Source organism: Mycolicibacterium austroafricanum, assembly GCF_902705885.1.
In the GTDB taxonomy this organism is placed as follows: domain Bacteria; phylum Actinomycetota; class Actinomycetes; order Mycobacteriales; family Mycobacteriaceae; genus Mycobacterium; species Mycobacterium vanbaalenii_A.
The window spans coordinates 55472-113142 of record NZ_CACSIP010000008.1 but is presented as its reverse complement, the minus strand read 5'-3'; the positions used below and the strand labels follow the sequence as shown (position 1 = coordinate 113142).

Sequence of the window (57671 nt, the reverse complement as noted above, 5' to 3'; positions counted from 1 at the left end):
AATGTGGCGATCGGACAACCTGTGGCGCCCAGTGGAACCGCCCAGGAACTCGCCGCCACCATGCGTTCGGAGATGACCCAGTTGCTGCACACCTCACAGTCGGCCTACCCGCAGCCGCCGGGTGCGTTCTGGCTGCCGCAACGACTTGGCGGCAGCGCCCCGAGCCCGGCCGAGGCCAAAGCCCTCGACGCGGCAGAACTGGCGGAACGGGCCCGCAGACGGGCCAAGCGCTCATGACGTCACCCGAGCAGGGAAGTGGTCGGAAGCCGGCGCTGATCGCCACCGATGTGGACGGCACGCTCCTCGACGACGACGAGAACGTCAGCCCGAGAACCCGGGCTGCGGTACGTGCGGTCGTCGACGGCGGCGCGACGTTCGTGCTCGCCACCGGCCGCCCGCCGCGGTGGGTCAGGCCGATCGTGGACCAGCTCGGCTTCGCGCCGATGGCGGTGTGTGCGAACGGGGCGGTGATCTACGACCCGTCGACAGACCGCATCGTCTCGGCCCGCTCTCTGTCGGCTGATGTCCTCGGTGAGCTCGCCGAGATCGCCACCCGGGTGATCCCCGGCGCCGGGCTGGCCGTCGAACGGGTGGGCCGCAGCGCCCATGACGCCGCCACCCCGCAGTTCGTCAGCTCCCCGGGCTACGAACACGCGTGGCTCAATCCCGACAACACCGAGGTGTCGATCCAGGACCTGCTCAGCGCCCCCGCGATCAAGTTGCTGATCCGCAAAGCCGGCGCCACCAGCGCTGACATGGCTGCAGAACTGGCCAAGCACATCGGGCTCGAGGGGGACATCACCTATTCCACGAACAACGGCCTGGTGGAGATCATGCCGCTGGGGGTCAGCAAGGCCACCGGCATCGAGGAGCTGACCCGCCCGCTGGGAGTCGCCGCCACCGAGGTCGTCACCTTCGGAGACATGCCCAACGACGTGCCGATGCTCAGCTGGGCGGGCCTGGGCGTGGCGATGGGCAATGCGCACCCGGACGCGCTCGCCGCCGCCGACGAGGTCACCGCCACCAACGTCAAGGACGGGGTGGCGAGGGTGCTCGAGCGCTGGTGGCTGTGAAGGCGCGTGCCACCACTGCCGCACCGCGAAAGTCGGCGCTGCACTATCTTGTTCCGCGTGATGCGGATCAGATTGGTCGGAATCGTGCTCACGGCGATGGCAACGATCGGTGTTGCGGCGGGCATGGTCGGGCTGGCCCCGACCGCCGTTGCCGCTGATCCCGACTGGTCGACCCTGGATGCCCGCTCCTATGGCGGGTTCGTCCCACCGGAAGGTGGGACGTTGATCGCCCAGGTGCCGTTGAACCCTGAACTGTCGGTGACCGGCGCAGGCGCGGCGTATCGCATCCTGTATTCCACGCGCAATCAGCACGACCGGCCCGCAGTCAGCACCGCGGTGGTGTTCACCCCGAAAGCTGCGCCACCGCAGCGGGGTTGGCCGGTGATCGCCTGGGCGCACGGCACCGTCGGTCTCGGGGACGACTGCACACCGTCGGCGCGGCCGCGGAGTGCCCGCGACAACGAGTACCTCAGCCATTGGCTGGATCAAGGGTATGCGGTGGTGGGTACCGACTATGTGGGGCTGGGCACTCCAGGGTTGATGAGCTACCTCAACAGTGCTTCCACCGCACGAGCGGTTGTCGACTCGGTGATCGCCGCACATCAGATGGGACTGCCGCTTTCCCGGCAGTGGGCCATCGTCGGGCAGTCGCAAGGCGGAGGCGCCGCGGTCAACAGCGCGCGCTGGGCCTCGGAGCTCAGTGCAGGCAGTGGTCTGGACTATCGCGGTGTGGTGGCCACCGGCACCCCGGCCAACATCGAAAGCGTCGTGAAGCTGGGGGGCCCCGACCTCGAACTGCCCAGGCAACTGGGACCTGCCGCCAACAGCTACACCGCCTACATTCTGGCCGGATTCCGTGAGGCACGTCCCGATATCGACGTCAACAGGGTGCTCACGCCGCTGGGTGTCGATGCCGTCGACAAAGCCGAGACCGTGTGCAAGCCACAGTTGGATCAGGAGTTGGCCGGCATGACTCCGACGCAGTTCTTCAGTGCACCGCTGGCCTCCCTTCCCGGTGTGTCTGAAGCGCTCGACGACTACATGGGTACTCCGGTGACCGGCTACGACCGGCCGATCTTCCTTGGCGCCGGCTTATTGGACCGCGACGTGCCGGCGAAGTCGTCGCTGGTGCTGTATGACCAGTTGCAGGCGAACAACCAGGACGTTGTGCTCAAGATCTACCCTGACGAGGATCACAGCGGCACCGTGCTGGCGTCCCTGCCGGATACCACACCGTTTCTGGCGGCGCTGTTCACAGACCCTTAGGACGTGCTCGGACGCGTACCGCAGCCGGGGTCCCCGTCGATGTCGCGATAGACGGTCCCTCCAGGCTCCCGGGTAGGGTGCCAGGACGCATAACAGACGCTAAGGATTGGGTGGCAGTGGGTTTACGGTGCTATGCGCTGGCCGCGGTGATCGCTGTGCTCGCCCTGATGGGCGCGCCACCGGTAGGTGTTCCCCAGGCGGCTGGTCAGCCCGAAACCGATACGCAGGCAGTCACCGTGGCGGTCCACCCCCTCGAACCGTTCGTGATGGAGACCAGCAGCGGCGAGCTGACAGGATTCGGCATCGAACTGTGGAACGAGATCGCCGACCGGCTCGGGTGGACAACCGAGTACATCGACGCCGGTGACGTCCGCGGCCAGCTGGCGGCAGTCGCCGACGGTCGGGCCGACGTGGCAGTCGGAGGCATCTCCCTGACTGCTGAGCGGGAGCAGTCCTTCGACTTCTCCCATCCCACCCTCGACGCCGGACTGCAGATCATCGTCCCCGTGCACCAGACCCGGCCCTCGGTGCCCGGGCTCGGCGGCTATCTCGATCTTCTTCTCTCCCGGACCATGCTGATCTGGCTCAGCGCCGCCATAGTGGTCAGCGTCTTTCCCGCGCATGTCTTCTGGCTCATCGAGCGCCGCAGCGCCACACCCGTCGTGTCGCGGTCGTATCTGCCCGGCATCATCCAGTCGTTCGGCTGGGGCATCGGATCACTGGTCGGAAAGAACAGCACCACGGCAACCAAGGCGATCACCCAGGCCCTGGCCATCCTGTGGGGCTTCGCCGGCATCGTCTTCGTCGCGTTCTACTCTGCCAATCTCAGTGCAACCCTGACCGTGGCCAAACTGGATGCCAAGATCAACGGTCCGGCCGACCTGTACGAAAAGTCGATCGCGACGGTCGAGGACACGACATCGGCTTCGTTCCTGCGCAGGATGGGCATCGATGCCACGGAGACCAGAACCATCGAGGACTCCTATCATCTGCTGCGCGAAGAAGGTTACGACGCAGTGGTCTTCGATGCGCCTGTGCTGCGTTACTACGTGGCCCACCGCGGCGAAGGTGTCGCAGTCATGGCCGGACCGGTGTTCCAAGAGGAAGACCAAGGATTCGTGTTCAACGTGAACAGCGCACTGCGCAAGCCGACCAACCAGGCACTGTTTCGAATGCGCGAAGACGGCACCTACAACCTCATCAAAGAGAAGTGGTTCGGGGACGACGCCGCCGCCGCAGCGGGTGACCTCAACTGACCCGCCGAGTCGTCTCCATCGCCCGGGGTGCGCGAGCGCCGGTGGCTGTAGGCCGGTCAGACGGGGTTGCTCGGCGGGGTGAACCGCTCCAGCTGTATCGGTGCCAGGTCGGCCGGGGGCGGTGGCAACTCGACGGGGACACCGTCGATGACGCGGATGACCCGGCCGTCCTCCCGGTCGAAGTTGAGCGTGCCGTGCTGGAAGTTCTGCACGATCCACAGCGGCGCGGCGATCTCTGCGCTGGTCGGCAGGCCCAACGCGCCCCGTTCGAAACCGAGCGCGCCCCATGCCTTGTAGAGCTCGCCGGTGACGGGTTCGGCCCCACTCTCGGGAGACCAGTACACCGCCCCGCGTTCGAACGTCACGTACCGCGTCGAGCCCTCGCCCGCGGACTCGGGCGACGTCGGTCGTCCGAGGTAGCTGTTCATGCCGCCCAGCGATTCCCACTTTGCGTGGATCGCGCCGCCGCGCAGCATCTCGGCCAGCTGGTCGGGCCCCGGCGGGTCGTTGAATCGCGCCGCGATGTCGCGGATCTGACCCAACAGTGCGTAGGCCGCGTTGCCCGGGCACTCGGTGTTGCCGACGTCGCGGTGGGTGAAGATCGTCGGCAACGTCGGTGAGGCGCCGAACGGGAACTTGGTGAACGAGCCCCCCTCGGACGGCAGCACGACGGCGCCCATCGGGTCGACACCGGCCTGGCCCAGAACCCAGCCCAGCAGCCGAGCCGTGGTGCGCAGCTGAATCGGTGTCGGGGGAACCACATCGAAGTTGCCGAGCATCGCGACCCCCCACGTGTTGTGGTTGAAGCCGCCGGTATGTGCGCCCTCGACGGGCCGGGTCATGCCGCCTGCGCGGCCCTCGAAGACCTGCCCGTACTTGTCCACCATCGCGTTGTAGGCGATGTCGCACCAGCCCAGCGTGCGGGTGTGGTACTCGTAGATCGACCGGACGATCCCGGCTGAGTCTCCCGGCAGGTATTCATTGCTGCCCGCGGTGTGGTGCACCACCCCAGCCTGAATCCTGTTGTCGTAGCGGGGTTCTCCGCAGCGCATCGCCTCGTCCGCGCCCCACTGCGGGCGGCTGATGATGTTCGGCGGTTGTCCGGGAGGAGTGGCGGCGTTCGGCAGCGGCAGCAGGTCCGCCGGGGTCTCGGGGGGACTGATGAGCACCGCGTTGATGTTCTGTCCGAACGGCTGTTCCACGTTGGCCGGGACGTACCCCAGGGGTTGCTGGTCGCCGTCTTCGCGCGGCGCTGCGGGGGCGGTCGCCGGCGCTTCGGCCGGGCGGGTGACCGCGATCTGCACGGTGGTGGTGCGTCCGACGAACACGGGCTCGGTGCCTCGTAGGCCGCCCCGCCCGGGTTGCTCCTCGCCGACGCCCTCGAGCTGTTCGGCCTCGTACCACGGCCCCCAGGATCCGTCCGCCTTCTCGGCGCGCACCCGGGCGGTGGTGCCGCTGAGGTCCTCGGAGGTCAGCGCCACCATGGAGAACGGCGTCTCCTGATGGATCTCCCGGATCGTCTCACCGCCGCCCAATTCGGTCAGTGGTTGCTGCGCTACGTGGGGGGCGGCCGCTGCCGGTACCTGGTCGTCACCGGGAACGCCGGTGAGAGCCCACGGCAGTAGCACCACTGTCGCCGCCAGAGCGGAGAACAGTATCGACGGCGCGGGGCGGCGACACAGCACGGCATGATGTTACGTATGTGTCTGATGGTGCACGTGTTTCGACACGGTCATTTTGCTCACCAAACACGGCAGCACTTTCCGCGCGGCGTGACCTCGGTCCCGCACTGGCACCTGCAACGGCACCGCAGAGCGTGTGCTGCTTCTGCGGTGCCGTTCGGTGACAGGACTACTGGACTGCCGAGGCTCTCACGCGCCGGGCTCGAGCGGTGCCTCCGCGGCCAGCGCTTCGTCGACGCCGACCGTGCCGGCCGCGGTCTCGATGGGCGCCGCGGCTGCGGCTGCTGCGGGAGCACCCGCGGGCTTGACCGCCGACATGATCGCGGGCATCAGGACACCCTTGAGCAGGTCGATTGCCTCGCCGGCGCCCAACTGGTTGGCGGCGCTGGTCAGATCGCCGAGCAGGCCCCCGCTGGGGGCGGCCGGCATGGCGAGCGACGGATCACCCATGATCGGGTAGCCGCCCAGCGCCGGATCCAGGCCGATCGGAGCCGAGATCGGGATCTCCCCGGTTGCGGGCAGGCCGGAAGTGGAGATCGGGGCAACGCCCAGAGCAGGGTCGGTCAGCGCGGGTGGGGTGCTCAGGCCCGGTGTCGTCAGCGCCGGATCGGTCAGTGACGGCGTGGTCAGACCGTCGGTGCTGACGCCCGGCACGGTGAGGCCGGGGGAGGCCAGCGCGGGATCGGTCAGCGACGGCGTCGTCAAGCCCGGCGTCGTCAGGTCCGGGGTGGTCAAGCCGGGCGCTGCCGCGGTCGGGCTGGTGAGTGCCGGGTTTGTCAGCGCCGGGTTGGCGAGGCCGGGGTCGGTCAGCGACGGGGCTCCGGTCAAGCCCGGCATCAGGCCGGTGGTTCCCAGCCCGGGGCTCAGGGTGGTGGGCGCCGTCGGCGCCGATCCGGTGAGCAGGCCCGTCGGCAACGGCGGCAGGTTGATGCCGAATTGTGAAAGGCCCTGCGAGAGCGCGGTCATCAGCTCGCCGGGAAGGTCTGTGATGGTGGCAGCCTGCACGAACTCGCGGTGTTCCGGTGCACGCTCGGGCGTCGCGGACAGTTCGGATACGGCAACAACTGCAACTGGACTCGCGACTGCCAGAGCGGCGACTGTGCTCAAGGCTGTCGAGAGCCGGCGTCGACGTCGGTTCGGCACGGAAGTCTCCTCAATACATGGGCGTAGAAATTTCGCTGCCTGAATCGGCTAGCTGTGCGTGATTCTTCGTACGCCTCGATGGTACTGATGTGACTAGTGGGACTAGAGTGACGATGCGGAATCGTGAGCTAATTGCGACCTGCCCGGCTCGGCCAAGTCGGGGGTGCCGGCAGTGGTCGGATACCCTTGCTGCCGATGATCTCTCCTGATCCCCGGGTCGCTGCGCCGCCCACCGGTTCTCCCTCCCGGGTCGCTGCGCTCCCGCCCACCGCCGACGTCGATCTGTTCGTCGTCGGTTCCGGGTTCTTCGGTCTGACGATCGCCGAGCGGGTCGCGACGCAGCTGGGCAAGCGGGTGCTCGTCCTCGAGAGACGCCCCCACATCGGCGGCAACGCCTACTCCGAGCCCGAACCGCAGACCGGCATCGAGGTGCACCGCTACGGGGCTCACCTGTTCCACACCAGCAACCAGCGGGTCTGGGACTATGTCAGGCAGTTCACCGAGTTCACCGGCTATCAACACCGGGTGTTCGCGCTGCACAACGGGCAGGCCTACCAGTTCCCGATGGGTCTGGGCCTGGTCAGCCAGTTCTTCGGCCGGTATTTCACCCCGGACCAGGCACGGGCGCTGATCAAGGAGCAGGCCAGCGAGATCGATTCCGCCGACGCGCAGAATCTCGAGGAGAAGGCGATCTCGCTGATCGGCCGGCCGCTCTACGAGGCGTTCGTCAAGGGATACACCGCCAAACAGTGGCAGACCGACCCCGCTGAGCTGCCGGCGTCTGTCATCAACCGGTTGCCGGTGCGCTACACCTTCGACAACCGGTACTTCAACGACACCTACGAGGGTCTGCCCGTCGACGGGTACACGGCCTGGCTGCAGAACATGGCAGCCGACGACCGCATCGAAGTCCGGCTCGACACCGACTGGTTCGACGTTCGCGACCAGCTGCGGGCCGCCAATCCGTCGGCTCCCGTTGTTTATACGGGTGCGCTGGACCGCTACTTCGACTACGTCGAGGGCCGCCTGGGGTGGCGCACCCTGGATTTTGAGCTCGAGGTGCTGCCGACCGGGGACTTCCAGGGCACCCCGGTGATGAACTACAACGACGCCGACGTTCCGTTCACCCGGATCCACGAGTTCCGTCACTTCCATCCCGAGCGAGCCCACTACCCGACGGACAAGACAGTCATCATGCGGGAGTTCTCCCGTGCCGCCGAGAACGACGACGAGCCGTACTACCCGATCAACACCGAGTCCGACCGCGCGCTGCTGGCCGCCTACCGGGACCGGGCGAAGGCCGAGATGGCCGCGTCGAAGGTGCTGTTCGGCGGCCGCCTCGGCACCTATCAGTACCTGGACATGCACATGGCGATCGCCAGCGCGCTGAGCATGTACGACAACACCTTGGCGCCGCACCTGCGCGACGGTGTGCCGCTGGTCGACCCCGAAACAGAAAGCAACCGATCATGAGTGACATCCCGTCCGGCGCGCTCGAGGCCGGACAGTCACGGGCAGTCAGCCTGCTGGCCCGCGTCATCCTGCCGCGGCCCGGCGAGCCGCTCGACGTTCGAAAGCTCTACATCGAGGAGTCGGTCACCAACGCTCGCCGGGCTCATCCGCCGACGCGCACCGAACTCGAGATCGGCGCCGAGTCCGAGGTGTCCTTCGCGACGTACTTCAATGCCTTCCCTGCCAGTTACTGGCGTCGTTGGTCGACGCTGGAGTCGGTGGTGCTGCGGGTGGAGCTGACCGGAAGCGGTCGCGTGGATGTCTACCGCACCAAGGCAACCGGTGCCCGCATCACCGTCAGCGGCGATTCCTTCGCCAGCGGTGACGCAGACACCGCCGTCGTGGAATTCGAAATCGGCCTCGACCCGTTCGAGGACGGCGGGTGGATCTGGTTCGACATCACCACCAACTCCGCGGTCACGCTGCGCAGCGCCGGCTGGTACGCACCGACGCCCGCGCCGGGACGGGCCGATGTCACGGTCGGCATCCCGACGTTCAACCGACCGTCCGACTGTGTCAACGCGCTGGCGGCGCTGACGTCGGATCCATTGGTGGACAAGGTGATCGGCGCGGTCATCGTCTCCGATCAGGGTACCGACAAAGCCCAGGACCACCCGGGCTTCGCCGCCGCGGCGGCGGCGCTGGGCTCCCGGCTGTCGGTGCACCACCAGCCCAACCTCGGTGGTTCGGGCGGCTACAGCCGGGTGATGTACGAGGCGCTGAAGAACACCGACTGCGAACAGATCCTGTTCATGGACGACGACATCCGCATCGAGCCGGACTCGGTGCTGCGCGCGCTGGCGATGAACAGGTTCGCCAAGTCGCCGACGTTGGTCGGCGGGCACATGCTCAACCTGCAAGAACCGTCGCACCTGCACGTGATGGGCGAGGTCGTCGACCGGGCGAACTTCATGTGGACCAACGCCCCCAACACCGAGTACGACCACGACTTCGCCAAGTACCCGCTGGTCGACGAGGAGGACCGCAGCAAGCTGCTGCACCGCCGGATCGACGTGGACTACAACGGATGGTGGATGTGCATGATCCCACGGCAGGTGGCCGAGGAACTGGGCCAGCCGTTGCCGCTGTTCATCAAGTGGGACGACGCCGAGTACGGGCTGCGCGCGGCCGAGCACGGCTACGGCACGGTCACCCTGCCGGGTGCCGCCATCTGGCACATGGCGTGGAGCGACAAGGACGACGCGATCGACTGGCAGGCGTACTTCCACCTGCGCAACAGATTGGCCGTGGCCGCCCTGCACTGGGACGGTGGGGTCCGCGGCCTTCTCGCCTCCTCGATCAAAGCCACCTTGAAACATCTTCTGTGCCTTGAATATTCGACCGTGGCGATTCAAAACCGGGCGATGGCCGATTTCCTGGCCGGCCCCGAGCACATCTTCTCGATCCTGGAGTCCGCGCTGCCGGACGTGCGAGCGATGCGCAGCCAGTACCCCGATGCCGTCGTGCTGCCGGGAGCGACCGCGCTGCCGCCCCCGTCGGAGCGCCGCAAGAAGGTCAAGATCCCCACCTCCAAACCGGCCATCGCACTGCGCCTGCTTCGCGGTGTGGCGCACCAGCTCACCGAACACGATCCCGCCCATCATCAGCGACCCCAGCTCAACGTCGCCACCCAGGACGCCCGCTGGTTCCTGCTCTGCAGGGTCGACGGCGTCACCGTGACGACCGCCGACGGCCGCGGAGTGGTCTTCCGGCAGCGGGACCGCGACAAGATGGTCGAACTGCTGCGGACGTCGTTGCGCCAGCACGTGTTGTTGGCCCGCAGGTTCAACCGCATGCGCAAGGTCTACCGCGACGCACTGCCGACGTTGACGAGCAAGCAACGGTGGGAGTCCGTCCTGAACTCCGGTCAGCAGGGGGTCGTGGCGTCCCGTGATCGCTGACCCGGTCGTACCGCCCACGGGCGAGGACCTCGCACTGGTGACCGTGCAGTCGGCGGTTGCCGGCCGGCCCGGTGTACTGGTGGCCGCCCGCGGCCTGTCCCATTTCGGGGAGCACAGCCTGGGTTGGCTGGCCCTCGCCGCCCTGGGTGCACTGGCGCGGCCGGACCACCGCCGGGAATTCCTGGCCGCGGGCGCGGGCGCATTCCTGGCGCACGCCAGCGCCGTGGTCGTCAAACGGATCGTTCGCCGCGAACGCCCGCACCACCCGGCGATCGCGGTCAACGTGGGTACCCCCAGCCGGCTGAGCTTTCCCTCCGCACATGCCACCTCCACGACCGCGGCGGCGATGCTGCTGGCCCGGCCCAGCCGGCTTCCGCTGCCCGCCTTGCTGATCCCGCCGATGGCGCTGTCCCGCCTGGTCCTCGGTGTGCACTACCCCAGCGACGTCCTCGCAGGCATCGCGGTGGGGGCGGGCGTGGCGAAGGTGGTGGGCACGGTGGAAGAAAGGGGCCGGCGACGATGAGCGCATCCCAGGTCGGTCAGGAGGCAGGGTCGGCCGCTGGTCCTCCGAAGAATCTGGCCGCTGGACTGGTCAAAGCGCTCCGGCCGCGCCAGTGGGTGAAGAACGTCCTGGTCTTCGCCGCCCCGGTCGCCGCGCTCGGCGACGCCCGCTACGCCTACGACTACCGCGAAGTGCTGGTCAAGGTGCTGGTGGCGTTCGTCGTCTTCAGCCTGGCCGCATCGTGTGTGTACCTGGTCAACGATGCACGCGATGTGGACGCCGACCGCGCACACCCCACCAAGAGGTTCCGGCCGATCGCCGCGGGGGTGGTGCCCGAGTGGCTGGCCTACACCCTGTCAGCGGTGCTGGGTGCCGCGTCGCTGGCGATCTCGTGGTCGGTGACGCCCGACCTGGCGCTGGTGATGGCCATCTACATCGGCATCCAGCTGGCCTATTGTTTCGGACTCAAGCACCAGCCCGTCATCGACATCTGCATCGTGTCCTCGGGCTTCCTGATCCGGGCGATCGCCGGTGGCGTCGCGGCGGAGGTGCCGCTGTCGCAGTGGTTCCTGTTGATGATGGCGTTCGGCTCGCTGTTCATGGCGGCCGGAAAACGCTACGCCGAACTGCAGCTCGCCGAACGGACCGGCGCCAAGATCCGCAAGTCCCTGGAGAGTTACACGAGCTCCTATCTGCGTTTCGTGTGGACGCTGTCGGCGACATCGCTGGTTTTGTGCTACGGGCTGTGGGCATTCGAGCGCGACGCGACGGGAGGCACCTCCTGGTTCGTGGTCTCCATGGTCCCGTTCACGATCGCGATCCTCCGTTACGCCGTCGACGTCGACGGCGGAATGGCCGGCGAGCCCGAGGAGATCGCGCTCAAGGACCGAGTGCTCCAGCTGCTGGCGCTCGCCTGGATCGGAACCATCGGTGGCGCAGTCTTCCTCAGCTGACCGGCTGACCGCAGCGATGGCGGGCCGGTTGACCCGCTGGCCGGCCTATCCCTACGACGTCTCGGTTCGGATCAGCCTCTGGGTGAGCGCGGCGGTGGTGGCCGCGCTGTTCGGCTGGGGTGCCTGGCAACGCCGGTGGATCGCCGACGACGGGCTGATCGTGCTGCGCACGACACGAAACATGCTGGCGGGCAACGGCCCGGTGTTCAATGCCGGGGAGCGGGTGGAGGCCAACACCTCGACGGTGTGGTCGTATCTGATGTACGTCGGCGGGCTTGTCTCGGCTCCGGCACGGCTGGAGTACGTGGCGCTGACGCTGGCGCTGACGCTCAGCGTGCTCGGTGTGGCACTGGCCATGCTGGGCACCGCCCGGTTGTATGCGCCGAGCCTGCGCGGGCGCCGCGCGCTGCTGTTGCCCGCGGGCGCGTTGGTCTACATCGCGGTGCCGCCGGCCCGCGACTTCGCCACCTCCGGACTCGAAAACGGTTTGGTGCTGGCCTATCTGGGGCTGCTGTGGTGGATGATGGTCTGCTGGTCGCAGGCACTGCGGGGACTTCACACCTCACGGACCTCGCAGACCACGCCGGCGTTCGACGGTTCGCTGGCGTTCGTGGCCGGGCTCAGCGTGCTGGTGCGTCCCGAACTCGCGCTCATCGGCGGTGTGGCGCTGATCATGATGCTGATCGCAGCACCCGACTGGCGGCGACGCGCGCTGATCGTCGCCGCGGGTGGGTTGCTCCCGGTGGCGTATCAGATCTTCCGGATGGGGTACTACGGGCTGCTGGTCCCGGGCACCGCGGTGGCTAAGGACGCCTCCGGGGCCAAGTGGCAGCAGGGTTTTGTCTACCTTGCCAACTTCAACCAGCCCTACCTGTTGTGGGCGCCCGCGGTGCTGTTGATCGGGCTGGCGCTGATGGTGATGCTGCTGCGCGGGCGACCCTCATGGGTGAACCGCCGGGCCCCAGCGGGCTCCCGCTGGCTGGCGCGCACGGTGCAGACACCGCAGGCGGTGGTGGTCTTCATGGTGGTCAGCGGTCTCCTGCAGGCGATCTACTGGATCCGCCAGGGCGGCGACTTCATGCATGGCCGGGTGCTGCTGACCCCGTTGTTCTGCCTGTTGGCCCCCGTCGCCGTCATCCCGTTGATGTTGCCCGACAAGTCGCGGATGGCTCGCGGCGCAGGCTATCTGTATGCCGGCGCCACCAGCGTGCTGTGGCTGGCGGTGGCGGGCTGGGCGCTGTGGGCGGCCAACTCGCCGGGCATGGGCGCCGACGCCACCCGCGTGACCTATACCGGCATCGTCGACGAACGTCGCTTTTATGCCCAGGCGACCGGCAACCCGCACCCGCTGACTGCAGCGGACTACCTCGACTACCCGCGGATGCGGGCGGTGGTGACCGCGATCGAGAACACCCCGGACGGCGCGCTGCTGCTGCCCGCGGGCAGCTACGACACCTGGGATGTGGTGCCGGCGATACCGCCGCCGCCGGACGCGCCACCGGAGGCGACGGATCGAACCGGTCCCCACACCGTGTTCTTCACCAACCTCGGCATGCTGGGCATGAACGTCGGCCTGGACGTCCGGGTCATCGACCAGATCGGTCTGGCGAACCCGCTGGCGGCTCGCACGGCCCGCATCGAGGACGGCCGGATCGGCCACGACAAGAACCTGTTCCCCGATTGGGCGGTCGCCGAGGGGCCCTTCCTCAAGGAACCGCCGTACCTCCCGGTCTATCTCGACGAGGACTGGATCAGGCAGGCCGAAGCGGCACTGAAGTGTCCCGACACCGAGGCCGCCCTTGCTGCGATTCGCGCGCCGATGGGGCCGAGACGATTCCTGTCGAACCTGCTCAACGCTGCGGAGCTGACGTCGTACCGCATCGACAGGGTGCCGCGCTACGAGCTCGCGAGGTGCGGAATTCCGGTTCCGGAGCCGGTGAATCCGCCCTACACCGGAATGCCGGCAACAGGGCCGTGAACGGGGACCGATTTGCTGGCAGAGCAGTTTTTCTGCTTTCGTAACGCGACAGCCATGTCGGTCAGATAAGGCATGTGAGGGCACCGCGAGCGACTTGGCGGTGCGGAGAGAACGCCACAAAGGTGTGGTTGACTACATGGGCGACGTGGCCGGTGCGGGGACTTCGAGTCCAGCCCGCCAGCGCTGCTCACGACAGATTGGAAACACACAAGGATGAAGCTCGTTTCGGGGCTGCGTGGCGCAGCGAAGACCCTCGGGCGCCGGCTCACGGTGGCGGCCCTTGCGGCAGCCGTGGTGCCAGGCCTGATCAGCGCTGTAGGCGGCTCGGCGACCGCGGGAGCCTTCTCTCGTCCCGGCCTGCCGGTGGAGTACCTGATGGTGCCGTCGGCCGGAATGGGCCGCGACATCAAGATCCAGTTCCAGAGCGGTGGTCCCAACGCCCCCGGCGTCTACCTGCTCGACGGTCTGCGTGCGCAGGACGACTTCAACGGGTGGGACATCAACACCGCGGCGTTCGAGTGGTACCTCGACTCCGGCCTGGCGGTCGTCATGCCGGTCGGCGGGCAGTCCAGCTTCTACAGTGACTGGTACAAGCCGGCGTGTGGCAAGTCCGGCTGCAGCACCTACAAGTGGGAGACCTTCCTCACCAGCGAGCTGCCTGCCTACCTGGCGGCCAACAAGGGTGTCGATCCGGGCCGCAACGCGGCGGTCGGTCTGTCGATGGCCGGATCCGCGGCGATGACGCTGGCGATCTACCACCCGAACCAGTTCCAGTACGCGGGCTCGCTGTCGGGCTTCTTGAACCTGTCCGAGGGCTGGTGGCCCATGCTGGTCGGGATCTCGATGGGTGATGCGGGCGGCTACGAGGCCGAGGACATGTGGGGTCCGTCCAGTGACCCGGCGTGGAAGCGCAACGACCCGATGGTCAACATCGACAGGCTCGTCGCCAACAACACCCGCCTCTGGGTGTTCTGCGGCAACGGCAAGCCCTCCGAACTCGACGCCGGCTCCAGCTCGGGCAACCTGTTCAACGCGAAGTTCCTCGAGGGCTTCACACTGCGCACCAACAAGACCTTCCAGGAGGAGTACCTCGCCGCGGGCGGTCGCAACGGTGTGTTCAACTTCCCGTCCAACGGAACGCACAGCTGGGGCTACTGGGGTCAGCAGCTCCAGCAGATGAAGCCTGACATCCAGCGGGCGCTCGGTGCGGTTCCGCAGCCGTCGGCACCTCCGGCGCCGGTCGAAGCGCCGGTGGAGGCCCCGGCCCTGGGCGGCTAGTCCTTCTGCGCCAAGCAAGTACCGACGGCGGTGATCCTCTCTGAGGGGCACCGCCGTCGGTCGCTTTGGCCCCGCCCCGTCGCGGTGGTGTGATTCACTACCTTGCGGTAGGTCGGACTTGTGAGACATGAGGTGGGCAGATGCGGGCGTTGACGCGAAGGATCACGGTCGCGGTGCTGGCCGTGACGGCGATGGCGATGAGCTTGGTGTCGCCGACGCCCTGGGGCGCCGGGGCACCCGCTGCCCATGCCCAGGGTGTCGAGTTCCTGATGGTGCCCTCGCCGGCGATGGGCCGCGACATCCCGGTCGCCTTCCAGGGCGGTGGCCCGCACGCGGTCGTGCTTCTGGACGCCTTCAACGCCGCACCCGACGTCAGCAACTGGGTGACCGCCGGAAATGCCATGAACACGCTCGCCGGGCAGGGCATCTCCGTCGCCGCTCCCGCCGGCGGCGCTTGGAGCATGTACACGAACTGGGAGCAGGACGGTAGCAAGCAGTGGGAGACGTTCCTCGCCGACGAGCTGCCCAACTGGCTGGCCGCCAACAAGGGCCTGGCCCCGGGAGGGCACGGAATCGTCGGCGCCGCGCAGGGCGGTACCGGCGCGCTGACGATGGCGACTTTCCACCCGGACCGCTACCGGTTCGCGGGGTCGATGTCGGGCTTTCTGAACCCGTCGAACACGTACACGAACGGCGCCATCACCGCCGGTTTGGCGCGGTTCGGTGGCGTGAACACCCAAGCGATGTGGGGTGCGGCACAGTTGGGCCGGTGGAAGTGGCATGATCCCGACGTTCACGCGCAGTTGCTGGTGAACAACAACACCCGGCTCTGGGTGTACAGCCCGGCCACCACCACCTGCAGTGACCCGGCCGCGATGATCGACTACTGCGCCATCGCGCAGGGCAGCAACCGTTCCTTCTACCAGCACTATCGCGGTATCGGTGGCAGCAACGCCCACTTCGACTTCCCGACGTCGGGCAACCACGACTGGGGTTCCTGGAGCGGGCAGCTGGCCGCCATGTCGGGCGAACTGGTCGCCACCATCAAGTAACCGCGCGCCGTGTCTCGCTGGGCCGGCCGCTCGCTGGGCAGCCGGTACCTTGGAGTCGTGCAACACGGTGTGAGGTCGGTGAGGACAGGGATGGCAGGGGTGTCGTTGCTTCTCGCGTCCTCGTCCTGCTGGTTGACGGGATGCTCGGTGAGCGAGGACATGTTGGCCGGCCTGGGTTCGGAGATCCAGACCGCGCCCCCACACGGCCAGTCCAGCGCCGAGCCAGGCCCGGCGCAGCCCGGCGCCCAATCCGACGCCCTGGTTGTCACGCCGCGGCAGCGGACCTATCTCGACGCGCTGCGGGCGGCCGGGGTGAGTCCGTCCAGCGACCTGGCGGCACTGAGTATCGGCTCCTATGTGTGCCAGGCGCATGCGGCCAACCACACAGACCAAGCGGTATGGGACTTCGTGGCGCCGCTGGTGCGCAACGAGGTCATGGACTCCAACGGTGACGGCGTCAAGGCGATGGCACCCTCGGCGGGGGAGATCAACACCGTGACCGCAGATTACATTCGGATCGCGACAGAACGACTCTGCTAGCAGGAGCTCAGAAACTCAATGGCCAAGTCCAATCGGCGGAAACGCCACCGACTTCTCGCGCTGTTCGCAGCGGGGGCAGTGGGCCTTGTGGTCGTGCTGATCGTCGCGATCGTGGTGGTCGTCATTCGACGGCCCGACGGCCCGCCGACCGCCGTCCCGCCCAGCGCCGCACCGCCGACGGCGGTGCCTCCCACCACGGCGCCGCGCCCCGATTTCCAGGACGCCAGCTGCCCGGACGTCCAGCTGATCTCGATCCCCGGGACGTGGGAATCATCGGTGCAGATGGACCCTTACAACCCGGTGCAGTTCCCGGCCGCACTGCTGCTCAACGTCACCAACCCCATCCGGCAGCAGTTCGGTTCGGAGCGTCTCGAGGTGTTCACCGTCCCGTACACCGCGCAGTTCCGCAATCCGCTCGCGGCGGACGGACAGATGGATTACAACCAGAGCCGTGCCGAGGGCACCCGCGCCACCGTGCAAGCGATGACGGACATGAACAACCGCTGCCCCCTGACCAGCTACGTGTTGGTCGGCTTCTCCCAGGGCGCGGTGATCGCCGGTGACATCGCCAGCGACATCGGCAACGGCCGCGGGCCCGTCGACGAGGATCTGGTGCTCGGTGTGACGCTGATCGCCGACGGGCGCCGTCAGGCCGGCGTCGGGCAGGACATCGGCCCCAACGCCCAGGGGCAGGGCGCCGAGATCACTCTGGACGAAATTCCCCTCCTAGGGGAGTTCGGCCTGGACATGACAGGACCGCGGCCAGGCGGTTTCGGCCTGCTGGACAACCGCACCTACGAGATCTGCGCGCGGGGCGATCTGATCTGCGCCGCGCCGGAGTCGGCGTTCAACATCACCGAGTTACCCAAGACGCTGGAGGTGCTCAGCGGCGGGGCGGGTCAGCCGGTGCACGCGATGTACGCCACGCCGCAGTTCTGGAGCGTCGACGGGATGCCGGCGACGCAGTGGACGCTGAACTGGGCACAGGGCGTGATCGATAACGCGCCGCGGCCAAAACATGGCTGACACGTGACCGCGATGATTTGGCCTGATTGCGGGCTTAGACCTAACATGGCCTAACATTAAGGAAAACCTAAGAGCGTGACCGGCGGCTGAGGGTTTGGGGAGGCTTCTCCCCGGTACGATCTCCGGGCCGGTGCAGTCCCGTTACGGATGTAGGGGGATCACCGATCCCGTTCGATTGGAGTGTGAGATGGCCTTCCATAACCCGTTCATCAAGGACGGATTGATCAAGTTCCCTGACAACGGGAGCCTGGTCAAGCACGTCGAACGATGGGCGAAGGTTCGTGGCGACAAGGTGGCCTACCGCTTCGTGGACTTCTCGACCGAACGCGACGGGATCGCGCGAGATCTGAGCTGGGCGGTATTCGGCAAGCGGAACAAGGCCGTCGGCGCCCGGTTGCAGCAGGTCACCGAGCCCGGTGACCGGATCGCGATCCTCTGCCCGCAGAACCTCGAGTACCTGATCGCGTTCTTCGGCACGCTCTACTCCGGGCGGATCGCGGTTCCGCTTTTTGACCCGTCCGAGCCGGGCCACGTGGGCCGCCTGCATGCGGTGCTCGACGACTGCAGCCCGTCGGCGATCCTGACCACCACGGAAGCCGCCGAGGGGGTGCGGAAGTTCTTCCGGAGCCGTCCGGCCAAGGAGCGCCCGCGCGTCATCGCCGTCGACGCGATACCAGACGAGGTGGGCGCCACCTGGGAATCGGTCGACGTAGAGCACGACACCGTCGCCTACCTTCAGTACACCTCTGGCTCCACTCGGATCCCGACCGGCGTGCAGATCACCCACCTGAACCTCGCGACCAACGTCGTGCAGGTGATCGAGGCGCTGCAGGGCGAAGAGGGTGACCGCGGCGTGTCGTGGCTGCCGTTCTTCCACGACATGGGCCTGATCACGGTGCTGCTGCCCACGGTGATCGGCCACTACATCTCGTTCATGACGCCGGCGGCGTTCGTGCGAAGGCCGGGGCGCTGGATCCGCGAGATGGCGCGCAAGCCCGAAGACACCGGCGGTGTCATCTCGGTGGCCCCCAACTTCGCATTCGACCACGCCGCGGTGCGTGGTCTGCCCAAGGAGGGCGAGCCGCCGCTGGACCTGTCCAACGTCAAGGCGCTACTCAATGGCAGCGAGCCGATCTCGGCGGCCACCGTGCGCAACTTCAACGAGGCGTTCGGTCCGTACGGCTTCCGGCCGCAGGCGATCAAGCCATCCTATGGGCTGGCCGAGGCGACGTTGTTCGTGTCGTCGACACACTTCAACGAGTCGCCGAAGATCATCACCGTCGATCGGGGGCAGCTCAACAACCACCGGTTCGTCGAGGTGGCGCCCGATTCACCGAGCGCGGTCGCGCAGGCGTCGGCCGGTCAGGTCGGGGTGGCCGAATGGGCGGTCATCGTCGACGCCGAATCGGCGTCCGAACTGCCCGACGGTCACATCGGCGAGATCTGGATCAGCGGGCAGAACATGGGCACCGGCTACTGGAACAAGCCGGAAGAGACGCGCGAAACCTTTCAGAACATCCTCAAGTCGCGCACCGACCCGTCGCATGCCACCGGCGCCACCGACGATGCAACCTGGGTACGAACCGGTGACTACGGCGCCTATCACGAAGGCCACCTCTACATCACTGGCCGGGTGAAGGATCTGGTGATCATCGACGGTCGCAACCACTACCCCCAAGATCTCGAGTACTCGGCGCAGGAGTCGACGAAGGCGTTGCGGACCGGGTTCGTGGCGGCGTTCTCGGTGCCGGCCAACCAGCTTCCCGACGAGGTATTCGACGACACCCACGCCGGCCTCAAGCGCGACCCCGACGACACCTCCGAACAACTGGTCATCGTCGGTGAGCGGGCACCGGGTGCGCACAAACTCGACATGGGTCCGATTGCCGACGACATCCGTGCCGCGATCGCGGTGCGTCACGGAGTGACGGTGCGCGACGTGCTGCTGACCCCGGCCGGTGCGATCCCGAGGACATCGAGCGGCAAGATCGGCCGGCGCGCCTGCCGCTCGGCCTACCTGGATGGCAGCCTGCGCAGCGGCAAGGTTGCCAATGCTTTCCCCGACGAGTCGGACTGACGCTCAACTACAGCAACGGCAACTGTGGCCTACGGCCGCGTGTCGATCGTGAGGTTATGTGAACATGGCGCAACCACAAGATGATTCGGGCAATGTTCCGGAGCCCAGCGGCGCAGAGGGTGTCGGTATGACCGTCAACGAGATGCGCGAGTGGCTGCGCAACTGGATCGGCAATGCCACCGGGCAGTCACCCGACTCGATCAACGAATCCACACCGATGGTCGAACTCGGCCTGTCGTCCCGCGACGCGGTCGCGATGGCCAGCGACATCGAGGATCTCACCGGAGTCGCCCTGACCGCGACGGTCGCGTTCCGCCACCCCACCATCGAGTCGCTGGCCACGGTCATCGTCGAGGGCGAACCCGAGATCGACATGTCGGCGCTGGACACCGAGGACTGGTCGCGCGATGTGGACGAAGGCGTGGCCAACATCGCGATCGTCGGTGTGGCGACCCGCTTCCCCGGGGACATGAACACCCCCGACGAGATGTGGTCGGCGCTGCTCGAGGGGCGCGACGCGATCACCGACCTTCCGGAGGGGCGTTGGTCGGAGTTCCTGTCCGACCCGCGCATTGCCGAGCGGGTCGCCAAGGCCCACACCCGTGGCGGCTATCTCTCCGATATCAAGGGGTTCGACTCCGAGTTCTTCGCGCTGTCCAAGATGGAGGCCGACAACATCGATCCGCAGCAGCGGATGGCGCTGGAGCTGACCTGGGAGGCCTTGGAGTACGCCAGGATTCCGGCATCGAGCCTGCGCGGCGCCAACGTCGGTGTCTTCGTCGGCAGCTCGACCAACGACTACAGCTTTCTGGCGATGTCGGACCCGTCGATCGCCCACCCGTACGCGATCACCGGCACGGCGAGTTCGATCATCGCCAACCGGGTGTCCTACTTCTACGACTTCCGCGGTCCGTCGATGGCCATCGACACCGCCTGCTCCTCGTCGCTGGTCGCCGTGCACGAGGGGGTCAAGGCGCTGCGCGCCGGTGACACCGACGTGGTGCTCGCCGGCGGTGTGAACGCGTTGATCACGCCGTTGGTCACCGTGGGCTTCGACGAGGTCGGTGGTGTGCTGGCGCCCGACGGCCGGATCAAGTCGTTCTCCGCCGACGCCGACGGTTACGCGCGCTCCGAAGGCGGCGGCATGCTCGTGCTGAAGCGGCTGGCCGACGCGCGCCGCGACGGTGACGAGGTGCTCGCGGTCATCGCGGGCAGCGCTGTCAACCACGACGGTCGGTCCAACGGCATGCTTGCGCCCAACCCCGACGCGCAGGAAGCGGTGCTGCGCAAGGCCTACAAGGACGCCGGTATCGACCCCAGGACCGTCGACTACGTCGAGGCGCACGGCACCGGCACCATCCTGGGTGACCCGATCGAGGCCGACGCACTGGGGCGCGTCATCGGCAGGGGTCGCGTCGCCGACCGGCCCGCGCTGTTGGGTGCGGTGAAATCCAATGTGGGACACCTGGAATCGGCTGCCGGCGCCGCGAGCCTGGCCAAGGTCGCCCTGGCCCTGCGCAACGACAAGATCCCGCCGTCGATCAACTACACCGGCCCCAACCCGTACATCGACTTCGACAAAGAACACCTCAAAGTCGCCGACACCGTCACCGACTGGCCCCGCTACAGCGGCAAGGCGATCGCCGGTGTGTCCGGGTTCGGTTTCGGCGGGGCCAACGCGCACCTGGTGCTGCGTGAGGTGCTGCCCAGTGACCTGGTGGAGCCGATGCCCGAACCCGACGTCGCGGTGGTCACCCCGGCCAACGACGACGCGCAGGCCGTGTACGTCGGTGGGGTCCGGATGGACGAGTACGGCGAGTTCGTCACTCAGGATGACGACGACGATGACGCGCTGGACGCTCCCGCGGCGGTCATGGCGGACGAACCCGAGCTGCCCGGGCTGACCGACGAGGCGTTGCGGCTGCTGGAGATCGCCTGTGAGGAGCTCGAAGCCGCCCAGGCCGCCGAACCCACAGCCAAGCTTGTCCCCCTTGCGGTTTCGGCATTCCTGACGTCGCGCAAACGGGCCACCGCCGGCGAGCTCGCGGACTGGATGGACAGCCCTGCGGGCCGGGAGTCCTCGCTGGAGTCCATCGGACGCGCGCTGTCGAGGCGCAACCACGGCCGGTCACGCGCGGTGGTGCTCGCCCACGACCACGACGAGGCGATCAAGGGGCTGCGTGCCCTCGCCGAGGGCAAGCCGAACCCGATCGTGCTCAGCGCCGACGGGCCGGTCACCAACGGCCCGGTGTGGGTGCTCGCCGGTTTCGGCGCCCAGCACCGCAAGATGGGCAAGAGCCTGTATCTGCGTGACGAGACGTTCGCCGAGTGGATCAACAAGGTCGACGCACTGGTGCAGGACGAACTCGGTTACTCCGTCGTCGAGTTGATCCTCGACGACGCGCAGGACTACGGCATCGAGACCACGCAGGTCACCATCTTCGCCATCCAGATCGCCCTCGGTGAGCTACTCAAGGCGCACGGTGCCACACCCGGTGCGCTGGTGGGTCAGTCGTTGGGGGAGGCGGCCGCGGCGTACTTCGCCGGCGGGCTGTCGCTGGCCGATGCCACCAGGACGATCTGCGCGCGTTCGCATTTGATGGGTGAGGGCGAGGCGATGCTGTTCGGCGAGTACATCAGGCTGATGGCGCTGGTGGAGTACTCGGCCGAAGAGATCGAGACAGTTTTTTCCGACTTCAAGGACCTCGAGGTGTGCGTTTATGCCGCGCCCACCCAGACCGTCATCGGCGGCCCGCCGGACCAGGTCGACGCGATCATCGCCCGGGCGGAATCGGAGGGCAGGTTCGCCCGCAAGTTCCAGACCAAGGGGGCCAGCCACACCTCTCAGATGGATCCGCTGCTGGGTGAGCTCGCCGCCGAGTTGCAGGGCATCGAAGCCCATCCGCTGCAGATCCCGTACTACTCCACGGTGCACGAGGGCAACCTGATGCGCGCGGGGATCGACCCGATCCACGACGTGGACTACTGGAAGAAGGGGCTGCGGCACAGCGTCTACTTCACCCACGGTGTCCGCAACGCGGTCGACAACGGGCACACCACGTTCCTCGAGCTGGCCCCCAACCCGGTGGCGCTCATGCAGGTCGGATTGACGACGGCTTCGGCCGGTCTTCACGATGCGCAGCTGATCCCGACGCTCGCGCGCAAGCAGGACGAGGTCGACTCGATGACCACTGCGATGGCGCACCTGTTCGTCCACGGCCATGACCTCGACTTCCGCACGCTGTTCCCGCGCCGCTCGCGTGGCCTGGCCGGCGCGCTGGACTTCGCCGACATCCCGCCCACCAGGTTCCGGCGCAAGCCGCACTGGCTCGACGCGCACTTCACCGGGGACAGCTCGGCCGTCATCCCCGGCAACCACGTCGCGACGCCCGACGGCAGGCACGTCTTCGAGTACAGCGCGCGCGGGCAGACCGACCTGGCGGCGCTGGTGAAAGCCGCTGCGGCTGCAGTGCTTCCGGACGCCAAGCTGGTCGCCTCCGAGCAGCGCGCGGTGCCGGCCGACGGGTCGCGGCTGGTCACCACGCTGACCCGGCACCCCGGCGGCGCGAGTGTGCAGGTGCACGCCCGGATCGACGAGTCGTTCACCCTGGTCTACGACGCGATCGTGGCTCGCGGTGACGCGCAGGTGGCGCTGCCCACTGCGATCGGTGTCGGTACCGTCGCCGAAAACGCTTCGGCCCCATCAGAAGGAGTATCGGAGGACGACGCGGCGATCCTGCACGACAACCTCACGGCGGGAGCGGGAATCGCGGCGAGCTTCGCGAAGTGGTCTCCGGACTCCGGCGAGACCATCGGTGAACGACTCGGCACGATCGTCGGCGCCGCGATGGGTTACGAACCCGAGGATCTGCCGTGGGAGGTGCCGCTGATCGAGCTGGGCCTGGATTCGCTGATGGCGGTGCGGATCAAGAACCGGGTCGAGTACGACTTCGACCTGCCGCCGATCCAGCTGACCGCGGTGCGCGACGCCAACCTCTACGCCGTCGAGAAGCTCATCGCCTACGCGATCGAGCATCGCGACGAGGTCGACCAGCTCGCCGAGCAGCAGAAGGGCCAGACCGCCGAGGAGATCGCCGCGGCGCAGGCCGAGCTGATGGGCGGCGCCACCACGGTCGCCGAGCTCGAGGCCAAGCTCGCCGAAGCCGGCCACCCGATCGCCGCGGAGACCGAGTCGACTGACGAGGTCGCGGGCGTCCCCGCTCCGGCGTCTGATGTCGCGGGCGTCCCCGCTCCGGCGTCTGATGTCGCGGGCGTCCCCGCTCCGCCAACCGATCCGTCCGGCCCCACCGGGCCCTCGCAGTCGACGGTCGCCGCGGCGGCCAACGCGCTGAGCCAGGAGGCGGTCACCGCGGCGCTGGGCAGTGACGTCCCGCCCCGCGACGCGGCCGAGCGGGTCACGTTCGCCACGTGGGCGATCGTCACCGGCAAGTCGCCCGGCGGCATCTTCAACGAGTTGCCCGCCGTCGACGACGCCACGGCCGCCAAGATCGCCGAGCGGCTCACCGAGCGCGTCGACGAGGGCACCGTCACCGCGGACGACATCACCGGCGCCAAGACCATCGAGGAGCTCGCCACCACGGTGCGCGAGTACCTCGAGGGCGGCAAGGTCGACGGGTTCGTCCGGACCATCCGCGCTCCGTCAGAAAACGCGGCGGGCGGTTCCAAGATCCCGGTGTTCGTCTTCCACGCCGCCGGCGGGTCGACGGTGGTCTACGAGCCGCTGCTGAAGAGGCTGCCGCCGGACGTCCCGATGTACGGCATCGAGCGGGTCGAGGGGTCGATCGAGGAGCGGGCCCGCGAGTACGTGCCCAAGCTGATGGAGATGCACGACGGGCCGTTCATCCTGGCCGGCTGGTCGCTGGGCGGCGTGCTGGCCTTTGCCTGCGCCGTCGGCCTGGAAGAGGCCGGTGCCGACGTCCGCTTCGTCGGCCTGATCGACGCGGTCCGTCCCGGTGAGGAGATCCCGCAGACCCGCGAGGAGACGCGCGCCCGCTGGGACCGTTACGCCCGGTTCGCGGAGCGGACGTTCAACGTCGAGGTCCCCGAGATCCCGTATGAGGAGCTCGAGAAGCTCGACGACGAGGGTCAGGTCAGGTTCGTACTCGACGTGGTGAGTCAGAGCGGGGTGCAGATACCCGGCGGGATCATCGAGCACCAGCGCACCTCCTACCTGGACCAGCGGGCCATCGACACCGCCGAGATCAGGCCATACGGCGGGCACGTCACGCTCTACATGGCGGACCGCTATCACGACGACGCCATCTACTTCGAGCCCCGCTACGCCATCCGGCAACCCGACGGCGGCTGGGGTGAGTTCGTCGCCGATCTCGAGGTGGTGCCCATCGGGGGCGAGCACATCCAGGCCATCGACGAGCCGTACATTGCAAAGGTCGGTGCCCACATGAGCGAAGCGATCACTGCGATCGAGGGCAGCGTCGCGGCCGGATCGGACGAGGAGGACACACCCAAGTGACGGCAGAATCCCCCGCGGTACCTGTCCCAAACGCTCCGACGACCACCGCGGAGAAGCTCGCCGAACTGCGCGAGAAGCTCGAACTCGCCAAGGAACCCGGTGGCGAGAAGGCGGTCGCCAAGCGGAACAAGAAGGGCATTCCGAGCGCGCGGGCGCGCGTCTACTCCCTTCTGGATCCCGGTAGCTTCCTGGAGATCGGCGCGCTGGCCAAGACGCCGGGGGACCCCGACGCACTCTTCGGGGACGGCGTCGTCACCGGTCACGGCACCATCAACGGCCGCCCCGTCGGGGTGTTCAGCCACGACCAGACGGTCTTCCAGGGCTCGGTCGGCGAGATGTTCGGCCGCAAGGTCGCCCGGCTGATGGAGTGGGTGGCCATGGTCGGCTGCCCGATCATCGGCATCAACGACTCGGCCGGCGCCCGTATCCAGGACGCGGTGACGTCGTTGGCCTGGTACGCCGAACTGGGTCGTCGCCACGAAATGTTGCGTGGGCTGGTACCCGAGATCTCGCTGATCTTCGGCAAGTGTGCCGGCGGCGCGGTGTACTCACCGATCCAGACCGACCTGGTGGTCGCGGTGCGTGATCAGGGCTACATGTTCATCACCGGCCCGGATGTGATCAAGGACGTCACGGGCGAGGACGTCACGCTCGACGAACTCGGCGGCGCCGACAATCAGGCGCGATACGGCAACATCCATCAGGTCGTCGAGTCCGAGGCGGCGGCGTTCGAGTACGTGCGCAACTACCTGAGCTTCCTGCCCGCCAACACCTTCGACGACCCGCCGATCGTCAACCCGGGTTTGGAGCCGGAGATCACCCCGCACGACCTCGAGTTGGACTCGATCGTGCCGGATGCGGACAATCAGGCCTACGACATGCACGAGATCCTGCTGCGGATCTTCGACGACGGTGACGTGTTCGAAGTCGGCGCCCAACGCGGTCAAGCGATGATCACCGCGTTCGCCCGGGTGGACGGCCGCCCGGTCGGGGTGATCGCCAACCAGCCGATGTACCTGTCGGGTGCGATCGACAACGAGGCATCGGACAAAGCAACAGCATTCATCCGGTTTTGCGATTCGTTCAACACGCCATTGGTGTTCGTCGTGGATACCCCTGGCGCGCTGCCTGGTGTCGAACAGGAGAAGGGCGGCATCATCAAGCGCGGTGGCCGGTTCTTCAACGCCATGGTGGAGTCCGACGTACCCAAGGTGACCGTCGTGGTCCGCAAGGCTTACGGCGGCGGTTACGCGGTGATGGGATCCAAACAGCTGACCGCCGATCTGAACTTCGCGTGGCCCACGGCACGCATCGCGGTGATCGGTGCCGAGGGCGCCGCGCAGCTGCTGGTGAAGCGGTTCCCGGACCCCGCGGCCCCCGAGGTGCAGAAGATCAAGGCCGACTTCATCGAGGGCTACAACCTCAACATGGCCACGCCCTGGATCGCGGCCGAGCGCGGGTACATCGACGGTGTGATCGAACCCCACGAAACCAGGCTGCTGTTGCGCAAATCCATGCACCTGCTGCGTGATAAGCAGATCAACCGGGTGCTGCGTAAGCACGGCCTGACCCCGATCTGACGATCGGGTGCGGTTGGATGGAAGTGTGTCGAATCAAATGCCAGCGTCGAATCAGATTCCAGGGCTGAGCCCCGGCGCCCCGATGGGCGACCCCCGGCTGGACCTGCTGGACCTGTACGTGTTCCAGTCGCCGGCCGACCCGTCACGGACTGCGCTCATCCTGACAGCCAATCCCGAAGGGGAGGCGTTGCACCCGGGCGCGGTCTACCGGCTGGCCATCGACCACAACGGCGATCTGCGCAACGACATCGCGTTCAGCTTCGTGTTCTCGGCACCGGTGGAGGGCCGCCAGACCGTCGACGTCTACCTCGCCGTCGGCAACCAGGCGTCGGCGATCGCCGCAGTCGGGTCCAGGATCTTCGGGGACGTCGAAGTGTCGTTCGACGCAGCACCGCCCAAGACCGTGGCCTCGGGCGGGTTCTGCTTCTTCGCCGGTGCCCGCAGCGACCCGGCCTTCGTCGACCTCGACGGAACCGGCCGGGACTCCCGTGCCCAGGCCAACGTCGTCGCGATGATGATCGAACTGCCCAACAGCTATCTGAGCGCCGATCCCGACGTCCGGATCTGGGCGCGTTGCAGCCTGCTCTCCGGCGACGAGTGGGTGCATGCCGACCGGATCGGCCATCCGTGGATCGGCAACCTGATCACCACTGAGGAGACCAGGGACGAGTTCAACGCAGGTGAGCCCAACCGGGACAGGGAACGCTGGATCGGTCAGCTCATCGAGTTGATGGCCCGCACCGGCGGTTACACCCGCGAGGAGGCGATCTCGGCGATCAACGCCGAGGGCACGCTGCCCGACGTCCTGACCTACAACCCGTCCCGGCCGGCGCAATACCCGAACGGAAGAACCCTGACCGACGACGTCGCCGGGCACCGGATCGCGTTCCTGACCAAGAAGGCCCCACCGTCGCCGGGGCTGAGCCCGCACACCGACATCCTGCCCGAGATCCCGTATCTCGGGGCGCCGCACTGAGGACGGGCCGTGTCTGAGCCGCCACCGCCACCGTCTCTGCTGCTGGGCGCCTACCGGACCTGTGAGACGTTGCCGGTGGTGGGTGGGTTGTTCACGCGCGGCAGACACGAGGCGCAGGCCGTACTCTCGCTGATCGTGGCCGCTGTGATCGACGAATTGGACCTCACCGCAATCGTGCGCGACCGACTCGACACCGAGGCGATCGATGCGGTGATCGCCCGCATCGACCTCGTGGGACTCGCCGACCAGATCATCGAGGGTGTCGACCTGCCCGCCATCATCCGCGAAGCCACCACCACGGTGACGGTCGAGGTCCCGGACCCAGGATTCGTAGGCCGGGTACGGGGCCGCAGGCAGGGATTCCGTGATCGCCGCCGCTGACCGTCGCGCTGCCCGGCCATGCTGACCGACGGCGAGGTGATCGCGGGCTACACCATCGTGCGGATGCTCGGCTCCGGCGGCATGGGTGAGGTGTATCTGGCCAAGCACCCGCGGCTGCCACGCCACGATGCGCTGAAGGTGTTGTCGGTGACGGTCTGCGCTGACAGCGAGTACCGAGAGCGGTTCAACCGGGAAGCCGACATCGCTGCCACGCTGTGGCACCCGCACATCGTCGCGGTGCACGACCGCGGTGACCACGAGGGCCGGCTGTGGATCTCGATGGACCATGTCGAGGGCACCGACGCCGCGCGCCTGCTCACCGAGCGGTATCCGCGGGGGATGCCGCCGGACCTGGTGGTCCGCATCGTGACCGCGGTGGGGGAGGCGCTCGACTACGCCCATCAGCGCGGCCTGCTGCACCGCGATGTGAAGCCGGCCAACATCCTGATCGCCGAGCCCGAGACCGCTGACGAGCGGATCATGTTGGCGGACTTCGGGATCGCCCGCAGGGTCGGCGAGATCAGCAACCTCACCGGCACCAACATGACCGTGGGAACTGTCGCATACTCGGCGCCGGAGCAGCTGACCGCCGACGAGCGGATCGACGGCCGCGCCGACCAGTACGCCCTGGCGGCCACCGCGTACCAGCTGCTGACCGGATCTCCGCCGTTCCAGCATTCGAACCCGGCGATCGTCATCAGCCAGCATCTGACCGCCAAGCCGCCGCAGATCGGGGTGTCCCGACCCGAACTGTCTTTCCTGGGAGGCGTTTTCGAGAAGGCGTTGGCCAAATCGCCGGCCGACCGCTTCGAACACTGTGTGGATTTCGCCCGGGCACTGGGAAACCGGACCGGGGTCCGCGCGGCCGACGTCGACGCGACGATGCCCGCCGTCGCTCCGACCGGTCCTCGCCATGCGAAGAGCGCGGCCCCGCCGCGCACCCGGCGCCGGACGCCGGCGGTGCTGGCGCTGGCGTTGGCGGCCCTGGCGGTCACCGCGGCGGCGTTCCTGGTGTTCTACGAGCGCCGTCCGGCCACCCAAACCGCACAGCCGAACTCCGCGACCGGCAGCGTGGCGCTACCGGTGATCGTCGTCGGCGCCGACTGCGCGACCCTGGGCGCCGCCGGGGTGACCGAGGCCGGCGACCCGGCGTACTGCGCGCGGCTGTCGTCGTCGGGCGCCCCGCTCTGGTCGCTGTATCCGGGCGAGATCGCCCACCCCACAGGTGCGCCGGGCACCGCGGCGCCGGTCCTGGTGTGCATGGAGCAGACGGGCAAGGCCCAGGTGGACTGCCACCACGACATCCTGCAGGAGAACACGAATCCCGGCGCGAACGACTCCTCGCCCTGAACTCAGGGCCCGATCCGGATCGGCCCCGGAGACCACAGCCCTGAATGGGTGGTCGAACCCAGTGCGATCTCGGCGGGTTCGGCGTCGACGATCGTGTCGAATCGGCGCAGCGACCCCCAGTCCTGACCCCAGTCCTGGGACAGGTAGGTCGACATCACCGACGCCCGCAGCAGCAGGTCGGTGATGCCCAGCAGGCCGCCGTTCACGCCGTCCTGCCAGGTGTCGGTGCTCTGCAGCTTGGCGAAGTAGTCAGGCGAGATGCGGAACTTCGGCACCTCGGTGACGCCGTTGGCGTGCAGCATCGGCTGCTGGCAGGGGAACGCGAGGCCGACCGCCCAGTCCAGCAGGACCGGCTGCTCGGAACCGATGTACTCCTGCACCGAACGCAACTCGGGCACGCGGGGCGGCGTGACAGCCACCCAGTCGCCCTGGCTCAGCGACAGGTCCTCGGCGATCACCCGGACCGCGACGGCGTCAGCGGGGATCTGGTCGCGCGGGTAACGCAGATTGCGCCACGACGGCGTCGGGCCGATGTCGAACGGGCTGACCCGGCCGGCCGGCTCGAGGGCTCCGTCGGGTCCGCGGCGGGCGTACTCGAGTTCCACCGTCTCACCGGAGCGGACGCCATCGGTGACGCTGCGCCCGGAGATCGTGCCGGCCGCGGTGATCACCACGAGTGGGTGCGCGTCTTCGGCGGCGGGCAGCTCGTACCACGCCGAGGCCAGTCGGCTCTCCTCTTGAGCGCCAGTGGAATACGTTCCGGCCACCGGGACCTGCTCGGGGTCGAGGCCGTAGGGCAGCGGCACGGTCGAGCCGTTGACCCCGGGCTCGGAAAGTTCCCGCGGCTGGTTCCAGTCGTAGTCGGTGCCGGGCTGTGGAGTGTTGAGCCGGATCGCTTCGGCGATGATCCGGTCGGGAACACCGTTGGGCGAGAAGCCCTCCGGGTCGGTCCCGCCGAGTGGGCCCAGCGGGCCGTAATCGCCGGCGGCAGGCTGCAGGAACCCGTCGTTGGAGTCGGGCTCGACGAGCACGTCGTCGGCCATGCCGCAGCCCCCGACGAAGGCCCGCACATTGGCCCATCCGTTGGAGTAGGTCGGGTACTGGCGCACCACGCCGATGACCATCGAGGCCACGAACACCACCACCATCAGGCCGGCGGCGATCGGTATCGGTGCGGCAGTGAGCTTGTCGACGACCCGCGAGTCGTGCCGGGACGTGAGATGCAGCCGGAACGCCCACAGTGCTGCGATCACGAACAGCGCCATGAACATGGTGCTGACCGTCACCCCGCCGAGTTGCGGTACCGAATTGTTGAACGGGGCCCCGAAGTTGGAGACGTACCACCAGCCGTTGGTCGATGCGAAACACATCGCCAGCACGAAGAACACCAGCGACAGGAACGCCATCCGGTTGCGTGCTGAGCGCAGCACCACCGGCGACACCAGCACCGTCGCCAGCGCCGCCATCGCGCCACCGACCGCCGCGAACAGCCCGAAGTGATGGATCCACTTAGTGGGGGTGAACATCAGGAAGAAGATCGTGGCGAAGATGACACCCATCAGCCGCCACGCCGGACCGCGAGCCACGCCGGGAATGCGCTTGCGCCGCAACATGATGAACAGTGCGGGGAACAGGCACAGCACGGTGAACAGGAACGCGAACCGCCGGGAGATCGCGGCGTCGGTGGTCGGCAGGATCAGGTAGTAGTAGCGCAGGATCTCGGTGAACCACTCCTGGCTGGGGCCGATCGCGGTGCGAATCCTGGTGGCTTCCAACACCGTTGCGAGTGTCTGGTCGGCGAACACCACGGTCAGCACGATCGTGCCCGCCGCCAGCAGCGGCGCCACCAGCGGCCAGGTGCCGACGGACCGGCGGCGTCGCACCAGGATCCGCAGGATCGGCCTGCCGCCGGCCACCAGCGCCGCGACCGCGATCAGACCGGTGGGCTGGATGCCGAGCGTGAACGCGGCGGTGGTGATCGCCAGCGCCGCGGGCGTCAGCCGGCCCGAGCTGATGGCCCGCTCGATCAGCACGTAGGTGATCAGTGCGCCGGTGGCGATCTGGCCTTCGGGCCGCAACCCGTTGTTGAACGGCATCCACGCCGCCAGCAGCACCAGCCCGGCGGCCCACATCGCCGCCTTGCTTCCCGAGACCGCGGGTCCCAGCCGGGGCAGCACCTCCCGCGACAGCAGCAGCCAGCACACCAGCGCACAGATCAGATCCGGCAGCCGGATCCAGATGCTCGCATCGCTCACCCGTGTCATCAGCGCCAGCACGTTGTAGTACCAGCCGAACGGGTCCTCCGGGCTGCCGAACCAGCGGAAGTAGTTCGACATGTAGCCGGCGTAGTCCGCCACCCGGGCCATGCCCAGGATGTAACCGTCGTCCGACGAGTTGGCGCCGATGACATACCAGAGCGCGAACCCGCCGACCACGACCCCGTCGACAGGCCCGACCGTCCGCCACCGTGACGGGATGAAGCGGCGCATCCGCCGCCCGTCGAGCCGGTCCAGTCGCCACAGCGCCAGCAGCGCCACGACGGTCGAGACCACCGCCAACAGCATCGCGATCAGCTTCAGCGCCGTCGGGTGCGTGGTGAAGCGGGTGTCGATGCCGGCCTCGAACTCCAGTCCCGGGGGCGCCGGGCCGGTCAGGTCGGTGAACACACCGACGATCGCGGGCCGCAGGTTCGGGTCGGGGAAACCGGTGCGCTGGGGCTCGCCGGCGTCCTCGCCGGAGATCTGGGTCAGCCCGACGAACTCGGCGTAGGTGCCCTCCAGCGACGACGTGATCTCGAGCCGGGAGCAGCCCGGCGGCCCGGTGATGCGGTCGCGGTCCACACTGGCCACCACGACGTTGCGGACGATCACGTCAACACGGGTCTCGGTGACGTTGACCAGCATCGCGTTCAGCGCGGCGTCGCGGCCCTCGGCCGGCGCGGTGCCCAGGACCAGGCCACCGTCTTCGGGCATCGTCGCGATGACCTCGCAGGGCACCGTGGCGGTCAGGTTCACCGGCGCCTGGGAGATCAGGGGGGCGGTGACGTTGTTCAGTTGCCCTTGCTGCGGCCAGTTCAGCGTCGCCGTGGTCTGGGTGACCGGCAGCAGTGGCGTGGCGACTGCCAGCACGAAGCCCAGCAGCCCCGCGATCGTGGCGACCCAACGTGCAAGCTTCACATCACTCAGGGTCTTCGGTTCGTTCGCAGGCTCACTCACGGCAGCGCCCTGATCGGTCCGCCGCGACTCCAGCCGAACACCCGTTTGGACCCTTCCTCGATCGTGGCGTCGGGCGCCTCGGCACTGGGCACCACCCGGGTGTAGCGCTCGATCGAGCCCCAGTCGCGGTACCAGTCGTCACGCAGATACGTCGGGATCGTCGACGTCCGCAGCAGTGCCTGGATGAACAGGAAGGGCCCACCGTCGTCGGCCGACTGCCACTGGTTCGACGAGGACACCAGCTGCTTGAAGTTCGGCAGGATCCGGTACTCCGGGAGTTCGGCCACCCCCAGGTGTTGGGCGAACGGCCGCTGGCAGGGGAAGTTCGCGGCGGTGGCGATGTCCATCAGCACCGGGGTCTCGGTGCCCAGGAACTCGCTCGCGGTCTGCAGCACCGGCACCCGCGGCGGGGTGAACGCGAACCACTGGTCGTCGGAGAGGTTCGGGTCGTCGGCGACGATACGCGCCACGTTGGCCTCCGCCGGTGCTGTGGACAACGGGAAGCGCAGGTTGCGCCAGGCCGTCTGCGGGAAGATGTCGATCGGCTGCACCTCGTTGAGCGCCTCATAGGAACCGTCGGGCCGGCGCACACCCCACTGCAGCTTCAGCGATTGCCCGTAGCTGAACTCGCCGTCCTCCTCGTAGTACCAGATGGCGCCCGCGGCGGCGACGCTCACCAGCGGCCGGTCCGGGGTGCGGGGGGGCAGCTGGTACCAGACCGAGGTCGCCTCGGCCGCCAGGGTGTTCTCGTCGTAGCTGCCCATCACCGGGGTGCGGTCCGGGTCCAAACCGAACGGCAGGAACACCCGGGATCCGTTGACGCCCTCTGGGCCGTAGCCACCGCCGGTGCCTGCCGCGTACGCGATCCCGATGTTCGGTTTGTCGACCGGTCCGTCGGAGTTCACCAAACCGGGATTGGCCGCCACGGGTTCGGCGGGTTCCAGCGTGTCGCTGACGCCGTTGGGGGTGAATCCCACCGGGTCCTCGCCGCCCAGCGGCCCGTACTCGCCGAACTGCTGGCCCGGAACCGGTTGCAGCATACCGGCATTGGTGTCGGGCTCGACCAGCACCGCGTCGGCCATCGCGCAGCTGGGTGGCGTCGATCCGGTGAGGGCTGACCGCAGCGCGGACAGGTTCGCCGCGCCGGAGGTGTACACCGGGTAGCGGCCGGCGGTGGCCTTGAGCATCGAACCGACCGACAACACCACCATGATGGTGGCCACCACCAGCAGCGGGGTGGACGCCAGCGCCCGGTTGCGCCCGGTGTCGGCGACCTCGGTGTGCCCGGCGTAGTCCATCCGGAAGTGCAGCCAGCCGGCGAGCAGGCCGCACGCGATCGCCAGCAACAGGAAGATCGTGGTGACGGGGAAACCGAAGATCACCGGTTGCCGGTCGAACCACGGCACCCCGTAGTTGCCGACGTAGAACCAGCCGTTGATCCCGGCGTTCGCCCATGCCAGCACGAACAGCAGGGCGGTCACGTACAGCGCCAGATTCCGGCGGCTGTGCAGGCCGACCCGGGCGAATGCGAACGCCGTGACCGCGCCGAGGGCGCCCGCCACCCCGGCGAAGACGCCGAACTGAACCCCCCATTTGGTCGGTGTGAAGAACAACAGCAGCAGGCCGATCGCGGTGGCCCCGGTCAGCCGCCACACCGGGCCGTTGACCGCACCGGGCACGGTGCCGCGGCGTAGCAGCACCACCAGCAGGCCGAACAGGCACAGCAGCAGGACCAGCACGGAGAAGCGTCGGGTCAGCGACGCGTCCACGCTGTCCTCGACCATCACGAAGTAGTAGCGCAGGAACTCCTGGTACCACGGGATGGTCGGGCCGACGACGTACTTGATGCGGGCCGACTCGGCGACCGTCGCCAACGTCTGGTCGCGGAACACCACGACGAAGATCAGCGACGCCGACGCCAGGAACGTGGCCAGTGGGGCCAGCGCGGCCGCCGTTCCACCGGCCACGCGGCGCTCGGCGATGATGCGGGTGATAGCGCGTCCGCCGACCAGCAGCGGTGCCAGCGCGACCAGGCCCTGCGGCGCCAGGGTCACACAGAACACCGCGACGACGATCGCGGCCGCGACGGGAGCCAGCCGACGCGACCCCACCGTGATCTCCACGAGCATCCACACGGCGATCAGCCCGAACGCGATCAGCGGTTCGGGACGCAGACCGTTGTTGAACGGCAGCCACGCGGCGAGGAACACCGCGCCGGCGGTCCAGACCGCCACCCGGTTGCGGGCCAGACGTCCGCCGAGGCGTGGCAGCACCCAGCGGCTCAGGATCAGCCAGGTGCCGACGGCGGCCGCGGTGGCGGGCAGCCGCATCCAGATGCCCGCGGTGCTGATCGACGCCAGCTGGGACAGGACGGTCTGATACCAGTCGAAGGGCGCCTCGGAGGTGCCGAAGAACCGGTAGTAGTTCGTGATGTAGCCGGCCTCGCTGGACACCCGGGCGATGGTCAGGTTGTATCCGTCGTCCGACGATTGCGGGCCGACGAAGTGCCACACCAGCAGCACCCCGATCACCCCGGTGTCGGCGAGCCACGTCGACAGGCCGGCGTGTCTGCGCCGGCCCTGCCTGGGCGGGCTTCGACCCGCGGTGCGGTCCAGCAGCACCAGGGCCACGATCGACGCCACCACGCAGGCGGCGCCGAGAACCATCACCGCGAGCTTGAGCGCGGTGGGAGAGGTGATGAACCGGGTGTCGACGTCGACGGTGGCGGACACCCGGGTGCCCGATGTCGCCGCCGGGGCGGCTCCGAAGTCTGCCGGCACCTCCAGTTCGGTGAAGAGGCCCGCGACCTGAGGCTTCTTCTCCGCGGCGAGGGTCCCGGCGGCACCGGGAATGCCGACGAAGTCGGCACCCACCTCGCCGACGTTCGCCCAGATGTGGATTTCGCTGCACGCTCCGGACTCCACGGCCTCCCGCGGCGCCACGGCGGCGACCGAGTCGCGGAATGCCACGACGACGACGTCGGCGTAGGCGCGTACGAACAGGCCGTTGCGTCCGGCCTCGATGCCGCCGGGGGGAATGGTGGAGAACACCAGTTGGCTGTCGTCGGGCAGAGTGGCCACGGCCTGGCACGGGATGACGGCGTCCAGCGACCGGGGAGCACCCGACACCAGCGGGGCGGTGACGCTGTCGATGTTGCCGTCGCTGTCGACACCTTGCGGCCACTGAATCGTGGCTGTCGTCTGGTTGACCGGCAGCAGCGGCGCAAGTGCGCACAACGCCATCCCCAGCAACCCGGCGACGATCGCGACGAGGCGGGCAGTCCGGTCAGGCACGAGGCTCGATGGTAGGCGAGCTAGCTGAGACGCAGCGGCGCTGGGCTCCACAAGCCGCTTCGCGTCGCCGAACCGAGATCCAATCGTGCTGGTTCGGCGTCAGGGTAATAGGGGGTCAGTCGCTGTAGGGCGCCCCAGTCCCGGAACCAGTCGTACTTCAGATACGTCGGGACGGTGCTGGTGCGCAGCAGGAGTTCGGTGATGCCGAGCGGGCCGCCGCCCAGGTAGTCCATCACCGGCGAGTTCGCCTCGGCGCCGAACCGGTCGGGCAGGATGCGCCACTGCGGCACCTCGATGACGCCGTTGCGGTGGTCGAACGGGCGTTGGCAGGGGAACGCCAGGCCCACCAGCCAGTCGAGGAGTACCGGGTCCGTCGAGCCGACGACGTCCTGGAGGGTGCGCAGCACCGGGATCCGGGGCGGGGTGAGCGCGATCCAGTGCTGTGGGCTCAGGTCGTCGTCGGTGGCGACCACGCGGATCCGGGTCGCGTCGGCCGGGATCGTCGACAACGGCGCGCGAAGGTTGCGCCACGCCGGAGCAGCGCCGACGTCGATCAGGTCCATCCGGCCTTCCGGTTCGTCGCCCTCGGCGCCGGCCCATTCCACGACGACCTCACCGTTGTCGAACCGCCCGGCCGCCGACACCACGAGCAGCGAGTCCGACCTGTCGTCCTCGTTCCACGCCGCGGGCAGCTGGAACCACGCCGACTGCAGGCTCGCCGGTTGCTGGGTGCCGCTGCGCCAGCTGCCCATCACCGGGACGCGTTCCGGGTCGAGGCCGTAGGGCAGGCGGGCTCGCGAACCGTTGACTCCTGCGGCGGCAGTGGTCCCGCCCTCGGTGCCGGCCTCGGTCTCGGTGGCCACCCCGCTCCCGGTGTCGGCGAAGTTGCCTGCGCCGGATTCCTCCATCACCGGATCGGCGGACACGTCGGAGGGGATTCCGTTGGGGCTGAAGCCGACTGCGGTGCCGGAGGTGGCAGAGCCCAGAGCTTCACCGACCGGCACCCCGATCGGCGTCAGCAGGCCCTCGTTGGGGTCCTGTTCCACCAGGACGTCCTCGGCCATGCCGCATGTCTTGCCGGCCAGGGACTCCAGGTTGGACCGGCCGACGGTCCACGCTGGGTACTGGCCGGTCATCGCCACCGTGAGTGACACCACCTGGAAGATCACCAGCGCCCACGTGGCCGTCGCCAACGGCGCCTGGCCGATGCCCCGCCACCGGCGCTGGCCCCCGTTGGGCGGTGCATCGCCGCGGCCCGAGAAGTGGAACCAGGCGGCCACCAGCAGGGTGAGCAATGCGAGGCCGAGCAGCATGCTGGTGAAGCCGACCTGCCACTGCGGGAAGTCATTCGACCACGGCACACCGAAATTCGAGACGTACCACCAGCCGTTCACCGTCGCGAACGACAGCGCCGTGACGAACAACACCGCGGCGGCGAACACCGTGCGGTTGCGGCGCGACCGCATCGCCGCCGCCGAGACGGCGACCGCGGCCAGCGCGCCGAGTGATCCGGCCAGCCCGGCGAACACGCCGAAGTGGTGGGTCCACTTGGTGGGGGTGAACATCATCGCCAGGAACGCAATGATGGTGATCCCGATGATGCGGCGGCTGGGACCCAGCGCGGTGCCGGGAATCCTGCCCTTGCGCAACGACATCGCCACCGAGACCGCCAGCGCGAGCAGCAGCGTCAGCACCGCGAAGCGACGGGCCACCGACCCGTCCGGGCTGGTGGTGAACAGTCGCGAATAGCGGATGTGCTCGTCGAACCAGGCCAGGCTCGGGCCGACGGCCGACTTGAAGCTGCTGGCCTGCAGTTCGGCTGCCAGGGTCTGATCACGGAAGATCAGGAAGATCGTGACCGTGCCGGCGGCGGCGATCGGCGCGAGCAGCGCTGCGTAGCCGAACCGCGACGTGTGGGCCGCCACAATGGTTTTCAACGGGCCGATGGCGACAAGCAGGGCGCCGATGGCCGCGATGCCGGTGGGGCCGGAGAACAATGTCAGCGCGCCGATGATGATGGCCACCGCGACCGGCAGCAGCCTGCTGGTGGCCACCCCCCGCTCGACCGAACACCACGTCAGCAGGATGCCCAGCGCGATGATCGGTTCCGGGCGCAGGCCGTTGTTCAACGGCAACCAGAACGCGAGGAACAACCCGGCAGCCGTCCACACCGCCGGCCGACTGTGTTTGACCGCGGAGCCCAGCCGGGGGATGACCTCACGGCTGATCACCCACCAGCAGGCCAGCCCCATCAGCAGTGTCGGCAGCCGCATCCACACGCTGGTGGTGCTGACATTCGCCCACAGCGCCAGCAGGTCGTAATACCAGCCGAACGGCGCCTCGGGGGTGCCGAACCAGCGGTAGTAGTTCGCCATGTAGCCGGCGTTCTCGGACACCCGGGCCATCGTCAGGATGTAGCCGTCGTCGGCGGTGTTGGCGCCGACGAAGTGCCACCACACCAGCACGGCGGTGACGACCCCGTCCAACGGCGACATCGACCACCACCGCGACGGCAGGAAACGCCGGTGCCGCATTCCGTCGGCCTGGTCCAGCACGTGCAGTGCGCCCAGCGCGATGACCGTCATTGCGACGCCGATGATCATCGCGAGCAGCTTCAGCACGGTCGGGGAGGTGCTGTAGCGCGAGTCGACGGTGGCCGAGAACTGCAGCCCCGGCGGGGCGGGACCGGACAGGTCGGTGAACACCCCGACGATCTGGGGGCGGAAGTCGTAGCCGCTGCGCTCACCGCGCAACGGCGCGTCCGGCTCGTCACTGTCGGGCCCCTGGGTGAGGCCGACGAACTCGCCGGTCACCTTGTCGGCGCGCGCAGTGAAGGTCAGTTCCTCACACGCCGGGCTGAGCACCTCACTCAGCGGGGCGCTGACCACCGGCGTGTTGCGGACGATGACGAGAAGGTCGTTGTTCACCCGCTCGATGAGCAGGCCACGGTCGATGGCGTTGGGGGCCTGCTTGGGGACGGTGGACAGCAGCACGGTGCGGCCGGGCCGGTCCAGACCGGCGGCGACGCTGCACGGCACGCTGACCTGCAGGTCGGTGGCGACGTACCCGATCAGCGGGGCGTCGACGCTGGTCAGCGTCTCGTTCTGCGGCCAGTTGAGCTCGGCGGTGGTCTGGTTGACGGGCAGCAGCGGGGTGGCGACGGCCAGCACCGTGCCCAGCAACCCGGCGACTATCGCGATGAGCCGCGCAGTGCGGTGGTTACTCGGCTCTCGGACCACGGGGCTAGATGCTAATTGGCTTGCGGATGGCCAGTACGAACGGCCCGATGGTTGTCACGTCGAACCGGGGATCCTCGAACAGCGCAGCGTCCAGTGCGACGTGGTACCGGCGCACATTGGGCTGGTTCGGATAGACGTCCTCGGCGAGGCGCAGTGTGTAGGTGTCGGTGGAGTCCCCGGTGCCGCCGCGACGCATCAGGAACACCGACGGCGGCTCCCAGGGCAGCGCATCCAGCGCGGCGATGAACTCGTCGGGATCAGACAGCACCGACCAGCTCTCGATGGCCTCGGCACGCTTCTCGAACTGCGCGAGCGGGTTGGCGTAGTGGGAGGTCAGCCCCTGGAAGCCGTAGTAGGGGTAGTAGGACAGGAAGCTGTAGTCAGCGGTCAGGACGACGGTTTCGGAGCGCGGGCGCTCGGTCACCTCGCGGATCCGGTCGTCGATCTCCGCGTAGTACTGCGCCGCCCCCGGCGGGCGACGGTCGGCGCGTTGTCCGTAGCCGTCGGTGTCGGTGTAGGCGACGACGATGTCGGAGCGCAGCACGTCGGGGATGTCCTGGCTGAAGGTGACCGCACCGAGCGTGCCGACCGCGGTGGCGACGGCGACGACCCTGCCCGCGTTCTCGGCGCGGACCCGCGCCGCGAGCGCGCGTGTCGCCTCAATGAAGCCGAAGGCTCCCGCCGCGGTCAGCAGGATCGTCAGGGTCGGCTGCAGCCGGAACGACAGCAGCGTGGTGCCGGCCAGCGTGGTGAGCATGGACAGCAGGGACCAGGCGTACACCGCCAGCACCGCCACGGCCAGCGCGCCAGCGCGGGTGGAGGAGCGTGCGTAGATCACCAGCCACAGCGTGCCCAACATGCACAGGGCCCCCAGCAGGGTGAACTGCAGCATCGGGAATGCCAGCTGGGCGCCGTCGACGGGAAGATAGTGCTGAGCGGTGCCGCTCGCGGCGCGCTCGCCTCGCGCCGCGGCGAGCAGGTAGGGGCCCCAGCCGATGAGGGCGAGCAGACCGGAGATGGCCGCGATAGTCAGCAGCCGCAGCAGCGGTTCGAACTTCCTGCGTGACACGGCGAGTAGCACCGCCATGATCGCCAGGGTGAACGCGGCATAGCCGAACAGCAGCGTGTAGGACAGCGCGGCGACACCGAGGAACAGACCGGTGGCTACCACCGCGGCCCAGCCGCCGCTCGGCCTGATACCCGGCTCGCCGGGGTGGGTCCGGCCACGGAGCCCCGACCAGGCGAGCACGAACACCGGCGGCAGCAGCACCGCGATGACGGCCGCGTACGGCTCGGCGGGGGTGTACGCCAAGGCTGCCGCCGCGGTGGCGGCCGAGACCACCAATGCGTATTCGAAGCGAATCATGTTGGCCCACAACACGAAAGCCAGCACGATGGCGATCGTGATCGAGATGATCGACCACGGTTTGAACATCTCCCACGCCGGGGTTCCGGTCAGGTCGGCCAGCCGGCCACCGATCCAGAACCATCCCGGAGGGTAGAACGGCGGCAACCCGATGTAGGTCATGTCGTTGAGCGCCGGTGATTCGGCGAAGCGGGTCATGTACTCGGTGCGGAACTGCTGGTCCACCGAGATGCCGAACAGGTACAGCTTGGTCGCGCCCAACGGCATCGCGAGCGTGACGACGGAGAACGCCGACAGGAACACCGTCGAGGCGAGCCACGCGACGTGGGCGCGCCCGCGCCGGTAGAGCCAGCCGCCGGCCAGCAGGCCGACCAGGCAGCCGACCTGCCCGACGGTGGTCAGTGCGTGCAGCTGGTTCGACGAGTTGTAGGCGGGCCAGTCCACCCGGGCGATGGCGGCCAGCGCCACCACGGCGAGCGCCGCGGCGACCAGCGCCGCTGCCACCATCTGGCTCCCGGTGGCCAGCGCTCTTGTACCCACAGATCAGATGGGTAGCTTGCGGAAGATCGGCCGCGGGATGTGGCGCAGCACCATCATCACGTATCGGAATGCGCCGGGGGCCCACACCAGGTCCTTGCCCTTGGCCGAGGCGGTCACCGCGAGTTCGGCGACGTACTCCTTGTCGACGGTCAACGGAGCTTCCTTGACGTGCGCGCTCATCCGGGTGCGCACCTGGCCGGGGCGGATGACCAGGACGCGGACGCCGTACTCGCGCAGCGCTTCTCCGAGGCCGAGGTAGAAGCCGTCGAGCCCGGCCTTGGTGGAGCCGTAGACGAAGTTGGACCGTCTGACCCGCTCGCCCGCCGCGGAGCTCATCGCGATGATCTGGCCGGAACCCTGCGCGCGCATCTTCTCGCCGAGCAGCACCCCTACCGAGATCGCCGCGGTGTAGTTGATGTCGGCGATCTGCACTGCCTTGCGCTGGTTCTGCCAGAGTTCTTCGGCGTCGCCGAGAAGCCCGAACGCCACGATCGCGACGTCGACGTCCTGTGGGTGATCCCCGCCCCAGGCCGCGTCGATCACGGCCGGATGGCTGTCGGTGTCGACGGCGTCGAAGTCGATCACCTCAACGGACTTGGCGCCGGCATCTTCGAGTTGCTTCTTGGCTGCCTCGCGCAGCGGATCGCCGGGCATGCAGGCCAGCACGATGCGGGCCTTGGCGTTGCGCAGATAGCGCTCGCAGATAGCCAGGCCGATCTCGGAGGTGCCGCCGAGAAGCAGGATCTTCTGCGGGTTGCCGGTCGCATCAAAAACCATCTAGAGAAGCTCCAGTCGTCGGGCCATGTCGGAGGCGAACACTCCTTCGGGGTCCACCTTGCGGCGCAAGGCGATCCACTCGTCGATGCCGGGATACATGGCATGGAACGTTTCGGCGGTGGTGCGCGAGTCCTTGGCGGTGTAGAGCCGGCCGCCGAACTCGAGGACCCTCTTGTCGAGGCCGTTGAGGAACTCGTTGAGACCGGGCTTGATCTGGAAATCGACGCAGACGTTCCAGCCCGGTATCGGGAAGCTCAGCGGCGCTTGGTTTCCCGGTCCGAACAGCTTGAACACATTGAGGAACGAGTAATGCCCGGAGCGCTGGATGTCGTACATGATCCGCTTGAACTCATCGACGGCCTCGGTGGGCACCACGAACTGGTACTGGCTGAAACCCGCTGAGCCGTAGGCGCGGTTCCATTCGCCGACCATGTCGAGCGGGTGGTAGAACTGCGTCAGGTTCTGCGCCTTGCCGCGGTAGGACTTGCCCATCCCGTACCACACCGCGGTCATCGCGCCGAAGATCAGCTTGTTGCCCAGTCCGCTGGGGAAGACGTCGGGCGCGGTGAAGTATTGCGGTGCATCGAATTTCAGCGGGTCGCGCTGCAACTTCTTCGGCAGCTGATCGATGGTCGCCAGGGAGCCGCGGGAGATCACCGCACGGCCCAGCGCCGGTGGCGGGCTGATCGCGTCGAACCACGCGCTGGAGTAGGTGTAATTGTCCTCGGTGCCGTCGCTGTGGAAGGCGATGGTCTCGTCGAGCCCGCTGGTGACGTCGCCGTCGGCGATGAAATATGCGGTCTCGGTGGGCGTCATCGCGATGGTCGCCCGCAGGATGACGCCGGTGAGGCCGTTGCCGCCGACGGTTGCCCAGAACAGATCGCTGCCGGGTCCGGTCGGGGTCAGGTGTCGGACCTCGCCGTCTGCGGTGAGCAGGTCCATGGCGCGCACGTGGTTGCCGAAGCTACCCGCGCTGTGATGGTTCTTGCCATGGATGTCGCAGGCGATCGCACCACCGATGGTGACCTGTCGGGTGCCGGGCAGCACGGGGACCCACAGGCCCAGCGGCAGCGCGGCGCGCATCAGCTGGTCGAGGTTCACCCCGGCGTCGACGTCGACCAGCGCGTCGTCTGTGTTGATCGAATGGATGCGGTTGACGACGCTCATGTCGATGACGAGGCCGCCGCCGTTCTGCGCGTTGTCGCCGTAGGAGCGCCCCAGTCCCCGTGCGACCACACCTCGGGGACTGTCGGTGTCGGCGACCTGGGTCACCGCCTTGACGATGACGTCCGGATCCGGAGTCGACAGCACCTGCGCCACCGACGGGGCGGTGCGGCCCCAGCCGGTCAGCCGCTTCGCGGTCGTCGGGAAATCGGTGCTCAACATCGTCACAGAGGGTACCGCTTGGCTTCCCGTGGTCAGCGCAGGCGGAAGATGACGGTCCGCTGGACCAGGAAGTTGATCACGGTGGCTGTGCCCTGGGCGATGACAAACGCGACCGGCACCCGCCAGGGCTTGTCGTCGAACTCCATGTAGAAGATGTAGTTGATGCCGACCTGGACGGCATACGTCACGGCGTAGAGCACGACCACCGCGACGAACCGGGCGGTGCTCGGCGGCGCCTGGAAGGTCCACCGCCTGTTGATGAGATAGGCGGTGGTGGTCCCGGCGATGAAGCTGAGGGTCTTGGCGACGTTGACGTGCAGGCCCGCCGCCAGCAGTGCCACGTACAGGGTGAAGTCCACGACGGCAGCCAGCCCGCCCGTCGCGACGAACCGCCAGACCTGCGTCTTGAGGCTCAGCTGTGGTGATATCGGGGGCTCTGCCACCCGGGCAGCTTACGGGCTGGGGTGCGACGCCCCCGCGTCAGAAGGGCGGTGGTCTGTTGTGCTCGGCGACGAGGTCGTCGTTGAGGCGCCGCTCGGCGGTGATGGCGCGGGCACGGTTCTGGGCGCGGTTGTGTCGGCGGCGGGGCATCATGGCGCCGCGATGTTCGGTGTTGGTGTTGCGGGGTGGGTCGCCGTCCCACAGGACCGGGGTGGCTGGGCCCAGAGCGGGGAACAGGGCTGCACCCGCGGGGTGGGTGGTGTAGGTGTGGCCGGTGGGGCTCGTCCAGATGATGGTGCCGTCCGGCAGTTGTCGGTCCTGCCAGCCGGTGGCGCCGGTCCAGAAGGTTTTCAGCAGGTGGTGGAACCGGCATAGGCATTTGAGGTTGGACGCGTGGGTGGGGCCGACCGGGTAGGGGACGGTGTGGTCGATGTCGGAGTCGGTGGCCGGGGCGTCACAGCCGGGGAACCGGCAGGTCAGGTCGCGGCACCGGATGAAGTCGGCCAGAGCGCGGGAGGGGATGTAACGCGTTTCGGGTAGGGCGCCGCCGGGTTGGCTGACGGTGCGGATCCGGGCGCGGGCCATCAGCGGGCTCAGCAGCACCGCGGGCAGGATCCCGGCCCCGAACACGAACGCCGGCGCAGCCGGGGCGCAGGATTCGGGACCGCTCTCGTCACCGTCCTCCCCGACGGGATCGCCGCCATCACCGGGACCGCCTTGGCCCGGATCGCCGTCGCCAGGTCCGCCGTCGCTGGGATCGCCAGCATCACCGCTGTCGGTTTCGGCGGTGATCGTGTCGCGGTCGGCGACGATGTAGATGATGGTGTTCTTGTCGGGGGGATTGCCGCGGGTGGCCTCGCAGTCGGCGTCGCCGCACAGGCAGCTCATCGTGGTCTGCTGGATCAGCGCGCTGAGTGCGTCAGCGCGGCGTTCCTCAGCGCCGCGGGGGTCGCGGTCGCACACGCTGTAAGCCATCTCCTGCACGCACTTCTCATCCAGGGCGGCGTCGGCGCTGAACAGCCGGGCCCACAGGCTGGTGTAACCGGGCGGGTCTCCCGGGGAGCCGAACTGCACATCACGGTTTGGGACGCCGTCGCGGGCGCGGCGCAACGCGCCGGGATCGTGGCGTTCGATCAGCTCGTCGATGGCCTGTGCGGTCTTCTTGATCGACAACGCCCCCCCACACCCCGATCCGCTCAACCAACTCGGCGTCCACGGCGGTCATCACCGCGGGGTCTTCGATCAGGTACGTGCGCCACACGATGGCCCGCACCAGCATCTCGCTGATCAGCCCGGCTTCGAACAGTGCCGCGACTTTGGGCAGCCGGTCGCGCAGCGCTACCCCGCGGTGGGCCTGATGCGAGGCCAACGAGCGGGTAATGGTCTGGGCGGCTGCCAACTCAGCGACCACCGCTGCCTCCGGGTCGATCCACCACGATTCCCGGTCCCCGGCTGGCAGGGCGGTGCGGCGGACGAAGATCTCGGCCATCACCGCCAACTTGCGGGCACACGCGGCGTTCTCCGTGCGTGCCCACCCGAGGGCGGCGTCGATCAGTTCGGCGTCGCTCAGCGCGGCCAGGTCCGCGGTCTCGGGGAGCCCTCCATCGAACATACTTCGAACACTAGTTCGACCCACCGACAAGTTTCGTCGATGTGTTTCTGCCAGCGGCCGTGCAATTCCTGCCACCGGAATTAAACCCCTGACCTGCTGGTTTGAGCCACCAGAACCGCAAGAAGACAGCAAAACGTCGAACATCTAGGGAGCAGAACAATGAAGAACTTCACCGCCGCCACCACCGTCACCGCCATCGCCGCCGGATTCACCGCCGCCTTCATCGGGCTGGCCGGCCCCGCCGCCGCCGGGCCCTGGCCCCCGAAAGCGGCCCCCTCGGGAAACAGTGCAGCCGACACCATCGCCGCGCTCGAGGTCGACGGCAACCGCGTCATCGTCAACCGCCAGGGATCGACCGCACTCGACAACGCCGAGGTCGTCTCGGTCCGCCAGGGCCAGCCCATCCGCGAGTACGTCTGGGACGCCGAGGGCGACGACAAGGTCCTCGAAACCACCGGCAACGTGGTGTTCGTCGATGTCAAGTAACCCGACAGAGCAGAAAGGGGCATCTCCACCCGGAGGTGCCCCTTTCCTTTTGCGTCCGTCCCCGCAGCAAGTCACGTCGATGCCGAGCCAGTCCGAGCCAAGGCGCTGCGGACATGCGGTGTGGATTCCCACCCGCATTCGAGGTGTGTAGCCCTCCATCTCAACAGATCTGAGCGCGTGGTCCTCGGCAGGCACGTCGGCGCACCAACTTGCGCGCACACGCGGCGTTTCCGCCCACCCCGCCACCGCGTTGACGAGCTCAGCGTCGCTCAGTCCGCCCAGTTCCGCGGCCTCGGAGAGTTCAACGAACGAATATGACCCGAACACTGGTTCGATCCACCTACAAGTTTCACCGTTGTGTTTCTGCCAGCGACCGTTCAATTACTGCCATCGGAATTAAACCCCTGACCTGCTGGTTTAAGCCACCAGAACGACAAAAAAGCACCACCGAACGTCGAAACCGCGCGATTCGCTCCACGGCTCCGACCCAACACATAGGGAAGAGCAGAACAATGAAGAACTTCACCGCCACCACCGCCATCACCGCCGCCGCCGCCGGATTCGCCGCCGCCCTTGTCGGCTTGGCCGCACCCGCCGCCGCCGCCCCCTCGGGAAACAGCGCAGCGGACACCATCGCCGCGCTCGAAGCCGACGGCAACCGCGTCATCGTCAACCGCCAGGGATCGACCGCACTCGACAACGCCGAGGTCGTCTCGGTCCGCCAGGGCCAGCCCATCCGCGAGTACGTCTGGGACGCCCAGGGCGACGACAAGGTCCTCGAAACCACCGGCAACGTCGTCTTCGTCGACGTCAAGTAGCACCGACCACAAGAGGGGCGCCCTTCCCCCGGGGCGCCCCTTTTGTCGTTCCGCTACAGCCCGCTGGCCCGCAGGACATCACACAACGCGGAGACGGCGGGCGCAAAAGCGTGCTCGGCCGGAGCGGCGAAACCGACGATCACACCGTCGGGATCGGAATGGTCGGCACCGGCGTCGGGGTGACGCATCAGCGACAGCCCTTGCAGTGCAATCCCGGCCGCACCTGCCCGGTGGAGCACTTCGGCCTCCGCTCCGTCGGGAAGGGTCAGCAGGACGCTCACCCCGGCAGCCAACCCGCCGATCCCGATCTCGAATGGTGACAGCGCCGAGACCAGCGCGTCCCTGCGGCGCCGGTAGCGGGCCCGCATCCGTCGGATGTGGCGGTCGTAGTAGCCGCCGACGAGGAACTCGGCCAACGTGAGCTGGGCGATGGCGTCGACGGAGAACTGCTGACCGCCCGCCGCGTCGATCACGGGATCCACCAGCGCGTCGGGCAGCGCCATCCAGCCGAGCCGCAGGGACGGCGACAGGCTCTTGCTGGTGGAGCCCAGGTAGGCCACCTTCTCCGGACGCAGGGGCTGCAGTGCGCCGACGGGTTGACGGTCGTACCGGAACTCGCCGTCGTAGTCGTCGTCGAGGACGAAACCGCCTGTGCGCTGCGCCCATTCGACGACTGCAGTGCGTCGTGAGGAGTGCAACGGCATCCCCAACGGGTTGTGGTGTGCCGGGGTCAGCAGCACCGCAGGCACGTCGAGCCGGTCGAGTTCATCGACGACAGCGCCGTCGTCGTCGACGCCGATCGGCACCGTCGGCACCCCCAGCGCTGCGATGGCCTCACGGAACAGGAACAGCCCGTAGGACTCGACCGCGATCGGCCCGCCCAACGCGCGCGCCAGGAGCTCCACCCCCTGACGGACGCCCGAGCAGATCACGAGGGATTCCGGCGACGTGCGAACTCCCCGGGCACGCGCCAGGTACCCGGCCAGCGCGTGGCGCAGCTCGGGCCGGCCGCGCGGGTCGCCCATCCGCAGCGCGTCGCTGGGTGCGTGCGCGAGTGCCCGGCGGGTGCACGCCACCCACTGGCTGCGGGGGAACTCCGAGACGTCGGGAGATCCCGGCATCAGGTTGTGCACCGGCGCGACGCGGATGCCGCGGGACCGCGGTGTCACGTCGGGGCGGACGGTGTTGACCACCCAGGTACCCGCACCTTGCCGCGACGCCAGCCAGCCCTCGGCGACGAGCTCGGCGTAGGCCTCGGCGACCGTGTTGCGGGCCACGCCCAGGTCGGAGGCCAAGGTGCGGGACGGCGGCAGCATCGTCCCCGGGGTGAGCCGACCCGACCGGGCCGCCTCGCGCAGCGCCGCGCTCAGCGCGTCCTTGGTTCCCCGGGCACCGGGCACGAGCGACCCCCGCAGGTCCAGGTGCAGGTCGCGGCTGCCCGAATTGGCCCATGAAGTCACATCCGGATTGAACCACTGACGCGGGATATTCGGTACTAGCGTCGTCGGTATGACACAGACACTGACCACCCCGGGCCGGCTCAAGATCTACAAGGCGTCACCCGAGTTGTACGACGCGATGATGACGCTGTCCGCGGCGGCCGCCAAGGACCTCGACCCTGAGCTGGGCGAGCTGATCAAGATCCGTGCCTCGCAGCTCAACCACTGCGCGTTCTGCCTCGACATGCACACCCGCGATGCGCGCAAGCACGGCGTGGCCGAACAGAAGCTCGATGTCCTCGCCGCGTGGGCAGAGGCGGGGGAGCTCTTCAGCGAGCGGGAGCGCGCGGCGCTGGCGATCACCGAGGCAATCACCGAACTCGGTCACGGCGGGGTGTCCGATGATGTCTACGCGCAGGCCGCCGCGGTGTTCTCCGACCGGGAACTCGGGCAGGTGATCTCGATGGCTGTCACGATCAACGCCTGGAACCGGATCAACGCGGCGGTACGGACGCCCCCGCCGCGGCGCTGACGATTACCGTCGGCACCGTGCAGACCCGCTCCGGTGCGCAGATCGTCGTCGCTGCTGTCGCCGGCGACTATGGCGGGAGGCTCATGCTTCGACAACGGACGGCACCACCGGGAAGTGCCATTGGACCCTAGGACGGCTGACCGGCGCCGACGACCATCGTGGGCATGGACGCGACAAGCGCACCCGACGCACCGGTCACCGAGCTCACCGAGGACGAAAGCTGGGCTCTGCTGTCCGGTATTTCGCTGGGCAGACTCGTGACGACCGTGGGCGGGTGGACCGAGATCTTCCCCGTCAACTTCGTGGTCCAGCACAAAACGCTGCTGTTTCGCACCGCCGAAGGCACCAAGCTGTTGACCTCGGTGCTCAACGAACACGTGGTGTTCGAGGCCGACGACCACAACGTCGCCGAAGGCTGGAGCGTAGTGGTGCGCGGCACAGCCCATGCGCTGTCCGGCTCGGCCGAAATCGAAGAGGCCAGGCATGCCGGGCTCTACCCCTGGGTTGCCACCCAGAAGCTGCGCTTTGTGCGCATCACGCCCGAGACGCTTACCGGGCGGCGGTTCGTCTTCGGCCCGGAACCCGACGAGCACTACACCCAGTAGGGCACCCGCGCCCGGTACTGGCGCATCGCCAGGGCGGCGAAGATCCACCCGATGATCGTCAGCGACACGACCACCACCCAGTGCCGCAGCTCCTGTTCGGCGCCCAGCAGTGGGGCGCGGACGATATCGAGGTAGTGCAGCAGCGGGTTCAGCTCGACGATCCTGGCCCAGTCCCCGGCGCCCTGGCTGCGCAGAGTCGACTCGTTCCAGATGATCGGCGTCATGAAGAACAACAGCTGCACCAGGCTGGCCAGCAGTGGCCCGATGTCGCGGTAACGGGTCGCCAGAATGCCGAAGCACAGCGCCACCCACACGCAGTTCAATGCGATCAGCGCCAGCGCCGGGATGAACGTCAGGTCCGTCCACTGCCACGGTTTGGGAAAGATGATGGCGATGATCACGAAGATGATGATGTTGTGCGCGAACAGGATCATCTGCCGCCACACCAGGCGGTAGACGTGCACCGACAGCGGGGTCGGCAGTTGCTTGATCAGGCCCTCGTTCGCGATGAACACGTCGGCGCCCTCGAGGATCGACGCGTTGATCAGGTTCCAGACGATCAGGCCCAGCGTGACGTACGGAAGATGCTCGGACAGTTCGAGTTTGAACAACACCGAGTACAGACCGCCCATCGCCACCGCGGTGGTGCCGGTGGCGATGGTGATCCAGAACGGGCCGAGAACCGAGCGCCGGTAGCGCTGCTTGATGTCCTGCCAGCCCAGGTGCAGCCACAGTTCGCGTTTACCGAAGCCGGCGATCAGGTCACCCCACGCCCGCTTGAACGTTCGGGAGTTCGCGGCGGCGTCCAAGATCGTCATGAGCTGTTTTTCCCGTCGCCGTGGAAGAATCTCTCGCGTCGGCCCAAGCGCCGCAATCGAATCCACTCGCGCAGCCCGGCAGGGTCGCGTTCGGTCACCAGAAAATACCAGCCGTAGCGCAGATACTCCTGGAGCACCAGCTTGCGCATTCCGGGCTGGGATTGCAGATAACCCCTGTTGCGGTAGGTGAAATACCGTTTGGTCGGGTTGTCGGGGTACTGCGCGTGCATGCGCCCGCCCAGGATCGGCCTGAACTCGTCGCCGCCCTGCGGGTGCAGGTAGACCGCGTGCAGGCAGGTACCGAAGGGCAGCCCCGAGCGCAGCAGCCTGCGGTGCAGTTCGGTCTCGTCTCCCCGGAAGAACAGCCGCAGGTCGGGCACGCCGACAGCCTCGAGCGTGCCGGCACGAAACAGCGCGCCGTTGAACAGGTGCGCGATGCCCGGCATCAGGTCCGGAAGCACCGACTCGGTGCGCAGCTCGCTGACCAGTCGGCGCCACTTGAGCCCGCGGCGCAGCGGGAACGCGAGCCGCGCGGGATCGTCGAGGTCACAGATCATCGGTGAGACCTCCGCCAGGCCGTGCCGCTCGGCGCACGCCAGCAGCGTGGCCAGCACCTCGGTGTCCTGCGGGCGCCCGTCGTCGTCGGCCAACCAGACCCACTGCGCGCCCAGGCTCAACGCGTGCAGCATCCCCAGCGCGAATCCGCCCGCACCGCCGAGGTTTCGCTGGGACCCGAGGTAGGTCGTCGGGATCGGTTGTCCGGCAACCAGATCACGGACTCTCTCGTCGTGATCGTTGTCCACCACAATCAGGTGGTCGGGTCGCCTGCTCTGGGAACAGACCGCGTCCAACGACTTGGCGAGTTCGTCGGGGCGGCGGTGGGTGACGACGACCGCGATTATCCGCTCTTCGCGCAAGCGCTCATCACTCATGGGTGTGCGCCGTCTCTTCCAGGACCTCGCGCACATGACGTGCGGCGTCCTCACCCTCGTAGGCCCGCACCACGTCCTCGATCTCGCCCGACATCTTGATGGTGCCGTGGTCGATCCACATCGCGGTCTTGCACAACCGTGCCAGAAAGTCGTTGGAGTGGCTGGCGAACACCAGGATGCCGGAACGTTCCACCAGCGCCGCCAGCCGGGTCTGGGCCTTCTTCAGGAAGTCCGCGTCCACGGCGCCGATCCCCTCGTCGAGCAGCAGGATCTCCGGGTCGATGCTGGTCACCACCCCCATCGCGAGGCGGACGCGCATGCCGGTCGAGTACGTGCGCAGCGGCATCGACAGATAGTCGCCGAGCTCGGTGAACTCGGCGATCTCATCGACCTTGGCCAGCATCTGCTTGCGGGTCTGCCCGAGGAACAGGCCGCGGATCAGGATGTTCTCGAACCCGGAGATCTCCGGGTCCATTCCGACGCCCAGATCGAACACCGGCGCGACGCGCCCGCGCACCGTCGCCATGCCCCGTGTCGGTTCGTAGATGCCCGACAGTAGCCGCAGCAGCGTCGACTTGCCTGCGCCGTTGTGTCCCACGAGCCCGACCCGGTCGCCCATCTCAAGCGACATCGTGATGTCGCGCAGCGCCTCGATGACGACGACGTTGGAGTCGTTGCGCCCGATGGCGCCGCCCGCCTTGCCGAGGAACGCCTTCTTCAGCGAGCGCGCCTTGGCGTCGAAGATCGGGAACTCCACCCACGCGTTGCGCGTCTCGATGCGCGGCGCGGAGTGAAACTGCGGGTCGGGGGGAGTGGCCACCTCGGGCTCACAAATACTGACCGGTGCCGGGATGCCCCGGACCGCGTTGCCCCGGCACGCTCACGCCGGGCGGCAGCGCGCCCCGCATCTGCTCGAGCTGCTGGCGGGCCGCCATCTGCTGGGCGAACAGCGCGGTCTGAATGCCGTGGAACAGCCCCTCGAGCCAGCCGACGAGCTGTGCCTGCGCGATCCGCAGTTCGGCGTCCGACGGGATGGCGTCTTCGGTGAACGGCAACGTCAGCCGCTCCAACTCGTCGCGGAGCTCAGGGGCCAGGCCCTCCTCCAGCTCGCGGATGCTGGTGTGGTGGATGTCGCGCAGCCGACCGCGGCTGGCCTCGTCCAGCGGGGCCGCACGGACCTCTTCCAGCAGTTGTTTGATCATCGTGCCGATCCGCATCACCTTGGCGGGCTGTTCGACCAGGTCGGTCAGCGACTTCCCGTCGCTCTGCAGCATGTCCGCATCACCCGCGTCGTCGGGTCCCCCGCCGATGATCTCGATGTTGTCGTCGTCGGTGTTGCTTGTCATGTCCCTTAGAGTGCCCCAACATCGCTTGTCGACTGCGGCTGGGTTCCCACTCCCGGGTCGATGTGGGCCCTGCCGTCCTCGGTCTGTTTCACAGGTGATCTTCCCCCACCACCGCGACTTGTCCAGCACTGCGGGGGCGCGCCGAACCCCGCAAACCCTGCAGAACCTCAATTCGGACACCGAGAGCAATCCGCCGGCGCGTGCCCATCCGGCGGCCGGAGGGCAGCGAACGGGGCGGTTCCCCATTGCGTGGCGACGGGCAGCCGCCGTCGGCTACGTCGGATACCGGTTGCCGTGCCGGCCACCAGCAACAATGGCGCCACTTGCACTCCGCACCCGGAGCTCGCTGGACTAGTATGGCTGCGCAGATGACCCGTTCCGTCTCGGCGCGGGCAGCAGGATGCAAGGTCGGGCATCCGCCGAGTCGGCGCTGTTTGCGCTGGTACGGCGGAATTCACTGACGCAATAAGGTGGCTGGCATGGCATACGACGTCGCCCGGGTGCGCGGTTTGCACCCGTCGCTGGGCGATGGCTGGGTTCATCTGGACGCCCAGCACGGCATGCTGCTGCCCGATTCCGTCAGCCGGGCCGTGACCACGGCGTTCCGGGGCTCGATGCCGACACCGTCGGGCCCGCACCCGTCCGCCCGGCGCAGCGCGGCGGTGCTCGCCGCTGCCCGCCAGGCGGTGGCGGACCTGGTCAATGCCGATCCGGCCGGAGTGGTGCTCGGGCCGGACCGCGCGGTGCTGCTGACGTCGCTGGCCGAAGCTGCGTCCGGACGCGTCGGGCTGGGCTACGAGCTGGTGGTGACCCGCCTCGACGACGAGGCGAATATCGCACCGTGGCTGCGTGCCGCGAACCGCTACGGCGCCAAGGTGAAGTGGGCCGAGGTCGACATCGAGACCGGTGAGCTGCCCTCCTGGCAATGGGAAAACCTGGTGACGCGCCCCACCCGCCTGGTCGCAATCACTTCTGCCTCTTCGACGTTGGGGACGGTGACCGAGCTCGGCGAGGTCACGAAACTGGTGCACGAGGTCGGTGGGCTGGTGGTGGTCGACCATTCCGCCGCGGCGCCGTACCGGCTGATCGACATCGACGAGATCGATGCCGATGTGGTCGCGGTGAACGCCATCGCGTGGGGCGGTCCGCCGATCGGTGCGCTGGTGTTCCGCGACCCTTCGGTGATCGAGGCGTTCGGGTCGGTGTCGCTGAACCCCTACGCCACCGGACCGGCCCGGCTGGAGCTGGGATCGCATCAGTTCGGTCTGCTCGGAGGCCTGGTCGCGAGCATCGAATACCTTGCCAACCTTGAGGATTCGGTACAGGGAACCCGGCGCGAGCGGCTGTCGGTGTCGATGCAGTCCGCCCAGTCCTACATGAGCGGACTGTTCGACTACCTGCTGTCGTCGCTGCGCTCGCTGCCGACGGCCATGGTGATCGGCGGCCCGGAGATGCGCATTCCGGTGCTCAGCTTCGCCATCGAGAACGTACCCGCCGAGCGCGTCGTGCAGCGGTTGGCCGACAACGGCATCTTGGCGATAGCAAACGCGAGTTCGCGTGTGCTGGACGTGATCGGCGTCAACGACATCGGAGGCGCGGTGACCGTCGGCCTGGCCCACTACAGCACCACCGCCGAGGTCGACCAACTGGTGCGGGCGTTGGCGTCGCTCGGCTGAAGCCGCCCGTCACCGGCTAGACATCAACGCGCAGAAGCACTTTGCCCGACACGTCCCCCGAGGCGAGCAGCTCGTGGGCGGCCTGAGCCTCGGCGATCGGGAACTCTGCGCCGATCACCGGCCGGACCAGGCCGTCGGCCACCATCGGCCACACGTCGTCGACCACGCGGGCGACGATGTCGCTCTTGCCTCCCGGTCCTTCGACCGGGCGGGACCGCAAAGCGGTCGCGATGATTCCGCCCCGTTTGCCGAGCAACTTGGCGATGTTCAGCTCCGCCTTGGCGCCGCCCTGCATCCCGATGATGACCAGCCGGCCGTCGTCGGCGAGCGCGTCGACGTTGCGGTCCAGGTAGACCGCTCCCATGATGTCGAGGATGACGTCGGCGCCACCAGCGCTGCGGACCACGTCGACGAAGTCCGCGTTGCGGTAGTCGATGGTGATCTCGGCGCCCAGCTCGGCGCACAGGTCGAGCTTGTTGCGCGAACCGGCGGTGACGGCGACCCGGCAGTTCAGTGCGCGGGCCACCTGGATCGCGTGGGTACCGATGCCGCTGGCCCCGCCGTGGACGAGCACCAGCTGTGCGGCGCGCAGCCCGGCGGTCATCACCAGGTTCGACCAGACCGTGCAGGCCACCTCGGGCAACGCCGCCGCGTGTGCAAGCTCCAACCCGCCGGGCACGGGCATCACCTGGCCGGCGGGAACGGCGACGTACTCAGCGTATCCGCCGCCTGCCAGCAAAGCGCAGACCTGTTGCCCCGGCGACCAGTGGGCGACGTGGTCGCCGACAGCCTCGATCGTCCCCGACACTTCGAGGCCGATGATGTCGCTGGCTCCGGGTGGCGGTGGGTACTTGCCTGCGGCCTGCAGCAGGTCGGCGCGGTTGACCCCGGCCGCGGCAACTTTGATGAGGACTTCGCCGGGTGCGGGTGCAACGTCCGGCGCCGGTTGCCAGGTGAGTCGGTCAGCGGATTCGGCCACGATCGCAAACATCCGCACAACGCTACTACCCTGCAGAAACACACCGTGTTTCCGATAGCAGCAATACCGGGTGCCGCCCTACTATGTGCAGATGGAGGGGATCATCGGGGGGCGCACGGCGAGCGATACGCCAGGCCTTGACATTGCTGAACAACGCGCATGGCAGAACTTTCTCGACGCCGGGTTGAGGATGTACGCGACCATGAACAGAACGCTGGTGGATGAACACCGGCTCACGCTGAACGACGTGCGACTACTGGACCTGCTGGCGAGGTCGTCGACGGGTTCGGCCCGGATGGGGGACCTGGCGGAGGCGTTGATGTCGCTGCCGAGCAGGGTGACGCGTCAGATCCACCGGCTCGAGAAACAGGGACTGGTCGTTCGCGGTGCCAGTCCCGACGACGGTCGCGGTGTCGTCGCCCGGATCACCGCCGAGGGAAGGGAATCCCTCAGCGCGGCGATGCAGACCTACGGCGGGGCGGTCCGCAGCCACTTCCTCGACAAGCTGACCCGTGCGCAGATCTCGGCGATGGGTGAGAACTGCCGGCGGATCAGCGAGCCGCTGAAGTCCGGGGTGCCCTCGGCCAAGATCGGCCGCGTCTAGACTGTCCCGCGGTGGCGTGGCAGAGCGGCCTAATGCACTCGCCTTGAAAGCGAGAGTCGGCTAACACCGACCGGGGGTTCAAATCCCTCCGCCACCGCTGTCTGCACTCACTCGCCGGTGAAGTTCGGCTGCCGCTTCTCGAACATCGCGGTGACGCCCTCGGTGAGGTCCTTGGATGGCAGGAACGCGGAGTTCCACGCCGCGACGTAACGCAGGCTGGCCGACACGTCGGCGGTCCGCTGCTCGTCGAGCACGTCCTTGATGCCCTGCACCACCAGCGGCGGGTTGGCGGCGATCTCGGCGGCGGTGGCGCGTGCAGCGGCCAGTGAGGCCTCGGCGTCCGGGTGCACGTCGTTGACCAGGCCGATCTTCTCGGCGCGTGCGGCGTCTATGTCCTTGCCCGTCAACGCCAGTTCGCGCAGATGCCCGTCGGACAGGATCAACGGCAGCCGGGCCAGCGAGCCGACGTCGGCGACGATCGCGAGCTTGACCTCGCGCACCGAGAACTTTGCGTCGGCGCTGGCGTAGCGGATGTCGACCGCGGAGATCAGGTCGACGCCGCCGCCGATGCACCAGCCGTGCACCGAGGCGATGGTCGGGGTGCGGCAGTCCGCGACCGCCGTGATGGCCTGCTGCATCGTCTTCAGCCGCGTGTGGAACTCCGCACGCGGTCTGGCCAGCGCGCCCTCGGCCAGCATCGGCGAGAGAGTGTCGCCCATCGCGGCCAGGTCGAGGCCGTAGCTGAAGTTCTTGCCCGACCCGGTCAGCACGATCGCCCGCACGTCGGGGTCGGCGTCCAACTCGCCGAAGACCACGGGGAGTTCGGCCCAGAACGCCGGACCCATCGCGTTGCCCTTGCCCGGGCCGATCAGCGTCACCTGGGCGACGTGGTCGGCGATCGCGACGGTTACTGACTCGTATGCGTTGCCCATGGAGCCAAAGGCTAGCCAGTGACTCTGGCTAGCCGCCCATCAGTACCTCGCTGACCTTTGCGCTCGGCAGGAACTGACAGGCAGCGTCGGCCAGGATCTGTCCCACGAACTCACCGTCGGGGCCCAACGGGTTGTTCTCCTGGGCGAGGATCTCCCGTATCACCGCCACCCTGGTGGCCTCGTCGAGTTCGCTGAACTCTTCACATCTCATCTCCAGCGAGTTCGCCGGTGCCGGGACCGTGGGGACGTCGGTGTTCCGCGTCGGAAGCGGAATGTTCGGTATCCGGATGTCCGGAAGGCCGGGGACGCCCGGGGCGCGGCTGCCGGTCGTCGGCGACGACGTCAGCGGTGGACCCGGCTCGGTGGTCTGCGCGACCGTGCCCTCGGTGGTCTGCTGGCACGCGGTCGTCGCGCCGAGGACGATTCCGAGACCGACCACCGCTGCCGTCGTCACCCGTGCATGCGTCTTCATTGCCGCCACGATATGCGGCTAGACCCTTTCGAGGTAAAAGTAGAGGTGGCGAGGGGTGCCCGAGGTCGTGTCCAGCGCACCTTTGCCGTTCATGATGCCGATGACGGCGTTGTCGTCGACGACCTTGAAATGGTCGTGCACGGGCCTTCCGTCGTAGACCATCGACGCCACCATCTCGCCGCGGAACTCCTCCATCCACAGGCTGGCCTCGCCGTTCATCGCCTCGGTGTTGGAGTACTTGTTGCCGTCGGCGTCGAGGCAGACCAGCGGCTTGGCGTCGGCGGCGGAGTGGAACGTCTTGCCGAACCAGTTCAGCCGGTTCATGAACCCGTTGGCCTTGTGCCCGGTGTCGAACTCACCGCCCTTCCACTCGCCGATCATGAAGTCGATGTCGGCGGGGGCGAGTGTGGACCAGAAGTTGTCGAGTTCGGTGTCGTCGATCCGGTCGGTTCGTTGGGTCAGGCTGTCGAACTTCTGGCGAGCACTGAAAGTCGTAGTCATCTGCGTCCTATCCAATCCAGCTTCGGGCGAATTCGAGGAACGCGTCGTTCTCCTCGGGGGCGGCGACGGTGACCCGCACGCCGTCCTCGCCGTAGGGCCGCACGATGATGCGGTTGTTGGCGGCGTCGGCGGCGAACTGCTGGGCGCGGCCGACCAGCGGGAGCCAGACGAAGTTGGCCTGTGAGGGCGGCAGCTCGTATCCGGCGGCGTGCAGCGCCGTGGTGACCCTGGCGCGTTCGGCGACGACGGCGTCGGTGCGGGCCAGCAGTTCGTCGGCGGCGTCCAGGCACGCGATCGCGGCGGCCTGCGAGACGGTGGTGGCGGTGAACGGCACGTAGACCTTGGACAGCGCCGTGATGATGTCCGGATCGCCGACCGCGTAGCCGATGCGCAGCCCGGCCAGCCCGTAGGCCTTCGAGAACGTCCGCAGCACAACCACATTGCTGTGGGCGCGGACCAGGCCGAAGCTGTCGGGCACCAACCCGTCGCGGATGTACTCGATGTAGGCCTCGTCGAGAACCACCAGGATGTGGGACGGCACCGCCTCGATGAACCGTGCCAGCGCGTCGGGGTCGACGACGGTGCTGGTCGGGTTGTTCGGGTTGCAGACGAAGACCAGCCGGGTGCGGTCGGTGATCGCGG

At 67.9% G+C, this 57671-nt stretch carries 46 protein-coding genes, 1 tRNA gene and 1 pseudogene (2 of these 48 running past the window's edge); 26 read left to right on the top strand and 22 right to left on the bottom strand.

The window, feature by feature from the left end; translation table 11 throughout:
• From BEMPMBAN_RS07235 to BEMPMBAN_RS07220, 4 genes are all read left to right on the top strand, one after another.
• On the top strand, positions 1-237 hold the 3' end of the coding sequence (locus BEMPMBAN_RS07235; RefSeq protein WP_159229665.1) for a lysophospholipid acyltransferase family protein. Its footprint begins 510 nt before the window's first position; the window shows 237 of its 747 coding nt (coding positions 511-747); the start codon falls outside the window, past its left edge; it ends in the stop codon at positions 235-237.
• Complete coding sequence (locus BEMPMBAN_RS07230; protein WP_159229664.1) at positions 234-1073, top strand: HAD family hydrolase; 840 nt, start codon at positions 234-236, stop codon at positions 1071-1073. Before BEMPMBAN_RS07235 ends, BEMPMBAN_RS07230 begins: the two co-directional genes overlap by 4 nt.
• Positions 1074-1169: 96 nt before the next feature.
• Entirely contained in the window at positions 1170-2339 is a 1170-nt protein-coding gene (locus BEMPMBAN_RS07225; protein WP_159229689.1) for an alpha/beta hydrolase family protein, read from the top strand.
• A 116-nt stretch (positions 2340-2455) separates the two neighbouring features.
• Complete coding sequence (locus BEMPMBAN_RS07220; protein ID WP_234897336.1) at positions 2456-3595, top strand: transporter substrate-binding domain-containing protein; 1140 nt, start codon at positions 2456-2458, stop codon at positions 3593-3595.
• A gap of 56 nt (positions 3596-3651) precedes the next feature.
• Here BEMPMBAN_RS07220 and BEMPMBAN_RS07215 read toward each other — a convergent pair whose 3' ends face one another.
• Both BEMPMBAN_RS07215 and BEMPMBAN_RS07210 read right to left on the bottom strand, forming a co-directional pair.
• Positions 3652-5280, bottom strand: coding sequence for an N-acetylmuramoyl-L-alanine amidase (locus BEMPMBAN_RS07215; RefSeq protein WP_159229663.1), 1629 nt, complete (start codon positions 5278-5280; stop codon positions 3652-3654).
• Between the two features lie 186 nt (positions 5281-5466).
• Positions 5467-6420: a hypothetical protein gene (locus BEMPMBAN_RS07210; protein ID WP_159229662.1), complete on the bottom strand. Its 954-nt coding sequence runs from the start codon at positions 6418-6420 to the stop codon at positions 5467-5469.
• 195 nt (positions 6421-6615) lie between these two features.
• Here BEMPMBAN_RS07210 and glf point away from each other — a divergent pair, with 195 nt between their 5' ends.
• The 15 genes from glf to BEMPMBAN_RS07135 all read left to right on the top strand — a co-directional run bounded on the left by glf (position 6616) and on the right by BEMPMBAN_RS07135 (position 29020).
• Positions 6616-7893 carry a UDP-galactopyranose mutase gene (glf, locus tag BEMPMBAN_RS07205; RefSeq protein ID WP_234897335.1) on the top strand — a complete coding sequence of 426 codons (1278 nt, stop codon included), beginning with the start codon at positions 6616-6618 and terminating at the stop codon, positions 7891-7893.
• Positions 7890-9833, top strand: coding sequence for a glycosyltransferase (locus BEMPMBAN_RS07200; RefSeq protein ID WP_159229661.1), 1944 nt, complete (start codon positions 7890-7892; stop codon positions 9831-9833). Before glf ends, BEMPMBAN_RS07200 begins: the two co-directional genes overlap by 4 nt.
• Positions 9823-10356: a phosphatase PAP2 family protein gene (locus BEMPMBAN_RS07195; protein WP_234897334.1), complete on the top strand. Its 534-nt coding sequence runs from the start codon at positions 9823-9825 to the stop codon at positions 10354-10356. The genes BEMPMBAN_RS07200 and BEMPMBAN_RS07195 overlap by 11 nt, the downstream gene beginning before the upstream one ends.
• The gene (locus BEMPMBAN_RS07190; RefSeq protein WP_159229660.1) at positions 10353-11288 is read left to right on the top strand and encodes a decaprenyl-phosphate phosphoribosyltransferase; all 936 of its coding nucleotides are present in this window, start codon (positions 10353-10355) and stop codon (positions 11286-11288) included. The genes BEMPMBAN_RS07195 and BEMPMBAN_RS07190 overlap by 4 nt, the downstream gene beginning before the upstream one ends.
• Positions 11266-13266 (top strand): terminal beta-(1->2)-arabinofuranosyltransferase, encoded by a 2001-nt coding sequence (aftB, locus tag BEMPMBAN_RS07185; RefSeq protein WP_425294939.1) that lies wholly within the window; start codon positions 11266-11268, stop codon positions 13264-13266. Before BEMPMBAN_RS07190 ends, aftB begins: the two co-directional genes overlap by 23 nt.
• 213 nt (positions 13267-13479) lie before the next feature.
• Positions 13480-14544, top strand: a complete 1065-nt coding sequence (locus BEMPMBAN_RS07180) for an esterase family protein (protein WP_159229659.1) — start codon at positions 13480-13482, stop codon at positions 14542-14544.
• A gap of 191 nt (positions 14545-14735) precedes the next feature.
• Positions 14736-15596 carry an esterase family protein gene (locus BEMPMBAN_RS07175; RefSeq protein ID WP_425294940.1) on the top strand — a complete coding sequence of 287 codons (861 nt, stop codon included), beginning with the start codon at positions 14736-14738 and terminating at the stop codon, positions 15594-15596.
• Between the two features lie 90 nt (positions 15597-15686).
• A complete protein-coding gene (locus tag BEMPMBAN_RS07170; protein WP_200845905.1) occupies positions 15687-16136 on the top strand; it encodes a DUF732 domain-containing protein in 450 nt (149 codons plus the stop codon).
• An 18-nt stretch (positions 16137-16154) separates the two neighbouring features.
• On the top strand, positions 16155-17162 hold the full coding sequence (culp6, locus tag BEMPMBAN_RS07165; protein ID WP_159229657.1) for a carboxylesterase Culp6: 1008 nt from the start codon (positions 16155-16157) through the stop codon (positions 17160-17162).
• Between the two features lie 187 nt (positions 17163-17349).
• Complete coding sequence (gene fadD32 / locus BEMPMBAN_RS07160) at positions 17350-19239, top strand: long-chain-fatty-acid--AMP ligase FadD32 (RefSeq protein WP_159229656.1); 1890 nt, start codon at positions 17350-17352, stop codon at positions 19237-19239.
• Between the two features lie 64 nt (positions 19240-19303).
• Positions 19304-24733 (top strand): polyketide synthase Pks13, encoded by a 5430-nt coding sequence (gene pks13, locus BEMPMBAN_RS07155; RefSeq protein WP_159229655.1) that lies wholly within the window; start codon positions 19304-19306, stop codon positions 24731-24733.
• Complete coding sequence (locus tag BEMPMBAN_RS07150) at positions 24730-26313, top strand: acyl-CoA carboxylase subunit beta (protein ID WP_159229654.1); 1584 nt, start codon at positions 24730-24732, stop codon at positions 26311-26313. The genes pks13 and BEMPMBAN_RS07150 overlap by 4 nt, the downstream gene beginning before the upstream one ends.
• A 37-nt stretch (positions 26314-26350) precedes the next feature.
• Positions 26351-27289: a DUF4331 family protein gene (locus BEMPMBAN_RS07145; protein ID WP_159229653.1), complete on the top strand. Its 939-nt coding sequence runs from the start codon at positions 26351-26353 to the stop codon at positions 27287-27289.
• 9 nt (positions 27290-27298) lie between these two features.
• On the top strand, positions 27299-27670 hold the full coding sequence (locus BEMPMBAN_RS07140) for a hypothetical protein (RefSeq protein ID WP_234897332.1): 372 nt from the start codon (positions 27299-27301) through the stop codon (positions 27668-27670).
• An 18-nt stretch (positions 27671-27688) separates the two neighbouring features.
• Positions 27689-29020, top strand: a complete 1332-nt coding sequence (locus BEMPMBAN_RS07135) for a serine/threonine-protein kinase (RefSeq protein ID WP_159229652.1) — start codon at positions 27689-27691, stop codon at positions 29018-29020.
• Positions 29021-29022: 2 nt separating this feature from the next.
• Here BEMPMBAN_RS07135 and BEMPMBAN_RS07130 read toward each other — a convergent pair whose 3' ends face one another.
• The 9 genes from BEMPMBAN_RS07130 to BEMPMBAN_RS33030 form a co-directional block, all read right to left on the bottom strand.
• Positions 29023-32205, bottom strand: coding sequence for an arabinosyltransferase domain-containing protein (locus tag BEMPMBAN_RS07130; RefSeq protein ID WP_272952227.1), 3183 nt, complete (start codon positions 32203-32205; stop codon positions 29023-29025).
• Positions 32206-32231: 26 nt separating this feature from the next.
• Complete coding sequence (locus BEMPMBAN_RS07125; RefSeq protein WP_159229682.1) at positions 32232-35477, bottom strand: arabinosyltransferase domain-containing protein; 3246 nt, start codon at positions 35475-35477, stop codon at positions 32232-32234.
• 71 nt (positions 35478-35548) lie between these two features.
• Entirely contained in the window at positions 35549-38767 is a 3219-nt protein-coding gene (locus BEMPMBAN_RS07120) for an arabinosyltransferase domain-containing protein (RefSeq protein WP_159229650.1), read from the bottom strand.
• Positions 38768-38771: 4 nt separating this feature from the next.
• Positions 38772-40640, bottom strand: coding sequence for a galactan 5-O-arabinofuranosyltransferase (locus BEMPMBAN_RS07115; RefSeq protein ID WP_159229681.1), 1869 nt, complete (start codon positions 40638-40640; stop codon positions 38772-38774).
• 36 nt (positions 40641-40676) lie between these two features.
• Entirely contained in the window at positions 40677-41450 is a 774-nt protein-coding gene (dprE2, locus tag BEMPMBAN_RS07110; RefSeq protein WP_159229649.1) for a decaprenylphospho-beta-D-erythro-pentofuranosid-2-ulose 2-reductase, read from the bottom strand.
• Positions 41451-42836, bottom strand: a complete 1386-nt coding sequence (gene dprE1, locus BEMPMBAN_RS07105) for a decaprenylphosphoryl-beta-D-ribose oxidase (RefSeq protein WP_159229648.1) — start codon at positions 42834-42836, stop codon at positions 41451-41453.
• Positions 42837-42868: 32 nt separating this feature from the next.
• On the bottom strand, positions 42869-43264 hold the full coding sequence (locus BEMPMBAN_RS07100; RefSeq protein WP_159229680.1) for a GtrA family protein: 396 nt from the start codon (positions 43262-43264) through the stop codon (positions 42869-42871).
• Positions 43265-43316: 52 nt separating this feature from the next.
• Entirely contained in the window at positions 43317-44450 is a 1134-nt protein-coding gene (locus tag BEMPMBAN_RS32920; RefSeq protein WP_337761680.1) for an HNH endonuclease signature motif containing protein, read from the bottom strand.
• Complete coding sequence (locus BEMPMBAN_RS33030) at positions 44353-44889, bottom strand: DUF222 domain-containing protein (protein ID WP_159229646.1); 537 nt, start codon at positions 44887-44889, stop codon at positions 44353-44355. Before BEMPMBAN_RS33030 ends, BEMPMBAN_RS32920 begins: the two co-directional genes overlap by 98 nt.
• Before the next feature lie 159 nt (positions 44890-45048).
• Here BEMPMBAN_RS33030 and BEMPMBAN_RS07090 point away from each other — a divergent pair, with 159 nt between their 5' ends.
• Positions 45049-45375: a hypothetical protein gene (locus BEMPMBAN_RS07090; RefSeq protein ID WP_159229645.1), complete on the top strand. Its 327-nt coding sequence runs from the start codon at positions 45049-45051 to the stop codon at positions 45373-45375.
• Positions 45376-45399: 24 nt separating this feature from the next.
• Here the strand turns inward: BEMPMBAN_RS07090 and BEMPMBAN_RS33135 are convergent.
• Positions 45400-45576, bottom strand: a pseudogene (locus BEMPMBAN_RS33135) (adenylate/guanylate cyclase domain-containing protein); the annotation flags it as partial.
• Between the two features lie 311 nt (positions 45577-45887).
• On the opposite strand from BEMPMBAN_RS33135, the gene BEMPMBAN_RS07080 reads away from it, so the two are divergent.
• Positions 45888-46193, top strand: coding sequence for a hypothetical protein (locus BEMPMBAN_RS07080; protein ID WP_200845903.1), 306 nt, complete (start codon positions 45888-45890; stop codon positions 46191-46193).
• Between the two features lie 53 nt (positions 46194-46246).
• On the opposite strand, the gene pdxR is transcribed toward BEMPMBAN_RS07080, so the two are convergent.
• Entirely contained in the window at positions 46247-47653 is a 1407-nt protein-coding gene (gene pdxR, locus BEMPMBAN_RS07075; RefSeq protein WP_159229644.1) for a MocR-like pyridoxine biosynthesis transcription factor PdxR, read from the bottom strand.
• Positions 47654-47702: 49 nt separating this feature from the next.
• On the opposite strand from pdxR, the gene BEMPMBAN_RS07070 reads away from it, so the two are divergent.
• The gene (locus BEMPMBAN_RS07070; RefSeq protein WP_159229643.1) at positions 47703-48164 is read left to right on the top strand and encodes a carboxymuconolactone decarboxylase family protein; all 462 of its coding nucleotides are present in this window, start codon (positions 47703-47705) and stop codon (positions 48162-48164) included.
• A gap of 164 nt (positions 48165-48328) precedes the next feature.
• Positions 48329-48769, top strand: a complete 441-nt coding sequence (locus BEMPMBAN_RS07065; RefSeq protein ID WP_159229642.1) for a pyridoxamine 5'-phosphate oxidase family protein — start codon at positions 48329-48331, stop codon at positions 48767-48769.
• Here BEMPMBAN_RS07065 and wzm read toward each other — a convergent pair.
• The 4 genes from wzm to BEMPMBAN_RS07045 are packed head-to-tail and all read right to left on the bottom strand — an operon-like array spanning position 48757 to position 51865.
• Complete coding sequence (wzm, locus tag BEMPMBAN_RS07060; protein WP_159229641.1) at positions 48757-49587, bottom strand: galactan export ABC transporter permease subunit Wzm/RfbD; 831 nt, start codon at positions 49585-49587, stop codon at positions 48757-48759. The genes BEMPMBAN_RS07065 and wzm overlap by 13 nt on opposite strands.
• Positions 49584-50519 carry a galactofuranosyltransferase GlfT1 gene (glfT1, locus tag BEMPMBAN_RS07055; protein ID WP_159229640.1) on the bottom strand — a complete coding sequence of 312 codons (936 nt, stop codon included), beginning with the start codon at positions 50517-50519 and terminating at the stop codon, positions 49584-49586. The genes wzm and glfT1 overlap by 4 nt, the downstream gene beginning before the upstream one ends.
• The gene (gene wzt / locus BEMPMBAN_RS07050; RefSeq protein WP_159229639.1) at positions 50512-51339 is read right to left on the bottom strand and encodes a galactan export ABC transporter ATP-binding subunit Wzt/RfbE; all 828 of its coding nucleotides are present in this window, start codon (positions 51337-51339) and stop codon (positions 50512-50514) included. The genes glfT1 and wzt overlap by 8 nt, the downstream gene beginning before the upstream one ends.
• Positions 51340-51346: 7 nt before the next feature.
• On the bottom strand, positions 51347-51865 hold the full coding sequence (locus BEMPMBAN_RS07045) for a bacterial proteasome activator family protein (protein ID WP_159229638.1): 519 nt from the start codon (positions 51863-51865) through the stop codon (positions 51347-51349).
• Positions 51866-52344: 479 nt separating this feature from the next.
• On the opposite strand from BEMPMBAN_RS07045, the gene BEMPMBAN_RS07040 reads away from it, so the two are divergent.
• Positions 52345-53541, top strand: a complete 1197-nt coding sequence (locus BEMPMBAN_RS07040; RefSeq protein WP_159229637.1) for a cysteine desulfurase-like protein — start codon at positions 52345-52347, stop codon at positions 53539-53541.
• A gap of 16 nt (positions 53542-53557) precedes the next feature.
• On the opposite strand, the gene BEMPMBAN_RS07035 is transcribed toward BEMPMBAN_RS07040, so the two are convergent.
• Positions 53558-54532, bottom strand: a complete 975-nt coding sequence (locus BEMPMBAN_RS07035; protein WP_159229636.1) for an NAD(P)H-quinone oxidoreductase — start codon at positions 54530-54532, stop codon at positions 53558-53560.
• Positions 54533-54611: 79 nt separating this feature from the next.
• Here BEMPMBAN_RS07035 and BEMPMBAN_RS07030 point away from each other — a divergent pair, with 79 nt between their 5' ends.
• Complete coding sequence (locus BEMPMBAN_RS07030; protein ID WP_159229635.1) at positions 54612-55124, top strand: MarR family winged helix-turn-helix transcriptional regulator; 513 nt, start codon at positions 54612-54614, stop codon at positions 55122-55124.
• A gap of 10 nt (positions 55125-55134) precedes the next feature.
• Positions 55135-55221: transfer RNA gene (locus BEMPMBAN_RS07025), tRNA-Ser, on the top strand.
• Positions 55222-55231: 10 nt separating this feature from the next.
• Here BEMPMBAN_RS07025 and BEMPMBAN_RS07020 read toward each other — a convergent pair.
• The 4 genes in view from BEMPMBAN_RS07020 to hisC are tightly spaced (at most 28 nt apart) and all read right to left on the bottom strand, a layout consistent with a single transcriptional unit that may run on beyond the window.
• Positions 55232-56056: a crotonase/enoyl-CoA hydratase family protein gene (locus BEMPMBAN_RS07020; RefSeq protein ID WP_159229634.1), complete on the bottom strand. Its 825-nt coding sequence runs from the start codon at positions 56054-56056 to the stop codon at positions 55232-55234.
• 28 nt (positions 56057-56084) lie between these two features.
• Positions 56085-56528 (bottom strand): hypothetical protein, encoded by a 444-nt coding sequence (locus BEMPMBAN_RS07015; RefSeq protein ID WP_159229633.1) that lies wholly within the window; start codon positions 56526-56528, stop codon positions 56085-56087.
• A gap of 18 nt (positions 56529-56546) precedes the next feature.
• Positions 56547-57029, bottom strand: a complete 483-nt coding sequence (locus BEMPMBAN_RS07010; RefSeq protein WP_159229632.1) for a DUF4334 domain-containing protein — start codon at positions 57027-57029, stop codon at positions 56547-56549.
• Between the two features lie 7 nt (positions 57030-57036).
• Positions 57037-57671: the 3' portion of a histidinol-phosphate transaminase gene (gene hisC / locus BEMPMBAN_RS07005; RefSeq protein ID WP_159229631.1), read on the bottom strand. Its footprint extends 415 nt past the window's final position; 635 of the gene's 1050 nt are visible here — the last part of the coding sequence; the start codon falls outside the window, past its right edge; the stop codon is at positions 57037-57039.

What these genes read in the sequence shown, in the direction of transcription:
- BEMPMBAN_RS07230 (WP_159229664.1), top strand. Translation starts at nt 234, where the DNA reads ATGACGTCACCCGAGCAGGGAAGTGGTCGGAAGCCGGCGCTGATCGCC.
- BEMPMBAN_RS07225 (WP_159229689.1), top strand. Translation starts at nt 1,170, where the DNA reads ATGGCAACGATCGGTGTTGCGGCGGGCATGGTCGGGCTGGCCCCGACC.
- glf (WP_234897335.1), top strand. Translation starts at nt 6,616, where the DNA reads ATGATCTCTCCTGATCCCCGGGTCGCTGCGCCGCCCACCGGTTCTCCC.
- BEMPMBAN_RS07200 (WP_159229661.1), top strand. Translation starts at nt 7,890, where the DNA reads ATGAGTGACATCCCGTCCGGCGCGCTCGAGGCCGGACAGTCACGGGCA.
- BEMPMBAN_RS07190 (WP_159229660.1), top strand. Translation starts at nt 10,353, where the DNA reads ATGAGCGCATCCCAGGTCGGTCAGGAGGCAGGGTCGGCCGCTGGTCCT.
- BEMPMBAN_RS07180 (WP_159229659.1), top strand. Translation starts at nt 13,480, where the DNA reads ATGAAGCTCGTTTCGGGGCTGCGTGGCGCAGCGAAGACCCTCGGGCGC.
- BEMPMBAN_RS07175 (WP_425294940.1), top strand. Translation starts at nt 14,736, where the DNA reads ATGGCGATGAGCTTGGTGTCGCCGACGCCCTGGGGCGCCGGGGCACCC.
- BEMPMBAN_RS07170 (WP_200845905.1), top strand. Translation starts at nt 15,687, where the DNA reads ATGGCAGGGGTGTCGTTGCTTCTCGCGTCCTCGTCCTGCTGGTTGACG.
- culp6 (WP_159229657.1), top strand. Translation starts at nt 16,155, where the DNA reads ATGGCCAAGTCCAATCGGCGGAAACGCCACCGACTTCTCGCGCTGTTC.
- fadD32 (WP_159229656.1), top strand. Translation starts at nt 17,350, where the DNA reads ATGGCCTTCCATAACCCGTTCATCAAGGACGGATTGATCAAGTTCCCT.
- pks13 (WP_159229655.1), top strand. Translation starts at nt 19,304, where the DNA reads ATGGCGCAACCACAAGATGATTCGGGCAATGTTCCGGAGCCCAGCGGC.
- BEMPMBAN_RS07145 (WP_159229653.1), top strand. Translation starts at nt 26,351, where the DNA reads ATGCCAGCGTCGAATCAGATTCCAGGGCTGAGCCCCGGCGCCCCGATG.
- BEMPMBAN_RS07135 (WP_159229652.1), top strand. Translation starts at nt 27,689, where the DNA reads ATGCTGACCGACGGCGAGGTGATCGCGGGCTACACCATCGTGCGGATG.
- BEMPMBAN_RS07125 (WP_159229682.1), bottom strand. Translation starts at nt 35,477, where the DNA reads ATGGCGTTGTGCGCACTTGCGCCGCTGCTGCCGGTCAACCAGACGACA.
- BEMPMBAN_RS07115 (WP_159229681.1), bottom strand. Translation starts at nt 40,640, where the DNA reads ATGGTGGCAGCGGCGCTGGTCGCCGCGGCGCTCGCCGTGGTGGCGCTG.
- dprE2 (WP_159229649.1), bottom strand. Translation starts at nt 41,450, where the DNA reads ATGGTTTTTGATGCGACCGGCAACCCGCAGAAGATCCTGCTTCTCGGC.
- dprE1 (WP_159229648.1), bottom strand. Translation starts at nt 42,836, where the DNA reads ATGTTGAGCACCGATTTCCCGACGACCGCGAAGCGGCTGACCGGCTGG.
- BEMPMBAN_RS33030 (WP_159229646.1), bottom strand. Translation starts at nt 44,889, where the DNA reads ATGTTCGATGGAGGGCTCCCCGAGACCGCGGACCTGGCCGCGCTGAGC.
- BEMPMBAN_RS07090 (WP_159229645.1), top strand. Translation starts at nt 45,049, where the DNA reads ATGAAGAACTTCACCGCCGCCACCACCGTCACCGCCATCGCCGCCGGA.
- BEMPMBAN_RS07080 (WP_200845903.1), top strand. Translation starts at nt 45,888, where the DNA reads ATGAAGAACTTCACCGCCACCACCGCCATCACCGCCGCCGCCGCCGGA.
- BEMPMBAN_RS07070 (WP_159229643.1), top strand. Translation starts at nt 47,703, where the DNA reads ATGACACAGACACTGACCACCCCGGGCCGGCTCAAGATCTACAAGGCG.
- BEMPMBAN_RS07065 (WP_159229642.1), top strand. Translation starts at nt 48,329, where the DNA reads ATGGACGCGACAAGCGCACCCGACGCACCGGTCACCGAGCTCACCGAG.
- wzm (WP_159229641.1), bottom strand. Translation starts at nt 49,587, where the DNA reads ATGACGATCTTGGACGCCGCCGCGAACTCCCGAACGTTCAAGCGGGCG.
- glfT1 (WP_159229640.1), bottom strand. Translation starts at nt 50,519, where the DNA reads ATGAGTGATGAGCGCTTGCGCGAAGAGCGGATAATCGCGGTCGTCGTC.
- BEMPMBAN_RS07045 (WP_159229638.1), bottom strand. Translation starts at nt 51,865, where the DNA reads ATGACAAGCAACACCGACGACGACAACATCGAGATCATCGGCGGGGGA.
- BEMPMBAN_RS07040 (WP_159229637.1), top strand. Translation starts at nt 52,345, where the DNA reads ATGGCATACGACGTCGCCCGGGTGCGCGGTTTGCACCCGTCGCTGGGC.
- BEMPMBAN_RS07035 (WP_159229636.1), bottom strand. Translation starts at nt 54,532, where the DNA reads ATGTTTGCGATCGTGGCCGAATCCGCTGACCGACTCACCTGGCAACCG.
- BEMPMBAN_RS07030 (WP_159229635.1), top strand. Translation starts at nt 54,612, where the DNA reads ATGGAGGGGATCATCGGGGGGCGCACGGCGAGCGATACGCCAGGCCTT.
- BEMPMBAN_RS07020 (WP_159229634.1), bottom strand. Translation starts at nt 56,056, where the DNA reads ATGGGCAACGCATACGAGTCAGTAACCGTCGCGATCGCCGACCACGTC.
- BEMPMBAN_RS07015 (WP_159229633.1), bottom strand. Translation starts at nt 56,528, where the DNA reads ATGAAGACGCATGCACGGGTGACGACGGCAGCGGTGGTCGGTCTCGGA.
- BEMPMBAN_RS07010 (WP_159229632.1), bottom strand. Translation starts at nt 57,029, where the DNA reads ATGACTACGACTTTCAGTGCTCGCCAGAAGTTCGACAGCCTGACCCAA.